Source organism: Pseudomonas sp. OV546, from assembly GCF_900116845.1.
Classification (GTDB): domain Bacteria; phylum Pseudomonadota; class Gammaproteobacteria; order Pseudomonadales; family Pseudomonadaceae; genus Aquipseudomonas; species Aquipseudomonas petroselini.
In genome coordinates this window covers 798461-856131 of the sequence record NZ_FPCE01000001.1, presented here as the reverse complement: position 1 = coordinate 856131, position 57671 = coordinate 798461, and the positions used below count along the sequence as shown (strand labels likewise).

Below are 57671 nucleotides of genomic sequence, written 5' to 3'. Positions count from 1 at the left end.
ACAGGCAGACCCGGACGATTGCAAACCAATATCATTTGCGCACGGCGCAACGCTTTGCTTTAATCGCGACCAATTCTTATTTGCGCGCTTTTTTGAGCTGGACGGGCAGTGTGTCGACCTCTTTTACCCACCTCTACGGCACCCACCACCGTTGGCTGCTCGGCCTGCTGCGCCGGCGCTTGAACGACCGTTGGGATGCCGCCGACCTGGCCCATGACACGTTTATCCGGATTCTCAGCCGCCCCCCGGCCGAGACCGACCCCGTCCGCCAACGCTCGTACCTGGCCACCATCGCACGCGGGTTGTGCATCGACCATTGGCGCCGTCGCCAGCTCGAACGCGCCTGGCTGCAAACCCTGGCCGAGCGGCCGGAAGCGCTGCACCCGTCGCCGGAGCAACGGGCAATCATCGTCGAGACGCTGGTGGAGGTGGACGCCATGCTCGCGCGTCTGCCGAAGAAGGTCAGCGAAGCCTTCCTGCTCGCCCAGTTGCATGGCCTGCCCTACAAGCAAATCGCCGAGCAGTTGGGTGTGGGCGAGCGCATGGTCAAGAAGTACATGGCCCAGGCCCTGTTGCACTGCGCGATCCTGGAAGCCGAACTCGACGGGATGCTGGTGCAATGAACACGCCGGGCAAGCTCAGCCACGCCAGCCTGGAGCAGGCCGCGCAATGGTATGTGCGCCTGCAGGATCAAGGCGGTGCGCTGGAGCAGTTGCATTGGCAGGCCTGGGTCGCGCAAAACCCCGAACACCTGGCGGCCTGGCAGTATGTGCAGCGGGTGAGCCAACGGTTTGCCCCGCTGCAGGAACAAGCCCATGGCGCCAGCCGCGCCTTGCGCAGCTCGCGGCGCCAGACGCTCAAGACCCTGCTGGTGCTGTGCGCCGGTTCGACGCTGGCCTGGGGCGCCTGGCGCAACACCGCCCTGCCCCGGCGGGTGGGCGGCTGGAGCGCGGACTACGCGACCACGAGCGGCGAGACCCGCGATACGCTGCTGGCCGACGGCAGCCATGTGTGGCTGAACGCGTTGAGCGCGCTGGATGTGCGTTTTGATGTGGCACAACGCTTGCTGCACCTGCGCTTTGGCGAGGTGTTGATCGACACGGCCAAGGACGCCACGCGGCCGTTCCTGGTCGAGACCGAGCACGGCCGCATGCAAGCGCTGGGCACCCGTTTCAGCGTGCTGCAAGGCAACGATCACACCCAGCTGAACGTCTTCGAAGGCCGGGTGCAGGTCACCACCCAAGACCAGCACGTGCGCATCCTCGAAGCGGGCCAGCAAGTGTCATTCACCCGCGACGGCTTCACGCCCACCGCATCGGCCTCCCCGGCGCGCGAGGCCTGGAGCCGTGGCGTGCTGTTGGCGGATAACCTGCCGCTGGGGCAGTTGATCGCCGAACTCAACCGTTATCGCCCCGGCCACCTGGGCTGTGACCCGGCAGTGGCCCATCTGCCCGTGATGGGCTCATTCCCACTGATGGACAGCGACCACGCATTGCATCTGCTGCAAGCCGCCCTGCCGGTGAGGGTCGACCGGCTGATGCCGTGGTGGGCTACGGTCAGGCCAAAGTAAAAAAACTTTCAATCGACAGTTCCCTTTCCTACAACTCGTTCGGTTAACCCTGCAGACGCTTCAATTCGCCGATCGATTTTATCCAAAGGGAAACATCCATGTCGCAACCTGCTCGCTTCGCGCTGCGCCCATTGGCGCTGGCCACCTCGCTGTTCTGCTTCGGCGCGCCGATGGTGCAGGCCGCCGACTCGCCCTCGACCCAGGAAGCCGCGCGCTCTTATCGCATCGCCGCCGGCTCGCTGGTCAGTGTGTTGAACCGCTTTGCCGAGCAGTCGGGCATTTTCATCGCCGGCCACAATAGCCTCGCCGCGGGCAAGACCAGCCCTGGCTTGAATGGCAGCTACACCCCGGCGGCCGGCTTGCAGCGCCTGTTGCAAGGCAGCGGTCTGCAGGCCCTGCCCCAAGGCAACAATAGCTACGTGCTGGCGCTGATCCCGGCTGACAGCGACACGCTGGAACTGGGCGCCACGACGATCTCCGGCCAGGACCTGGGCGCGACCACCGAAGACACCCACGCCTACACCACCGGCTCCATGGCCTCGGCCACCGGCCTGCCGCTGTCGATGCGTGAAACCCCGCAATCGGTCACCGTGATCACCCGCCAGCAAATGGACGACCAGGGCACCAACAGCATCGCCGACACCCTGCGCCGCGCCCCTGGCGTGAGCGTGCAGAACTACGACAGTGAGCGCTGGGAGTTCTCCAGCCGTGGCCTGCCGATCACCAATTTCCAGTACGACGGCGTCAACTCCACCTACGACGGCGTGTATGACTACGGCACCACCAGCACCGACATGGCGGTGTACGACCACCTGGAGATCATCAAGGGCTCGGCCGGCCTGCTGAGCGGCACCGGCGACCCTTCGGCCACGGTCAACCTGATCCGCAAAAAACCCACGCCGACGTTCAAGGCCTCGGTGACCCAGACCTTCGGTTCCTGGGACAATTACCGCACCGAAGGCGATATTTCCGGCCCGCTGACGGAGTCCGGCAATGTACGCGGGCGGTTTGTCGGCGTGTACCAGGACCGCCAGTCGTACCTGGACCACTACCAGCACACCAAGGACATCGCCTACGGCATCCTTGAGGCCGACCTCACGCCCGATACCCTGCTGACGTTCGGCATCGACCAGCAGGACACGCGCTCCCGTGGCGCCAGCTGGACCGGGTTCCCGATGTACTTCAGCGACGGCTCACGCACACACTTCTCGCGTTCGTTCAACCCGGCCGCCGACTGGAGCCGTCGCGACTTCAACAACCAGACGCTCTTCGCCTCGGTGCAGCACACGCTGGCGAATGATTGGTCGCTCAAGGTCAGCCTCGACCGCAAGCGCAGCCAGCACGACACCCTGCTCGCCTCGGCCAGCGGCGGCAACCCGGACCCAGTCAGCGGCGAGAACATGTACATGTTCATGGGCAAGTACAAGGGCGATCAGGTGCAGAACACCCTGGACGTCAACCTCAGCGGCCCGTTCAGCCTGTTTGGCCGTGAGCACGAATTGATCATGGGCTTCATGGCCACCCGCTCGAAACAGGACGTGCCGGTGTACGGCTCGATCTACCCACCGGTGGGCGGCAGCATTTTCGACTGGCACGGCGAATACGCCAAACCGGACATCCCGCGCAGCGGCCAGAACGATATCGTGCAGCGCCAGACCGGTGCCTACCTGGCCACGCGCCTGAAACCCACCGATGACCTGTCGGTGATCCTCGGCACCCGCGTGAGCACGTTCAGCGGCACCGACAGCACCGACTTCTACGACCCGGCCAAGCCCGACAACCACACCACCTACCGCCAGAGCGGCGTGGTCACGCCCTACGCCGGGATCGTCTACGACCTCAACGACACCTGGTCGGTGTACACCAGTTACACCCAGATCTACCGTCCGCAATCCAGCAAGGACGCCGACCGCAAGCTGCTCGACCCGATCGAGGGCAACACCTATGAAGCCGGGCTCAAGGCGGCGTTTTACGACGGCCGCCTGAATGCCAGCGTTGCCGCGTTCCGTATCGAGCAGGACAACGTGGCCGAGTATGTCTCGGGCTTCGAGACCGACTCGGTGTATCGCCCGATTGCCGGGGCCACGACCAAGGGCTTTGAAGCGGAACTGTCGGGCGAAGTGCTGGACGGCTGGAACCTCTCGGCCGGCTATACCTACCAGCACACCCGCGATGCCAATGACGGCTACGTCTACAGCTCGGTGTTGCAAACCACCACGCCGCAGCAGGTGGTGCGCCTGTTCAGCACCTACCGTTTGCCCGGCGCATTGGAGAACGTCACCGTGGGCGGCGGCGTGAACTGGCAGAGTGAATTCTTCGGCAATGTGTTCCAGCCCGACCCGAATGACACGGTCAATTTCGGCCACAACGCGCGCATTACCCAGGACAGCTACTATCTGGTGGATGTCATGGCTCGCTATCGCTTCAATGAGCACCTGAGCACCACACTGAACATGAAGAACCTGTTCGACAAAAAGTATTACACCGGCCTTGGCAACTTCGGCACCGGTTTCTACGGCGAACCGCGCAGCTTGCAACTGGCGACACGCTGGGATTTCTGATCCCGCTGCCAGCCGCAACCTCTTGTCCCGGTGGCTGGTTTCAGCCACCTACTGCCGGCCGATACGACCCGAGGAACGAGCACGTCGGTAAACGGGTGATACCGCATGCATAACTCGCCGGCATGGTGATTCAACGCAAGGCTGTGTAATGATTACGCCTCGCCCCTGCTCGGGATGGAACCATTGCCATGTCGCTGAACGTCACTGCTCACCCTGCGGATTCGCCACGCTTCTGGCGCGACCCCAACCTGCCCTTTATCGAGGCCCGCACCATCGCCGACGGGCGCAAGGTCACCTATACCCGTCACGCGCACGAGCACTTTTCCATCGGTGCGATCACCACCGGCCGCAGCTATTACCACTACGGTGCGCAGACATTCGAGATCAGTGCCGGCACCGTGGTGTTGATGAACCCCGGCGATGTGCACGCGTGCAACCCAATCCACGACCAGCCCTGGTCGTATCACATGCTCTACCTCGACACGCCCTGGTTGACCGACTTACAGCATCAGCTGGGTTTCAGCACCGATCAGGGCTACCGCCCGTTCACCACGCCGCACACACGCGACAGCGCGCTGTACAACGGCTTGATCGAACTGTACGCAATCCTGTTGGATGAGCACGCCGAGCTCCTGCACAAACAGAGCGCGCTGGTGAGCTACTTCAGTGAGGTACAGCAGCGCCTGAACCCGTCGCCGGCCCCCGTGCGTGAGGTCAACCATAAGCTCGAGCGCGCCGCTGAATACATCCGCGAACACTGCACCGAGGCGCTGAAACTGGAAGACATCTGCCTGGCGGCAGAGCTGTCGCCGTCTTATCTGATCCGCGCGTTCAAGCAGTATTACGGGCTGACCCCGCATGCCTTCCTGGTGAACCGGCGCATCCAGTTCGCCCGCACCCAACTGCGCCAGGGCGAGCTGATCGCCGACGTGGCCCTGGCCGCAGGCTTCGCCGACCAGGCGCATTTCCAGCGCACGTTCAAACAGCATTTCGCCGCCACGCCGGGGCAATACCGTGAGCTGCTCAAGCCAGCAATAAATAACCCACACTGGCCACCAGCAACCCGGCCATTGAACGGTTGAACAGCCTCACGCCACGAGCATCGCCGAGATAGCGGCGCAAAAAGGTTCCCGCGTAGGCCCAGCACGCCACCGACAGGTAGCAGATCACCAGGTAGATCGCCGCAAACAGCCAGACCTGCGCGGCATCGCCCTGCGCCACAAACAAGCCCATCCCCGCCACGCACGCCAGCCAGGCCTTCGGGTTGAGCCATTGCATGACCGCGCCATAGAGCATCGACGGCGCCGTGGCGGTGCCCTCGGCGTCCAGGCGGCCGTCGTCCACCGCCAGCTTCCAGGCCATGTACAGCAGGAAGACCACCCCACCCCACTGGATCAACTGGGTCAATATCGGCCAGCGCACCAGCACTTCATGCAAGCCCAGGCCGATCAACACCAACAGCAGCGTGAAGCCCACCGCAGCGCCGAACACGTGTTTCTGGCTGGCGACAAAGCCGAAGCGCGCCCCCGAACTCAGCGCAACCACATTGACCGGACCCGGCGTGATGGAGGTGGCCAGGGCGAAGGCGGCCATGGAAATGATCAAGCTCATTGCAGCTCCTTTTTATTCGAACAAGTGACGAAGGAACCACGGTAGAGGGCAATGCCATGGTGGTATTGAAAAAAATGCCCCTGCCTGGCTTAGACGGCTTTATTGCATTGATATAACTGCATTTGTTTCTTTCAAACCGCCGTTTTTGATAGACAAAAATGCGTATTTACCGTGCCTGGCGCGATGCTAGAGTTCAGAGCCTGCTCCCTTTTGATAGATCACTGCAAAAAGGAATCGCCATGTCACGTCGCCTGTTGGCAGTTGCCTGCCTGTTGTTGTCGTTCTCGACCGCCCACGCCGCTGAACGCTGGGAAACCCTGCCGCCGACGCCCGCCCCCGTGGTCGGTGCAAAGACCGGTTACGCCGCTGTCAACGGTATCAAGGTCTACTACACCCGCACGGGTCATGGCTCGCCGGTGGTGCTGCTGCATGGCGGCTTGTCCAACGCCGATTACTGGGGTCACCAGGTCAAGGCGTTGGCCGCCAAGCACACCGTGATCAGCATCGACAGCCGCGGCCACGGGCGCAGTTCACGGGATGACAGACCCTACGGTTATGACCTGATGGCCGATGACGTGGTGGCCGTGCTCGACAGCCTGAACATCCCGCGCGCCGACATCGTCGGCTGGAGCGACGGCGCGATCATCGGCATTGACCTGGCCCTGCGTCACCCAGACCGTATCGGCAAAGTCTTCGCCTTCGCCGCCAACACCCAGACCGCGGGAGTGAAGGACGGCGTCGAGAAAAATCCGACCTTCGCCGCCTTTATCGAACGCGCCGGCAAGGAGTACGCCAAGCTGTCACCGACGCCTGGAGAGTACGGCGCGTTTGTCGAGCAGATCAGCCATATGTGGGCCAGCCAACCGAACTGGACCGACGCGCAATTGCAGAGCATCAAGACGCCTATCCTGATCGCCGACGGCGACCATGACGAAGCGATCAAGCGTGAACACACCGAGTACATGGCCGCGACCATCCCCGGTGCCGGGCTGTTGATCCTGCCGAACACCAGCCACTTTGCGTTCCTGCAAGACCCCGCGCTGTTCAATGCCGCGCTGCTGGGTTTCCTCGACAGCAAATAGACCCTGGCCCCGTGGTGCATGGGCAACGTATGCCTCACCCCTGGATCAGCGAAAAATGCGCGCCCACCCCGGCGCGCACCCCCTCTGCCACGGCCAGCGCCACGGAACCGGCGGCAAGGGAGGCATCGCCACACGCAAACACACCGGCAACGGAGGTCTGGCGCAGATCATTGGTGTGCAGGTAAGGACCGGTGGGGCCGTCGGCCAACTCACAGCCCAGTTGCCCGGCCAAAGGGCTGATGCGGGAGCGCGACATCGTGAAGATACCGTCAAGGCTGAACACTCGGCCGTCGACCAGTTCCAGGTCGGCACGCTCACCGACGATACGCCGTACCGGTCCGTTTTCAACGCCGACCCCGCGTCGATCCAACTGCGCCTGTTGCTCGGCATCCGGGGTGAACACGCCATTGGAGAACAAGGTGGTGGTGCCCCAGTCAGGCAGCATCAACGCGTGGTGCATGGCCAAGGGTGAGGTTGCCAGTACGCCGATGCGGCCTTTGTCCAGCTCATAACCGTGGCAGTAAGGGCAATGGAATACGTGCTTGCCCCAACGCTGTTCGAGGCCTTCGATGGCGGGTAACTCGTCCACCACGCCGGTGGCGAGGATCAGGCGTTTGCCGTGAAACGTGCCGTTGTATTCGGTGCGAACGCCGAAACCTGGCGCCTGCTCAGTCGCCTCAATCACGCTGCCCTGTACCCAGGTGACGGTCGGATACTCCATCAACTGGCTGCGCCCCTCTGCGGCGATGGTCTCCGGCGCCTGGCCATCCTGGCCGAGGAAGCCGTAGGAAGTGGCCGCAAACCGGTTGCGCCGTTGCCCCGCATCAATTACCAGCACCTGGCGCCGCGCCCTCGCCAACTGCAGGCCCGCTGACAGGCCGGCATAGCTGCCGCCCACGATAATGACGTCGTACATCATGAAGGTGACCCCGTGTTGGGTGCATCCGGTTGTCCGAACGCTCTCACGACACACCATAAGTTACGTAAAAATACGCCGTCAAGCATCTCGCAACTTTTCAGGTTACGAACGATACTTTGGCAGGATTCAACCTGAGGTTTATTGATGAGAAACGACACCCGGCTTTCGCGCATGCTCCATGTGCTGATCCATATGGGCCGCCACGAAGAGCGTGCGACCTCGGAGACCATTGCCCAGATGCTCGGCACCAACCCGGTGGTGGTGCGGCGCACGCTCGGGCTGCTCAAGGAAAAGGGCTATGTACGCTCGGAAAAAGGCCACCAGGGCGGCTGGAGCCTGGGCAAACCCTTGAGTGAAATCACCTTGCTGGATATTCACAACGCCCTGGGCACGCCGTCGCTATTCGCCATCGGCCTGTCTACCGACCACCCCGAATGCCTGGTCGAACAGGCGGTTAACGCCGCGCTGACGGACGCCTTCGACCAGGCCCAGTCGTTGTTGCTGGCGCGCTTGGGGGATGTGACGCTGGCGCAGTTGGCGGACGATTTCGACCAGCGCTACCGCATCGCCATGGCGCCTTGATCGGCTACAACCCGCGCTTGCGCAACCAGTGCAGGAAGCCTTTCTTGACCGGTACCACCGGCGTTTCCTGGGTCAAGGTCTGTGCGGTGTGCAGGCGGAAATCCAGCAGCGCCTTCATCGCTTCGCTGATGTCGTGGCGCGCGTCCAGGCACGGTTTCAAGTATTCCTTCTCGATGCGGTACAAGGTGCAGGACGTCTTGGCGGTGAAATCCGCCAGCGCCGCCTGGTCCGACAGGATCCCCGCCTCGCCGATCACCTCGCCCGGTCCCATGCGCCCGGCTTCGAACTTGTGCCCGGCCTTGGTCAGCATCACCGAGACCACGCCGGATTCGACGATAAACAAATGGTCGCTCACCTCCCCTGCCGGCAGGATCATTTCGCCGCTGCGGTAGGTGTGCAGGGTCATGTTCTGGCTGAAGGTGTCTTTTTCTTCCTGGCGCAGGGTGGAGAAAATCGACGAGCGCTCAAGCAATGCGCGCGCCGCCGACAGGCTCGGCGGCGCACTGCTTTCGGTCGCCGACAACACGCCGACGCCCGCCGCCTGGAGGTGACGGAAGGCCAGGTCGTACAGCTGGTTACGCACCTCGCGCTTGAGGGCCATGGCTGGCACGAACCCGCTGATTTCATACTCGACACCGCCGGCTGCCGAGGTCTTGAACGCCACGCTCGGTGCCGGCTGGGCCAGCAGCGGTCGGCAGCCTTGCATCGCCCGCTCCAAGGCCTCGATCACCGTTTGCGGACGCGCATGGGGGCTGACCTGCAGGCTGACCGCCAGGCCGAACATATCCGCCGGGCGCGAGAAGTTGATGATCTTGGCCTTGGCCGCCAGGGAGTTGGGGATCACCGCCATGCTGCCCTGGGAGGTTTGCAGGCGCGTGGCGCGCCAGTCGATGTCCGTCACCCGGCCTTCGGTGCCGTCGATGGAGATCCAGTCATCCAGCTGATACGGCTTGGTGGTGTTGAGCACGATCCCGGAAAACACGTCGCTCAAGGTGCTTTGCAACGCCAGGCCGACGATGATCGCCACCGCGCCGGAGGTGGCGAGCACGCCTTTGACCGGCAAGTCGAGCACATAGGCCATGGCGGCAATGATCGCAATCAGGAAGATCACCGCCCCCATCAAGTCCTGCAACAACCGCCCGGTGTGCCCGACCCGCTGCATCATCACCGCCCCGAGCAACACCGTCAGCGTGCGCGCCGCGAACAGCCACCAGCCGATCTGCAAGGCGGTGGCGGCCAGGTGCAAGGCGGTGTTGTCCGCATAGGGCGCGAGCTGCATGGGGTTCATGCCGTCGTTGAACAGCACGGCACTGAACACGGCAAAGATCACCAACCGCGCCGCCAGCTTCCAGTTGGCGAGGTTGGCGGAAATAAGGCGCCACACGGCGATGTCGATAAAGATCAGCGTCAAGGCGCACAGCATCGGGTGATCAGCGATAAGTGAGGGCATCCAGGCGACTCCAGGGCGAATGACGGGAAGATCGCATGAAATGCCGCTCCGGGGTATAGCGGGTGTGCTTACATCTGCCCAAACCGCCCCGACTGAAAGTCAGCAAACGCCTGATGAATCTCCTGCTCGGTATTCATCACAAACGGCCCATGCCCGACGATGGGCTCGTCGATCGGCTCGCCGCTGAGCAACAACACCTTCGCGTCGTCGTTGGACGCCAGGCTGAGCTGGCTGCCGTCGCGTTCGAACAACGCCAATTGCCCTTGGCGCGCGACTTCCTCGCCATTGACCAACACCGTGCCGCGCAGGATCACCAGGGCGGTGTTGCGCCCTGCGTGCAGGTCCAGGGTGACCGCCTTGCCGGCCTTGAGGCGCAGGTCCCACACGTCAATCGGCGTAAACGTACGCGCCGGGCCTTGGGTGCCGGCGAATTCACCGGCAATCAGGCGCAGTTGCCCGGCATCGTTGGCCAGTGGCAGCACCGGGATGTCGCCATCGACGAGGGTCTGGTAACCGGCGTCGGCCATTTTGTCCTTGGCCGGCAGGTTGACCCACAGTTGCACCATTTCCATCACCCCGCCGCTGCGGGCGAAGGCTTCGGAATGGAACTCCTCGTGGAGGATGCCTTTGGCGGCGGTCATCCATTGCACGTCGCCCGGACCGATTTTGCCGCCGGCGCCAGTGGAATCACGATGCTCGACTTCGCCGTCGTAGACGATGGTCACGGTTTCAAAGCCGCGATGGGGGTGTTGGCCGACGCCGCGACGTTGTGCGGTCGGGGTGAAATCGACCGGACCGGCGTGGTCCAGCAACAGGAATGGGCTGATGTGCTTGCCCAGGGTGTCGTAGGAAAACAGGGTGCGCACCGGGAAGCCGTCGCCGACCCAATGAGCGCGGGGGCTGGTGTAGATGCCGATGAGTTTTTTCATGGTAGTCCTCCAAAGTGCATACACCTTAAAACCAATATCAATTCGGCGCTAGACGATGAAAACAGCCCTGATCGTTCCACTGATAGAACGGTATTGCGCGACGCCAGCACAAAAACAGCGTTAATGATAATGACTCGTAGTAATATCCCGCTCTCCCGCTCAACCCTCCGAGGGCTGCAATGCCGTTTGCCCCTGCGCCTGCCGCGCCTCGCGTGCTGGTGGTGGATGACCACCGCAAAATTCGCGAGCCGTTGGCCACCTATCTGCGCCGCCACACCTTTGATGTGCGCACCGCCGAAGATGCGGCCGGCATGTGGCAATTGCTCAAGACCCAAGCCTTCGACGTGGTGGTACTCGACGTGCTGTTGCCGGATGGCGATGGCTTTGAGCTGTGCAACCAGCTGCATCGGCGCAGCAATACCCCGGTGATCCTGCTGACCGCCCGCGACAACGCCGCCGACCGCGTGCGCGGGCTGGACCTGGGGGCCGACGACTATGTCACCAAGCCCTTCGAGCCTCGCGAACTGGTGGCACGCATCCACAGTGTATTGCGTCGCCAAAGCCGCAATACCGGGCCTGCGGCACCGCGCAGTGGCGCACGCGCTTATCGATTCGGCGGCTGGCATTTCAGCGTGACTGGCGCCACGTTGCGCCGCGACGGCAGCCCGGCTGTCCAGCTCAGCACCGCCGAAAGTCGCCTGCTGCAAGTGTTTCTCGCCCATCCCAACACCCTGTTGCCCCGCGAACGGCTGATCGACCTCACGGCCGCCGCCGACAGCGACGTGAGCGACCGCGCGATCGATCGCCAGGTCAGCCGCCTGCGCCGCAAGCTCGCCCAGGGCGATGCAGCGCAGGAGCTGCTGCGCACCATCTGGGGCGGTGGTTACCTGCTGGCCGCCGAGGTCAATGAATGCACGCCCTGAGTCGGCTGTGGCCGCGCACGATGGCGCGTCAGCTAAGCCTGCTGTTGCTGCTGGCCCTATTGGCCTCAAACGCCATCGCGATGTTGTTCCTGCAGCGCACCGGCAGCCTGATCCACCCGTTGTCCCGCCGTTTCAGCCTGGAACGCTTGAGCACCGCCCATCACGCCGCCATCGATCTGACGCCGAGTGAGACCGAGCACCTGTTAGCCGCCATCGGCACCGACGACACGCGCTTCTGGATTGCCCACACGGCGGAAGTCGCGCCCTTTGAGCTGCGCCCGGAAGAACAGCGACTGGCCGACGAGCTGCGCAGCCAACTGCAGCTGGACCCCGCCGCAGCCATTGGCATGCAGTTGGAAAGAGTCAGCGGCGCCGACGCGCGCACCCACGTGTTCAGCCCCGCCGGCTGGGCCCCCTTGCGCCTGCGCACCAGCGTCCCGTTGCCCAACGGCAGCTACTTGAACGCCGTGCAATATCCCGCCGGTGCCTACGAATGGGGCCGGGTATTGGCCTACAGCCTGCCGGTGACGACTCTGCCGGTGCTGTTGATCGTGATGTTTTTCATCGCCCGCGTGGTGCGCCCGGTGCGGACCCTGGCCCAGGCCACCGCGCGCGTCAGCCGAGGGGAATGGATCGCACCGCTGCCCGAACAAGGCCCTCAGGAAGCCCGCGACCTTACCGCCGCCTTCAACACCATGCAGGCCAACCTCGCCCGGCATGTCGAAGGCCGCACGCGGATGCTCGCAGCGGTCAGCCATGACCTGAACACGCCGCTCACCGAACTGCGCCTGCAGGTGGAATTGCTCGAACCCGGCGAGGCCCGTGATGACATGCTCGAAAGCCTCAGCGAGTTGAGTGCGATGGTGCGCGAAACCTTGAATTTCGTGCGTGACGATGCGGTGCAAGAACCCACCACCACGCTGTCACTCACCGCGCTGCTGGACGACTTGGCCAAGCGTTACCAACGCCTGCAACAGCCCGTTAACTGGACGGGCGCACCGCCGCTGATGCTGACCTGTCGCCCCCTGGCGCTCAAACGCGCCCTCACCAACCTGATCGACAACGCCCTGCACCATGCCGGTGATGCCCGGTTGAGCCTGGCACGCCAGGATAACGGCTGGCTGTGCATCGAGATTCTCGACCATGGCCACGGCTTGCCCGAGGACTGGCTCACCAAGGTGTTCGAACCCTTTGTGCAGCGTGGCGTCAGCGACGGCGGCGTGGGGCTGGGCCTGGCGATTGCACGCTCGTGCATCCAGGCCCATGGCGGCGAACTGGTGTTGGAGAATCGCCCACCGGCCGGCCTGTGCGCGGTGGTGCGATTGCCGGCGGCGCTTTAGAAGTTGAGCGTGGCGCCCATCCACAGGGTGCGGCCGTAGTTCACCGTGCCGTAGGTTTCATCGTCCAGGCGCTTGTCGGTGAGGTTGTTGAGGGAGGCGTTGAGGGTCAGCGAATCGTTCACATCGAAGGAGCCTCCGAGGTCGGCGGTGGTATAGCCCGGCGCCGGTTTGTCGGTAATCGTATTACCGGTTTCTTCACCGTAGTAACTCAGCGAAACCCAGGCCTGGGTGCGGTCGTTGATTGTCCATTCGCTGCGCACGTTGGCCTTTTGCTCTGGCGTGAGGGCCAGGGGTGCGCCTTTGTTGGCGCCGCTTTTCTGCTCCGAATCGGTGTAGGTGTAATTGGCCTTGAGCAGCACGCTGGGGCTGATGTCCCATTGGCCGTTCAGTTCCACGCCCTGGATGATCGCTTTGTCGACGTTGACCCGCTCCATGATGGTGTAGGTGTTCCAGCGGCGGTCGGTGGTGACGGTGGAGAGCTTGTCCTGGAAGTCGTTGTAGAACAGCGTGACGCCGGCCGACAGGTTGTCGCGGTTACTCCACAACGCCGAGACTTCATAGTTGGTGCTGGTCTCGGGCTTGAGGTCGGGGTTGCCGAACATCACGAAGCGGTTGCGGCGCAGGTAAGCGTAGTCCTCGACCACCGCACGCAGTTCCGGGGCCTTGAAACCACGGGCGATGCCGCCTTTGAGCGTCCACTGTTCGGTGGCGCGCCAGACGCCGTAGACCCGTGGGCTGAGGTGGGCGCCGTACTCTTCGTGCTCGTCCAACCGCAGGCCGGTGGTGAGGGCAAAGTTGTCGGTCATCGACCATTCGTTCTCGGCAAACAGGGCTTTTTGCACCACCGAGAACTTATAGTCGACGCGGTCGCCCAGGCCCTGATTCCAGTCGGTCAACTCGCTTTCATTCCATTGCAGGCCGACGGTGCTGACGTTATGCGCAGTGGGCACCACCAGCTTGGCATCGAACACGGTGTTCTTGATCTCGGGTTTGCGCCCGTAGATATCGGTTTGCTCCGGAGTGGCCTTGCCTTCGCGGGAGGAGGTTTCCTGGGACAACGCGACGTCTGAGGTGGCCCAGCCCCAACGGCCCTGATGGGACAGCGACCAGTGATCGCGGTTGTTTTCCTGCTCGCGGGTGGCCCAGTTGGCGCTCATGCCGTCGCCGTTCTTCAGGCGCGTGGCGCCCGCTTCCAGCAGGATGTCGTGGTCGAGGGTCGGCGTGAAGGCCAGGCGTGCGGTGAGGTCACGGTGGTCGGCCTTACTAAAGCCATTGGTCTGCTCGATATCGTCGTCGGCCTGGCGGTCCAGGTAACGGCCCCACACCTGCAGGCCGAGGAAGTCTTCCTTGAGTGGGCCGCTGAGGTAGAACTGGGTCTGGCGCGCATTGCCCTGGTCGCTGTGCTGGCGTGCGGAATAGTCGTAACCCACCGAACCGCCCCAGGTCGGCGAGACCTTGCGTGTGATCACGTTGATCACCCCGCCGATTGCATCCGAGCCATACAGCGACGACATCGGCCCACGCACCACTTCGATACGCTCGATGGCTGCGGCCGGCGGCACGAAGCTTTGCTCGTAGCCGCTGTTGCCATTGACCCGTGACTCCCGTGCGCTCTGGCGTTTGCCGTCGACCATGATCAGCGTGTAGTCAGCCGGCATGCCACGGATGGAGATGTCGGTTTCATTCGCGCCGCCATTGACCGTCACGCCCTCCACGTCGCGCACTGCGTCGCCGAGGTCACGGTAGGATTTACGGCGCAGCGCTTCGCCATCGATCACCGTGACGGAGGCCGGCGCGTCTTCCACACTTTGGGCAAAGCCGGAGGCCGTCACCACGACGTCATTGAGCGCCAAGGGCTCGTCGGCATGCGCGTTGAGGCTGCCGGCAACCAGCAGGGCCAGGGGTGAGAAGCGAGAAGCAGCAAGCATGGGCGTGGACCTTAGGATTGGACTCAAAAGAGAATCGTAATCATCTAGGTCAAAATAACTTGGACAAAGTGTGACAACTCAAACGCTGGGCACCAGGGCCGTGCGCCGCTCGCGCAACAGGTGAAACGCCACGAAGGCCGTCACCGCAAAGCACGCCTGGATGATGATCATCGGCGCGGCACTGCCGTCACGCAGGTGGCTCAACAGCACGCCGCTGCAGGTGGCGCCGAACATCTGCGAAAACCCCATCAGCCCCGCCGCCAACCCGGCGCGGTGTGCGTTGGGCATCACGCCGCCGGTGACCGAACCGGGCAAGACCAGGCCGCCGCCGAGGGTGGCCAGGGCAATCGGGATATCCAGTCCCACTGCCGACAAGCCGAACAGGGCATAAATGACCACGGCCAATACCCCGCCGAAGGCCACCAGCGCCACGCCCATCGCCACGATCCGCTGCGGCCCCAGGCGCATGATGTTGCGTCGGGTGTAGGTGGAGCCGACGATCAGCATCGACACGATCAGGCCGAAATTGATGCCGTACTCCAGGCTGCTGAAGCCCAGTAAGTTGATAAACACCGTCGATGAACCGGCGATCACCGCAAACATGGCGCCATAGGTGCACGCCAGGGCCACGGCGAACGCACGGTACTGGCGACCCTTGAGCAGATCCAGGTATTGCCCGCCCAGGGTGCGCCAGTGGCCGGCCTTGGGGTCGAGGGCGTGGTTGCTCTCGCGAAAGAACAGCGCGGCCAGCAGCAACACCACGCTGCCAATCGTCAACGCCAGGATGATCGGCGCGTGCCAGCCGAACAATTTGATCAGCAGCCCACCGACCATCGGCGCCACCACAATGGCGTAGAGCATGCCGATCATGGTCAACGCCAGGGCCGGCCCCGCTTCGGCCTTCCACACATCGCGCACCACCGTGCGCGCCAGTACCAGCGCGGCGCAGGCGCCGAGGCCTTGCAGCACGCGGGCGGCGATGAATTGATACATGTCGTCGACCAGCAGCATCGACAAGGTCGCCAGCACATACAGCGCAAGGCCGCCAATAAGCACCGGGCGCCGGCCGATACGGTCCGACAGCGGCCCGAACAGCAATTGACCGAGGCCAAAGGCTGCCACAAACGCCGACAGCGCCATCAGCGCGGAACCGGCGGGAGCGGCCAACGCCTGCTCAATGGCGCCAAGGCCGGGAATGATCAATTGGGTCGAAACCTCTCCCAGCGCCGTCAGGGCCACCAGTAGAAACAACAGGCTTCGGGATGGGACCGGGGCGTTCATCATGGAGGGCATCCGGGGGGCTGGATTAATTTATATTTCGACCATAATATGCGTAAAAAATTATGTCCATAATTTTTTACCCCCTGGTCACCCCGGAGCCCGCCATGCACCCTCTCCCCTTGCGTCTTGTTACGCCCCTGGCGCTGTTGATCGTCCTCAATGGCTGCAACAGCAAGGCCGACACCGCCGCTGAAGTGCCCCAGCCACGCCCGGTCCTCGCCGCCAAAGTCGAAGCCGCCGGCACCCAGCAAAGCGCCTACACCGGCGTGGTCGCGGCGCGCACCGAAAGCGACTTGGGCTTCCGGGTCAGCGGCAAGGTCATCGAGCGTAAAGTCGACCCCGGCCAGCACGTGTCCCGTGGCGACACCCTGCTGGTGCTGGACATCGGCGACTTCGAACTGGCCCTGCGCTCGGCGAAGAACCGCGTCAATGCTGCCCAGGCGCAACTGCGCCAGCGCCGCGACGACGAAAACCGTTACCAACGCCTGGCCAGTACCGGCGCGGTGTCACGGCAGATCTTCGACCAATCGGCGACCAACCTGCGCGTCGCCGAAGCCGAGCTCGCCGCCGCACAATCCGACGCCAGCCAGATCGAAAACCGCCGCACCTATTCCGTCCTCAAGGCCGACGGCGACGGCATCATCACCGACGTGCGGGCGGACCGTGGCCAGGTGGTCGCCGAAGGGCAGATCGTTGCGCGCCTGGCCCATGACGGCGCCCGCGAAGCCATCGTCAACCTGCCGGAAAACCAGCGCGACCAGGCCGCACAAAAAGCCTTGGCCTTCTCCTTCGGCGCCCCGGACCAGGCGGTGATCGCCACCCTGCGCGAATTGTCCGCCAGCGCCGACCCGACCACCCGCACCTACCGCGCCCGCTACGTATTGCACGGCGCCGTCGACCGGTTCGCCCTCGGCTCCACCATCACCGTGCGCCTGCAAGGCAACGGCCAGGCGCCGCAAACCCGCGTGCCCATCGGCGCACTGCAGGACTCAGGACAAGGCACCGGCGTCTGGCTGATCGGCGCAGACGACAAGGTCAGCTTCGCCCCGGTGAACGTCGCCAGCCTCGGCCAGGAAGAGGCCCTGCTCGACAGCGGCGTTACGCCCGGCCAGGTCATCGTTGCCCTCGGCGCGCACCTGCTGCACAGCGGTGACGCCGTGCGTCTCTTGCCCGCCCAGGTGCTGGCCCTCAACCGCAAACAGGAAAACTGAGCATGCGCGGTATCAACCTCTCGGAACTGGCGGTCAAGCATCGCGCGGTCACGTTGTTCCTGATCATTGCGATCCTCGCCGCCGGGGTCTTCTCGTTCGGCAAGCTGGGGCGCGCCGAAGACCCGTTATTCACGGTCAAGGTGATGACCATCACCGCCGCCTGGCCGGGCGCGACCGCCCAGGAAATGCAGGAGCAGGTGGCCGACCGCCTGGAAAAACGCCTGCAGGAGCTGGACTACTACGACCGCGTGGAGACCATCGCCCAGCCGGGCTTCGTGTCGATGCGCATGACCTACAAGGAGTCCACGCGCCCCAGCGAAGTCCAGGAGCTGTTCTACCAGACCCGCAAGAAACTCAGCGATGAAGCCGCCAGGTTGCCCAGCGGCGTGATCGGCCCCTTCTTCAACGATGAGTATTCCGATGTGTACTTTGCGTTGTACGCCTTGGAAGCCGAGCACCTGCCCCACCGTCAACAGGTGCAGATGGCCGAAGACCTGCGCCAGGGTTTCCTCAACCTGCCGGGGGTGAAGAAGGTCAATATCCTCGGTGAGCAGGCGCAGCGGATCTTTGTCGAGTTTTCCTATGAGCGCCTGGCAACGCTGGGCATCAAGCCGGACCAGATCTTTGCCGCCCTCGCCGCCCAGAACGCCGTGGCGCCGTCGGGGTTTGTCGAGACGGCCGGCGCCCGCGCCTACATTCGCATCGACGGCGCGTTCGACAGCCTGGCGCTGATTGAAAACGTGCCCCTGCAAGTCAACGGCCGTCTATTGCGCATCGCCGATGTGGCCAGCGTCAGCCGAGGCTATGAAGACCCGCCCAGCTACCGTATCCGCCATCAGGGCGACCCGGCGTTGATGCTCGGCGTGATCATGGAGAAACACTGGAACGGCCTCGACCTGGACAAGAGCCTCAAGGCCCAGGAAGCCAAGATCCAGGCCGACCTGCCGCTGGGCGTGAATTTCGCCAAGGTCTCCGACCAGGCGAAAAACATCAGCCTGGCGGTGAACGAGTTCATGCTGAAATTCTTCGTCGCCCTGGCGGTGGTGATGGTGATCAGCCTGTTGGCCCTGGGCTTTCGCGTCGGGCTGGTGGTGGCGGCCGCGGTGCCGCTGACCTTGTCGGTGGTGTTTGTGATCATGCTGCTCACCGGGCGTGAATTCGACCGCATTACCCTGGGCGCGCTGATCATTTCACTGGGGCTGCTGGTGGATGACGCAATCATCGCCATCGAAATGATGGTGGTGAAGCTTGAGGAAGGCTTCGACCGGATTCACGCGGCGACCTTTGCCTGGAGCTCCACGGCAGCGCCAATGTTGACCGGCACCTTAGTGACCATTATTGGCTTCCTGCCGGTAGGCTTCGCGCGTTCCGGTGCGGGCGAATACGCCGGCAATATCTTCTGGATCGTCGGTTTTGCACTGATTGCTTCATGGTTGGTGGCGGTGGTGTTCACGCCGTACCTGGGCGTGAAACTGCTGCCACAGATCAAGCCGGTGCCCGGCGGCCATGATGCGATTTACGCCGGGCGCTATTACCAGAAACTGCGCGGTTTGGTGCAAGCCTGCGTGGAGCGGCGCTGGCTGGTGACCGGGTTGGTCGTCGGCGCGTTTGTGCTGTGCGTGGCGGGCATGGGTGTGGTGAAGAAGCAGTTCTTCCCCAACTCCGACCGTTCCGAGCTGATTCTTGAGGTGTATATGCCGCCGGGCAGCGCCTTCAAAAGTACCGAAGCGGTGGCTGCGCAACTGGAAAAGGCGCTGCTGCAAGAGCCGCAAACGACCCTGGTCGACACCTATGTGGGCGGCGGTGCACCGCGCTTTTTCCTGTCGCTGAACCCCGAAATGCCGGACCCGGCGTTCGCCAAACTGATCGTCCAGACCCCGGACTCCCATGCCCGCGACGCGCTGAAAGTGCGCATGCGTGAACGCATCGCCGCCGGTGAGTTTCCCTCGGCACGGGTACGCGTGACGCAACTGCTGTTCGGCCCGCCCGTGCCGTTCCCGGTGGTGTTCCGTGTTTCCGGCCCGAATGTGGACGTCGTTCGCGGTCTGTCCGAGGACGTGCGCAAGGTCGTCGCCGCCAACACACTGACCAAGGACGCCTTCCTTGATTGGGGCGAGCGCACCAGCGGTTATCGCCTGGTACTGGATCAAGACCGTCTGCGCCTGCTGGGCTTCACCCCCAACGAGGTGAAATCCCAGCTCAACGCCTTACTCAGCGGCAACCCGATCACCGAAGTGCGTGAAGGCAACCGCACTGTGTCGGTGGTCGCGCGCGCCCAGGGCAACCAACGCGAGGACCTCGGCAACCTCAACAACATGACCCTCACCAACAGCGCCGGCACCTCGGTGCCGCTGGCCCAGGTCGGGCATTTCCAGGCGGTGATGGAGGAACCGATCCTCAAGCGCCGCAACCGCGCGACCACCGTCGAAGTGCGCGCCGACATCATCGACGGCGTGCAACCGCCCGACGTGGAAATGGCCGTGTACAAAGACCTGCAGCCGCTGATCGCCAAGCTGCCTACCGGGTACCAGATCGACATCGGCGGCCCAGTGGAAGAAAGCGCCAAGGCCAACGTCGCCCTGGCCGCGCTGTTCCCGATCATGATCCTGCTGACCCTCACGGTGATCATGTTCCAGGTGCGCTCGTTCGGTGTGATGTTCATGGTCTTCGCCACTGCACCACTGGGTTTGATCGGCGCGGTGCCGACCTTGCTGCTGTTCAACCAGCCGTTCGGCTTCAACGCGATTCTGGGTTTGATCGGGATTGGCGGGATTCTGATGCGCAACACGCTGATCTTTACCGACCAGATTCGCCAGAACCAGGACCACGGCATGCCGATTCGCGAGGCGATTATTGAAGCCACGGTGCGACGCGCAAGGCCGGTGATCCTGACCGCGTTGGCGGCGGCGCTGGCGTTTATTCCGCTGACGTTGTCGGTGTTCTGGTCGTCCCTGGCCTATGTGCTGATTGGCGGAGTGCTGGTGGGCACGGTGTTGACGCTGTTGTTCTTGCCGGCGCTGTGCAGCCTGGTGCTGGGGCGGGAGAAGACGAAAGTTGTCGAAACTTCCCACGTAACGGCCGGATAAGCTCTACTCCCTTCCCCTGAAAAGGTCCGCAAAGTCCCTCGCCTGATTACACAGTGCGAGGGATTGCAGATGGATTTTCTTGTTGTTGGAGCTGTTTCTTGACCCCGGCCATTGGCAGGCTGGCCCTGACCCCAATGGATGTGAAGACGGTCGATGTCGAGAGCGTCTTTCGCGATTTCCGGGAGTGCCTGAATACCTTTGATGACTGGGCTTCGAGCTTTTGGAGCTTTTCGGCGCTGGATGTCGAGCAAGTCTTCAAGGTCGGGGATGAAGTGGCGCTGGTCGCGCCGATCAACCGCTCCCTTTACCCAAGCAGCACCGTCGCTACGTGCCAGGCCAATGGCAAATTGACCCTGGTGCATATATTCCAGAGCGCTCAGTACATCTCCCAGACCGAACTGGATGAACTGCTGAAACTCGGTAAAAACTCGATTGCCCACGGCCTGCTGGTGCTCAGCGATGAGCCGCTGATGTTTATTTACTTGTCGGCGATATCCAGTTGGATACGGATGTTGAGCAGACGATGCTGAAACGCCCTTTTATGAACACTCCATACGTCCCTAATATCTCTCATATATTAGGTGCATTATCGATATACGACCTTGAGGAAACAATTGGAAAAGAGCTATGGAAGTACGACCCCAACAATCAAGAAGATAGGGAAAAAATCATAGTTTCTTTCATCCTGAAAGACCTTATGTACCTTTCCTACAGGCATCGTTTTATATTGATCTCTGCTCTCAGAGATGCACTAGACAATTCCGAATTTGATTTTTCGAAAGAATTTGAAAACGATTACGACGAATACATAACCATGGCCTGGAACGAAACAGAAATAGCCGACCCCCGAGGTTTCTTCGCCGACATCTATAGACTCGCCAACGAGGTCTGGAAAGATGATCTCCAAAAAGCCAGCCTCGAAGCCCCGTCAACTTGGTAACACCAACGCCCTCCAGAACAGCACCGCCCCCACTGTGGCGAGCGAGCTTGCTCGCGTTGGGCCGCGAAGCGGCCCCAGTGCAGGCAGTGGGTACTTTCAGGTTAAGCGGCATTGTCTGTTTTGGGGCTGCTGCGCAACCCAGCGCAGGGCAAGCCTGCTCACCACAGAAGCGTGTTCACCACACGAACCTGCTCACCCCAAAAAGTACCCACTCACCCTGAATGAGCTGCTCACCCAACCCCACCGGATGAGCCCTCCGCCCCAATCACCGCTTCGAAAGCTCCATAATCATGCGGCTAAGCAAATAAACCCGCGGCACCACACTCTCCACCTCGGCATACTCCTCCGGGGTATGAATATTCCCCCCGACAATCCCGAACCCATCCAACGTCGGTGTCCCTACCCCGGCTGACAAACTCGCGTCCGCCGCCCCGCCGCTGCCTTCAATCGTCAGTTTCTTGCCCAGTTCCCCATAAATCCCCTGGGCAATCGCCACCAACTTGTCCGACTCCGCCGTCTGCGGCATGGGCGGCAAGCCACGTTTCAAGCTGGTGGTGACTTCAGTGTCCGGGATCAGCTTATTCGCCGACACCCGCACCAAATCCTTCTCGATGCGATCAAATTCTTCCGGCAACGCCGCGCGTACATCCGCCTTGGCCGTGGCCTGGTCGGGGATGACGTTGGTGCGGTCGCCGGCCTTGAGCACAGTAAAGTTGATGGTGGTTTTCTTCTCTTCATCCCCCAGCTTGCCGAGTTGCAGGATCTGGTGCGCAACCTCCATCGCCGCGTTGCGGCCAAGTTCCGGGGCGACACCGGCGTGGGCGGCTTTGCCTTTGACTTCGACCACGGCGGTCGCGCTGCCTTTGCGCCACACCACCAGGCCGTCGGCGGGGCGGCCCGGTTCGAGGTTGAGGGTGACGTCGTGGGCCTTGGCGGTGTTGCGGATCAGCTCGGAGGCCGCATCGGAGCCGGTTTCTTCGCTGGCGTCGAGCAGGAAGGTGATTTGCGCGTAGTCCTTGAAGCCCTGGTCCTTGAGGACTTTGAGCGCGTAGATGCCGGCGACGATGCCGCCCTTGTCATCCATCACGCCGGGGCCATAGGCGCGGCCGTCCTTGATGTGGAACGGGCGCTCGGCCGCCGAGCCTTCCTTGAAGACGGTGTCCATGTGGGCCATCAGCAGGATCTTGGCCTTGCCGGTGCCTTTGAGGGTGGCAACCACGTGGCTGTTGTTGGCCGCTTTATCCGGCACTTGTTCAATAGCAAAGCCCAGCTGTTTCAGCTCGTCCACGGCGATATCGCGCACTTGCGTCAGGCCCGGCTCATACCCTGAACCCGAGTCGATATTCACCAGGCGTTCCAACAGCTTCAACGCTTCGGCCTTGTACTGTTCGGCGTGTGCCTGGATCTGTTTGTGGGGTTCGGCACTGTAGGCCGGCACGGCGAAGGACACGGCCAAGGTGGCGGCCAGGAGGGTACGCGAGAAGTTGAAGAGCATGAACCGATCCTTGATTGTTGTTGGAGGGTGCCGTGACACCCTACCCCACTAGACCGATCGCAACCAACTCCCCTGCACGGAACTCACGCGGTTTCGCCCACTGCTCTTGGCTTCGTACAACGCTTGGTCGGCATCATTCAACCAGTGTGTCGAATCCGCATGGCTCGGTTGATACGGCGCCAGGCCGATGCTCAAGCTCGCGCGCAACGTCGGGTCCTGGGCGTAGGCCAAGACGTTGAAGCGGTCGCGCAGCGCATCCATCACTTCGGTGGCGCGGTTGAGAGGCATGCCCGGCAGGATCACACAGAACTCGTCGCCACCGTAACGCCCGGCGAGGTCGGTGGCGCGCAGGTTCTGGCGCAGGACTTTACTGAGTTGGCGCAGGACGATATCGCCGGTGACATGGCCGTAGGTGTCGTTGATGATCTTGAAGTGATCAATGTCGATCAAGGCAATGGCGGCGCCTGAGCAACCCCGGCGGCAGCGCTGGAATTCAAGTTCAAGGTGGTCTTTCCAGGCGCCGTGGTTGAGCAGTCCGGACAGGCTGTCGGTGCGGCTCAACGCCAATAGCTCGCGCTTGTGTCGCGCCAGCGTCACCGCCTGGCGGTAGCAGATCCAACCCAATGCCAGCGGATACACCATCAGGATTGGCAGGCAGGCGTAAAGCTGAACTTGGGTGGTCACGGCGATAAAGGCCGGGGCGAACAACAGCCACGAGGTGCCGATACCCAGCGCCTGCGCCACCCACCCGGCCAGCATGAAACGGGGGCCGCCAATGGCCACGTTGTTCATGGTCATCATCGACAAGGTGGTCACACTGGGCAACGGGTTGAAGTGCATGGCACCGACCCAGAACCCACCGCAAAAGGAATCAAACAGCAGGTTGCGCCGTTCGCTGCGCAGTGCGTTGGTGGTGCGCACGCTCAGTTGAAAAGCCAGGTGCGGCCAGACAAACGCGTTGATCAGCATCCACGCCCACACCCACCCGGCAGGGTCCAGGGGATACATCCCGAACACCACGCACACTAACCCGAGCGTCAGCCCAAGCAGGCGGGATCTGTACAGCCGTGAAGCGAGCGGAAGTCCGGTTCCTTCTGCAGCTGACATGGTGAGATGAAATCCTGAGTGAATGCCAGGAGTCTATCAGGGCACCGGCAATTAGCCACTACCACTGATAAGCTCGGCGTCGTCAGTGGGCAAAGCCCCGCGCCAGCATCAGCGCCACGCCCAGCAGCAGCACCGCCGTGATGCGCTGCAACACCACACGCCGCTTGGGGTCTTCCAGCACATGCTTGATGCGCTGGCCGAAGTAGCAATACAGGCAGCCGCTGGCGAATTGCAGCAGCAGGAACGTCAGCCCGAGGATCGCGATATCCAGCGTCGAACGGTGCTCACCGGTCCCGGCAAACTGGGGGAATACCGCGCTGAACATGATGAGGGTCTTGGGGTTGGAAAACCCGGTCAGCAACCCTTTGCCAAACAGGTTGCGCGCAGCTTCCACGTGACCGATCCGGTCGATCACCACGCCGCTGCTGGTCCACTGTTTGTAGGCGAGGTGAAGGATATACGCCACGCCCACCACCTGGATTGCCTGCGTGATGACAGGATAGCCCTTGACCAGCTCGGAAAAGCCCACGGCAAAGATCAGGATCGATATCAGGTACGCCACACTCGCGCCGATCTGCGCCGGGATCGAACGGCGCAGGCCGTCGCGCAGGCCCAGGCTCAACAGCATCAGGGTCATGGGGCCGGGGCTGAACGTCATGGTTGCGCAAAACAGCAGGAAGTACAGAAACGAAGAAAGGGTTAACGCACTTGTCATGGCCGGGGACCTGAGGAAGAGAGCCTGCAGTCTAGGCAGTTGCCCTTGCGCAAGGCAGGTAAAGTGAGGCCTAATCCGCCCGAACTTCACCGGTAAAATTACCAGTAAAGATAAGGAAGTCGCATGTTCGTATCGGCCATTGCCTTTGTCGAGGGCACCCCCAAGGTGCAACAGATCGTCGAGGCATTCAGCCGGGCCATCGAAAACGGCGAATGGGCTGCCGGCAGCAAGTTGCCCTCGGTGCGCGAACTGACCCAGACCCTGGGCGTGAGCAAGTTCACCCTCAACGAAGCCCTCGACCGCCTGCGCGGGCGCAATCTGCTCACGTCCAGCCAAGGCCGTGGTTATTTCGTGACCGTGGACCGCGTCCATACGGCCACGACAAACTGGGTTGATTTGCTGCCTCAGGACCTGCTCAGCGTATTGCGCCGCCCCCTCGCAACGGTCTACGGCGAACTGCGCCCCGGCGGCGGCCACTTGCCCGAGGCGTGGCTGGACAGCGACGCCATTCGTCAAGCCATGCGCAGCGTGGTGCGTGCGCCGTCGTTGCGCATCGCCGGGCTGGGCACGCCGGCCGGGCTGCTACCGTTGCGCCAGGCGCTGCAACAGAAGCTGCACGGTGAAGGCCTGTCGGTGCCGGTGGACCAGATCATCACCACGCCAAATACCGTGCAAGGCCTGGACATGCTCATGCGCTTGCTGGCACGGCCCGGCGACACCGTGCTGCTGGATGCGCCGTGCTACTTTAACTTCCACGCCAACCTGGCGCTGCACGGGGTCAAGGTGGTAACGATCCAACGCCGGCCCGATGGTTTTGACTTCAATGCCCTCGAACAGCTTTTGGCTGAGCACCGCCCCAGCCTGTACCTCACCACCGGCATACTGCACAACCCCACCGGCCATTCCTTCAGCCCCGGCCAGGCATTTCGCCTGCTGCAACTGACCCAGCAATACGCTTGCCATATCGTCGAGGATGACCTCTACGGCGACCTGCACCCCACCCCACCGCCGCGCCTGGCCGCGCTCGCCGGCCTGGACCAGGTCACCTACCTGTCGGGTTTTTCCAAGACCCTCAGCGCCAACGCCCGCGTCAGCTTCGTGGTCGCCGCACCGCAACTGGCGGCCAACCTGACCAATATGAAGCTGATGAGCGGCGGCGTGACCTCCGAGCTGTTCGAGCAGATCGTGTACCGCATGCTCAGCGAAGGCAGCTACGCCAAGCACCGCAAGCGCATGGTGCAGCGCTTGATGGAGGCCGGTGGACGGGTCGAACAATGGCTTAAGCGTTGCGGCTGCGAACTGCCCATGGGTTATGAGGGCGGAATGTTCATCTGGGCGCGCCTGCCGCCCGGAATCAACGGCGAGCTTCTGGCCCAGGCGGCCTTGAAACACGGCATGGTGCTGGCGCCCGGTGCGCTGTTCGGCTATGACGCGGCGCACCGCGACTCGATGCGTTTCAATGTGGCCCACAGTGATGAGCCGCAGGTGCAACAGGTATTCGAAGCGCTGTTGCTCAGGGCTTCCAATGGTCCTTGAGCCTGCCGTAACCGACCAGCCACAACTCGCGCATCCCTGCGTGTGCCCGATTTTGCTTCGTCATGTATCTCCGTTATAGCCGGATACACTGCAATACAAAGGGCACAAGGCAAGGCCGTCGCCAGTGGCTAGACTGCGCTCCACTGAGTATTTAACGAGGCAGGCAGCATGGATCATGTCGATCACATCCTGATCGTCGATGACGACCGGGAGATCCGCGAGCTGGTAGGCAACTACCTGAAGAAAAACGGTATGCGCACCACCGTGGTCGCCGACGGCCGCCAGATGCGCAGTTTCCTCGACACGACACCGGTAGACCTCATCGTGCTGGACATCATGATGCCTGGCGACGATGGTTTGCAGCTGTGCCGCGAGCTGCGGGTGGGCAAGCACAAGGCCACACCGGTGCTGATGCTCACTGCGCGCAACGATGAAACCGACCGCATCATCGGCCTGGAAATGGGCGCCGACGACTACCTGGTCAAACCCTTCGCGGCCCGTGAACTGTTGGCGCGCATCAACGCCGTGTTACGCCGCACACGCATGTTGCCGCCAAACCTGGTGGTCAGCGAAACCGGGCGCCTGATCCGGTTTGGTCGCTGGCGACTGGACACCACCGCGCGCCATCTGCTCGACGCAGACGGCACCCTGGTGGCCCTGAGCGGCGCCGAATACCGCCTGCTGCGGGTGTTCCTCGACCACCCCCAGCGCGTGCTCAATCGCGACCAGTTGCTCAACCTGACCCAAGGCCGCGACGCCGATCTGTTTGACCGTTCCATCGACCTGCTGGTGAGCCGCCTGCGCCAACGCCTGCTGGATGACGCCCGTGAGCCGGCCTGTATCAAGACCGTGCGCAGTGAGGGCTATGTGTTCTCCTTGCCGGTGGAAATCCTCGGGGCCGATCAATGACGCCACGGTTTATGAGACTGCGGTTGGGCTGGCCGCGTACGTTGGCGTCGCAGTTGTCACTGATCTTCTTGATCAGCCTGGTGTGCGCCCATGGGTTGTCGTTCAGTGCGCAGTTCTACGAGCGCTATATCAGCGCGCGCACCGCCATGTTGGGCAACCTGGAAAACGATGTCTCCACCTCAGTCGCCATCCTCGACCGTCTACCCGCCAACGAACGCGCCAGCTGGCTGCCGCGCCTCGACCGGCAGAATTACCGGTACCTGCTCAATGCCGGCGAAACCGGCGAGCCGATGCGCAGCGACGATATGCCCATGGCCGCCACCTCGATCGCGGACGCGCTGGGCGAACACTACGCGCTGACCTTCCGTGACCTACCCGGCCTGCAAAAGCATTTCCAGGCGCACCTGACCCTGGCCGATGGCAGCCCGATCACCCTCGACGTGCGTCCTGCCGCTGTGCCCGTCGCCTACTGGCTGCCCGTAGTGCTGGTGCTCCAGCTGGCGCTGCTGCTGGGCTGCACGTGGTTCGCCGTGCGCCTGGCCATCCGCCCCCTGACCCGCCTGGCGCGGGCGGTAGAGACCCTCGACCCGAATGCCCACCCCACTGCGCTGGACGAAACCGGCCCGACGGAAGTCGCGCATGCCGCGGCCGCGTTCAATGCAATGCAACAGCGCATCGCCGAATACCTCAAGGAACGCATGCAGATTCTCGCGGCGATTTCCCATGACCTGCAAACCCCGATAACCCGCATGAAATTGCGTGCCGAATTCATGGAAGACTCCGCCGACCGCGACAAACTCTGGAGCGACCTCGGCGAAATGGAACACTTGGTGCGCGAAGGCGTGGCCTATGCGCGCAGCGTTCATGGCGCCAGCGAAGCCAGCCACCGAATCAACCTCGATGCGCTTCTCGACAGCCTGGTGTTTGACTATCAGGACATGCACAAGCAGGTGAGCCTGTCCGGCAAGAGCGCGGTGGTACTCGACACTCGCCCCCACGCCTTGCGCCGGGTGCTGGTGAACCTGGTGGACAACGCCCTGAAGTTCGCAGGCAGTGCGGAGCTGGTAGTGGGCTCGACGACAAGCGGGGAATTGTCGATCAAGGTGCTGGATCGCGGGCCGGGGATTGCCGAGGACGAACTGGTGCAGGTGATGCAGCCGTTTTACCGGGTGGAAAGCTCTCGCAATCGCGGCACCGGTGGTACGGGCCTGGGGCTGGCAATTGCGCAGCAACTGACCGTCGCCATAGGCGGGTCGTTGACCTTGAGCAATCGTTCGGGAGGTGGATTATGTGCCGAGATTCGCCTTGGGTTTTAAGCCGTGGGGAACTTGAGCTGCTCAGGTGCGCGTCCGCGTGGGGGTGCTGAGTTAGACGCTACAGCCTGAGAGTTTGAAAGGGGCGCATTGAGCCCCCCTCATTATTGATAATATTTAACCGTCCGCCGTCGCTAACCCATTGACCTAAAATATTTATCGCACACTAAAAACTGCACTAGCATATGTGCAATACCGTACAAACTTCCCCACAACCCCCCCCTCTCCCCTCGCTCCGCCCCCCCCGCAAATAAAGTGGCGAATGTTAAAATTTGTCACGTTTTAGCGGAATCAATTCGATTAGTATCTAAACGCTGGCAGCGAATGAACTGACGGCCTTGCATGCCGGAAAAGGGAGTAGGTGATGCATTTTTCCAACGTCCTCGCTATTGCACGGACTCAATCGAAATCGGAGGACTTTCGGGAGTTTATAGTTCGCACTGTAACGGATGATTTGAAAGTCGATACACGTTACTACGAACAACTCATTGACACCCAGGAAAGTCACGGGAATTACCGCGCAATCATCATAGAAATTGACACACCCTCGGCCAGTAGCCAGACACTGGACATAATAAGAAAGACCAGAAACAACAATCCCGGCTGCACCATATTTGTCGTTGTCACCTTTGCCTCAACCCTGAGCAAAACAAAATACTACCTGGCAGGCGCGGATTACTGCATCAAGGTGGTCGACACCCCTCCTGAGAAAAAATTGAGCCTGTTTGATGCATTCCTCAGCGAGAGTGCACGACTGAATCAGTGTGGCTTGGTACTCGATCAAGACCGCATGTGCATTTATGGCGACGGCAAAAAACTGGAAATATCCTTTGTTGAAATGAGTGTATTGGAAGCCCTTATCCAACGGCGACTGCTCAGTCACAACGAGATCGCCGCCGTCATGGGTTTGAATACCAAATACTACGACTCCAGAGCGATGGAAAAGTCTATCAGCCGACTGCGCAGTAAAATCAAGGCGCACTACGGTGAAAACATCATCCAGAATATTCGCGGTTATGGGTACAAACTAAGCCGGGGTCTTATATGCACCGGCCATTTCCAATCCGCCAAGGAGCGGTCGAATCGTGAATAGCGAGAAAATCCCCCCTGCCCACTCGGTGGACTTCAACATTGTCAGGCAGGCTATCGTTGATCGCAGCCATGCACTCTGGGGCAGTGAAATCCGCATAGCGTGGCCGCACACTCGCGCGTTACCTGAAACTGCCTATAAGGAAGCGCTACACCGTATAGATGTACGGCGCAGCGTCTCCCCTCCTTCGCGCAGTCATAAGTTCCTGCACATTGATCAAGCCGCCTTAATGAACGCAGACCTGCACAAACAAATTGTTCAGACTGCCCAAGCACTGGAGAAGCGCAGCCCCCCCTTGACCCTCTGCATCGACAACCCTCTGGATGCCCTGCCCAGCCCGGTTGAACGCAGGGCCATGGTGCGCCAGTTATATAAATTGAAAGACCAATGCGGCATCACCCTCGCCTACAACAATTACAGACTTGATACAAAGCAGGCCGACCTGCTGATCGATCTCGAACTCTACAACTACATAAAAATGCCCTTTCCGGATTCCGCCCTGCGGCTGAGCCTGAATACACGCTCCGACCTGTTCGATCGGCTCTACGACCGCATGCTGGCGCTGATCAATACGGCGCGGGTGTGCTTTATTGCCGACACTGTCGAGTTTGCCGACAGTGCGCTGCTGGCTAAACACCTGCCTTTCGAATACTTTCAGGGCGGTTATTACTCCCCTGCTGACTGCCTATAACAACTGCACCTTCCTACTCTCGGTGGACACTATGAGCTCCCTCAAGAAATACGCCTTCACGCCCACACTTCCTGCTATCGCATTGCACGACTTCACCCCCAATGCCGAGTTGTTCCACTACGATGTAAACGCAGCGGCGACAAGCCAGGCAGACGCAGAACAGCTGTTATTCAACCCACGGTCTGCCAGCCCCAATGCCACCCCGCGCCTGAATACCTACGTCATTACCCATACCCGCCTCTTACCCTCACACCCTTTTAACGCTGTGAGACAAGAATCCAGAATGCCCCTGCCAAAGGATCATGACAGCGCGCCGAATAACCATACTCCACCTCCGGAAATAAGCCCTGAGCGCACTCAGCAGTACCCACAGGATTTCTGGCTGCTGACCCAACATGATCGCACCCTGGTCAAGGGCGGCCTGCGTATTTCATTGACCACCATTGAATCCGCGCTGATTAAAAAAATGCTCCACCATGAAGAACGCGTGGTCAGCAAAGAAGAGCTGATCCGTAATATAGGCCGCGAACCCGAGTTATATCGCGGGTTGGAAATGTGCCTGAGCCGGCTGCAGGAAAAGTTCAAGCGCGCCAACGACGGTGAGCGTTTGTTTCGCGCCGTCAGAAACCGTGGTTATTGCCTGACGCAAAAAATCAAGAAGCCGCTCGAGCTGGCTCAGCCACGCCGTTAAACATATAAAAATAACGATCACTTTATCACTCACCCTGCCTATTAACACACACTTATACCCGTCCTTTTATAACACTCCCTGCTGATCACATTACGCCGACCTTGTTATAAGTCGTCAGCCAATGCCCCCTGCCCTTCATTACTATCCATGGGTACGCGCCTGCGCGTGCCTGTTGTTTTAGTGCGGTATTGCGCCGCGTGATCAAGCCCTGCCACCACGTGTGTGGTCACCACCGGGAGCAGAACTATGCTGAATAATACTAGAATGCATCGCCACCTGACCCCTAAGGGTTTGACGTTCTGGGGCCAATGGACGCTCGCATCGGGCTTAGTTGTAACACTGTTGTTTATGTTGGTGTCTTTGAAGACCGGCCAACTTGATTATAACTATCGGATCCTGGCGGCCTTCACCCTACTGGCGTCGCTACCGGCTTATACCTTCTGTGATGTCTACAGCAAGAAAGATGACTATGGCGTGGGCCTTGGACGACTGTTCATGGGTTGGTTACTTACCGTGGGTATCGTGTTCGCGGTGGGTGTTGCCTGCAATGCCAGTTCATTGTTTCCCCTGGAGATTCTGCTGTTGTGGGGCGCTGTCAGTTACCCACTGTTGGCGCTGTGCTATATCCCCTTGCACAGCCTGTCGCGGTATTACCATCGGCAACTTTACCAACGGCACAAGTCATTGATCGTGGGCACCGGCAAACTCGCGGTCGACCTTGCGAACACCTTGTCTCGCCAGAAACACTCGCCGTTGGTGGGTCTGGTCGGCAGCCACACCGAGGCAGCCCAGGACGCACACCCACAGATACTCGGCGAGCTGCCGCAATTGCCGCACCTGATCCGGCAACACGGTATTCGCCGGCTCTACATCACCCACTCGTTGCAGGACGCGACCCACATCGAGGCGCTCTACCTCAACCTGCTGGAGATCAATGTGGATGTGATCTGGGTGCCCGACCTCAACAACATGCTGCTGCTCAATCATTGCGTGGCCGAAGTCGATGGTCTGCCGGCGATCTTCCTTAATGAAAGCCCGCTGACCAGCCGCCCCACTGCGGCGCTGAGCAAGTCGTTGCTGGACAAGAGCCTGGCCTTGCTGGCGATCCTGGTGTTGAGCCCGTTGTTGCTGCTGTTTGCGGTGTTGATCAAGCTCACCTCCCCCGGTCCGGTGATTTTCAAACAGGACCGCCATGGCTGGAATGGCCAGGTGATCAAGGTGTGGAAGTTCCGCTCGATGCGCGTGCATGATGATCACGAGGTGCGCCAGGCCAGCCGCAACGACTCACGCATCACCCCGGTCGGCCGGTTTATTCGCCGTACCTCCATCGATGAATTGCCGCAGTTGTTCAACGTGCTGCAGGGCAATATGGCCCTGGTCGGCCCCCGTCCCCACGCGATTGCCCACAATGACTTCTACTCGGGGAAGATTCACGCCTACATGGCGCGCCATCGCATTAAGCCCGGCATTACCGGCCTGGCGCAGGTCAGTGGCTGCCGGGGTGAGACCGAGACCCTGGAGAAGATGCAGCGGCGCGTGGATATCGACCTGCGTTACATCAATACCTGGTCGCTGTGGCTGGACATCAAGATTCTGCTGAAGACGCCGTTTACGCTTTTATCCAAGGATATCTACTGAGCGCTGGAGCTTGTCGAATCGTCCCGTTGGACTGCGCAGCAGTCCTATTTTAGGGCCGCTGCGCGGCCCAACGGGACGGTGTGACGATTCGACAAGCTCCCTCGCCACAGGTACAGTTTTCGCCCTTAAATGACTGGCATTAGGGTTTGCTCCCTCCCACACTTGAACGCGACCCCACCCGTTACTCCGTGATCTTGTCGATGTTCTGGTAGAACAGTTCACTGTCGCGTCCATCCGTCATCGAATGCAGCGAATACGCGCGATTCAAGCGTGCCCCGCCATCGCGGGTCAGCGGTGCCCACACCAGGTTGGCACGGCGCATGGTCGACAGGCTCATCAACTCATCGAACGGAATGGACAGGTAGAGGCCCTTGTCGAAGCTGCCTTCGCCAAACGCTTCCTTGGACACGTTGGTACGGGTGATCCACGCGCCGATACGCACACCGTTGTTGAATTGCCGCGACAGATCCAACGTTGCGCCCCAGTCCCTGGCCAAGTAGCGGCCGACGCTCAAAGCCCCCTGCATATTGAACGGCAGATCGGTATAGCCGGTGATATGGCCGGTGACCGTGCGGTAATCGCGCAGGCTGAAATCCTGCTCGAAGCCACGTTGGCGCACATAGTTCAGGTCCGCGCCCACTGCCCATCCCTTGCCCATCGGCCGGTACAGCACTTCACTGCCGACCCCGGCATACATCGACTCCAGCAAGCCGCCATAGACCATGCCGTACACGTCCTGATCCAGGCGCTGCGCATGGTTGAGTTGGAAGGTCGGCAATGTCACGTCGGCGCTGGTCATGTACTTGCGCAGGTCGGTGCGTACCCGTGGCAAACCCGTGGGTGCATCGTAGGTAAAACCGTCGTAGTTGTTTAGCAGGTTGACGCTCAACATGCCGCTCCACCAAGTAGTGCGAGTGAAGCGGTATTCGCCGTCGAAGTCGGCGGAAACCTGATAGAGCAAGCCGTCCGGCCCGCCGACGTTCTGTTTGTAGCCCAGGCCTGCGCCATAGCTGAAGGGTGTCGGCGACTGGGTGTAGAGCACCGTTTGCGCGCGCTCGCTGGCGCGATTGACCTCGACCTGGCGGTGCAGGGCCCGCAGCTCTTCACGGTGGTTGACCACCTCGCGAAAGGTCTCGCGGGGCACGCTGGTTTCCTCGATGCCCATGGCATAGCGTTCGCTGACCAGGGTGAACCAATCGATCTGGTCATTCACGCTGTTGTCGAGGATCCGGCTCGCGCGCCCCACCGCCTTGGCACTGTAGAAATAGCGCTGCTGTTCGCCATACACCAACAGCTCCGGCCCGCGTTGCGTGATGCGTTGCACGGTGTAGCCGGCATTGTCGTGCAGGCGTTGGGACACAGCGGCCCAATCAACCTGCTCCGGTGGCGTGGGTGGTGCCACGCTCGGTAACTTGGGCGCCGGTGGGTCGTAGGTTTTCACCGGTGCCTTGCGGCTGACGAAATTGGTATGAAGGGTAATGCCGAACATCGCGGTATTGCCCCGCTCCCAGGCAGCACTCACGTCGATGGAATCGGCGAGCTTATAGACCATACCGACGTTGACCGGCGAATCCTGGCGAAAGCGGTTGTCCCGCGGTTCGTTCTTGTAGTCGTTGCCGTCCACTTCGAGCTTGAGGCTCAGCGGCGCCCAGGGCGTCTGGTAAGCGATGCCGCCAAACAGCCCGGGGCGGCCGCGAAAGTAGCCATTGGAAAAACTGCCGGAACCCTCGGCGGTGGGCCGCTCGTCGAAACGATCGTCCAGCGCGCCCAACGGGTTACCCAAGTCACCCCGGCTGCCCAGGTAACCCCAGGCGATACCGGCGCTGAAATCGAAATCGCCGTAGCGTTTGCTGGCCACCAGGTATTCGCTGGAAAACAGCCCGGTGCCGCCCAAGTCCATGAACCCCACCGCCACTTGGGGCAGCCAGTGGGTCTCCTGATACAGGCGCACCTTGGCGTCGACAGCCTTGTCCTTGTAACTCTGGCCGCCGCTGAACGACTCGGCACCATAGGGACGGTTGGTGATCGCGGTGTAGCGAAAGGTGCCTTCCAGCCAGTCCAGGGGCTGCGCCGAAAAACTGTAGCGGCTGTAGGGTTCGGTGCGGTTGGCATTGACGCTGAGTTCGCCGGCGGGGGCCATGCGCGCGGTGGGGGTTTGCAGCAAGCCCACGCCGCCGAAATCGCTTTGGGTGTAACGGGGATCGCCATGCACGACGCCACAGGGCACCAGCAGCACGGCCGCAATACATAATTTCAAGGCGTGACCTCGGCCAGGGGTTGGGTGGCGAGAAACTCAGCCAATTGCTGATTCAGTTCAGGCGTGGGCGGGTCCAGGTCGTCGCTGCGGATCGGCACCAGCAACGTGCTGCCGGGCGCGGGCGGCGCGCCCTCCTCGCGGTTCCAGGGTGCAATGCCCAGGCGCGTGACGTGCCCGTCGGGCTGGATCAGCCACAGGTAATCGGTGTCCGCCGCCTTCGACGCCGGGCATGCGTCGAGGTAGGCGCTCCCCTGCTGCAACGGCGCAAATGCCAAGGTGCACGCACGGGCAACCGCGCCCAGGACCCGCACGCTGTCGGGCCTTGGCGGATACACCAGGCGGTCGCCACTACTGACCGGCAGGTTTGGCGCAAACCCCACTTCCACCGCTACCGGGTCTAGCACCGCCGCCTGGCGGCCGGTCACCGGCAACGCCTGCACCTGCTGATAAAGCTGCGCCGCTGCACGGGCCCGATCTTCGCGCCCTGCCGCCAACGCGGCCTGGTGCAGGGTTTGCAGGTCGAACAACACACCGGCCTTGAGCCGTGCCTGGGCTTCAAGCAGAGGCTGATGCAACCAGGCCGCCCCGAGCCAATAGCCTTGGGCATCCGGTTGCGAAGCAGTGATCACATCCAGCAAACGCGCGTCGGCTTGCAGCACCACAGGGCCTGGGTTACGCACCTGGCCGCTGACCGTCAGGGTCGCGGCCAGGCACAGCGGGGCGCAGCCACATAACAGCAGCAGCGCCCCGAGTCGTCGAACAATCATCGGGCGTCCTTGCGGGTCGGTTGCAGTTGGGTGATGGTCAGGCTCAGGTCGGGCGTGAGGTGTTGCTCGCTCTGCACGATAAAACCGTTCACCGGGTCCACCCAGTAGCGGTTGCGGGCGTGAAAACCGGCCGCCTCCACGTCTTCGTCAATCCGTAACAGAGCGTAGGGCTTGTCCAAAATCTCGAGGGTTTCGATGCCCTTGCGCGTCAGGCGGCTGGTGACCGTAATGCCCATCCGATAGCCGCCCACCAGGTCGATCTGCCGTGTGCTGAGGTAGCCATCCGGCACCCGGTGCAGCCCTTGCTGAAAGGGCGATTGCCCCTGCCAACGCGTGCCATCCAGGTCAGCCCCGAGGCCGACCGTGCGCACCACTAGGCCGTCGCGCAGCATCAGCACTTGCTTGCCGGACGCGACCCAGAATTGCAGGTCGTCGCGCTGGCGAATCAGCGCCATCACGCCTTCGCTGGACACCGTGGTGACCTTGATCTGGGGAAACGGCACCGCCTCCACTTGGGCTTGGGTCAACCCCAGCGGCGCAGGCCCGGCCACGGCGGCCTTGAAGGTATCGAGAGAGGCCGTCATCAACGGATTACAACCAGCCAACAGCCACGCCAACCCCGCATACGTAGCGATTTTCAGAGTGTTCACGCAGGTTCCACCCTATCGGTTGCTGGCTTCGCTCAGGTTGTTCTGAGTGGACGCGCCAATGCCGACGATCGTGGCGGAAGGGATCAACTGGCTGATAAAGCGGTTCCACCGGGTGATATTGGCGGGGCCGACGAACACCACATCCTGGGGCTGCACATCAAAGCGCGTGGCCAGTGCCATGGCCGACGGAGACGCGGCTTCCAGCTGGTAGACCTTGGCCGGCTCTGTCGCCATGTTCTGCGCGCCACGGATCACGTAGATGGCATCCGCGTTGGAGGTGTTCTGGTTGATCCCGCCCACCGAGCCGAGCACGTCGGAGAGGTTCATGCTGCGGGTCTTGAAGCTCAGGGCGCGAGGCTGCATGACCTCCCCCATCACGTAGATGCGCTTGCGGTCGTTGTAGGCCAGGTACAGCTGGTCGCCGTCCTTGAGGTAGATGTCGTTGACGCGCGACTGTGCAAGGTTGAGCGTGTCGAGGTCCAGGGTGTAGCGCTTGCCGTCACGGGTGAGCGTGAGGTTCGACAGGTCGGCATTGAGCGGGTCGATCCCTGCGGCGCCCATGGCCTCCATCACGTTCATCGGGATGGTCGTGATCGGCACCGGCCCGGCCTTGGCCACCGCGCCGGTAATCACCACACGCTGGCTGGCAAATCGCAGTACGCTGACGTCCACCTGGGGACTGTCGATGTACTGGCGTAGCTTGTCGGTGATCTCGCTGCGCAACGCTTCAATGGAGCGCCCTTTGGCAGTCAGTTCGCCCACGTAGGGGTAGAACAGGTTGCCCTCGGGGCTGACCAGGCGACCGTTGGCATCGATCTGTTGTTGTGGACCGGAAGGCGCCGTCAGTTCGGGGTGATCCCACACCGTGATATACAGCGCATCATTGGCGCCGATCAAATACGGGCCAGGCTTATAACTCAACAGCTCTGCCGGGATGGAATACGGCACCTGGGTGGCCGCGTCCATGGCGAGTAACTTGGGCGTTATTGGAATTAAATCCACGCGGCTACTTTCAGCGCCACCCTGCTCGGTCATCGCCGCCGTGTCCATATATTGGCCCGGGGCAAACATGCAGCCTTGCAACAATGCAGCGGCCACAGCCGCAACAGAAAAAATACGCATCATAGTGCTAGGACACTCGCGATAATCGACAAGAAAAAAAGACCACTTGGGTGGGGATTCCAAGCGGTCTGAAAAGCGGAAGGTTTACAACTTAGTTGCCGGTACCGGTCGTGCCGGTGGTACCCGTGGTGGTGCCGCCATTGGAACTGCCGCCGCTGTTGGAAGCCGCCGCAACACCGGCGATGAGGGCGCTGCCGACCAGCAGGGTTTGCCCCACCGTCACCGTGCCCGCCACCGTGGTATCGAGCCCCAACGGCAACTCAACGGCCAACGCAGAAGTACTCAGGATACTGAGTACAATAATAGCCAGTGGTGTTCTCATCTCAGACTCCTTATCGTCAGTGAATGGTCAGTCCGATAGTGCCATTCAACTAAACAGTGCACCAGACGGCGAATAATTAACGCCGCGGTTAAAAAATAACGTTTTATCGGCGAAGCGCCCGGCCTTCAATACATTGGCGCCCGTGAAGTTATTTAAAACGTTATTAATTGTCGGAAAACTTCAGGCCCGACCGTACTTGTCTTCAAAGCGCACAATGTCGTCCTCGCCCAAATAAGACCCCGACTGCACCTCGATCAACTCCAACGGGATCACGCCTGGGTTTTCCAGCGCGTGCACCTGGCCGATAGGGATATAGGTCGACTGGTTCTCCGAGACCAAGTACGTCTGCTCGCCATTGGTGACCCGCGCCGTGCCACTCACCACAATCCAGTGCTCGGCGCGGTGGTGATGCATTTGCAGCGACAGCTTGGCCCCCGGCTTCACGGTGATGCGCTTGACCTGGTAGCGCTGGCCGCTGTCCACCGAGTCATACATGCCCCACGGCCGATACACTTCACGGTGGTTGAGGTGCTCATGCCGCCCCGCCTGTTTAAGCTGGTCGACGATGCCCTTGACCTGCTGCACCTGGTCCTTGTGCGCCACCAGCACCGCGTCCTTGGTCTCGACAATGATCAGGTCCTGCACCCCGACAGTAGCGACCAATCGGCTGTCGGCGTGGACGTAGGTGTCGCGGGTGTCGAGCGCCAGCCCATCGCCGCGCAGCACATTGCCGTTGGCATCTTTGGCACTGGCCTCCCACAGCGCCGACCACGAGCCGATATCGCTCCAGCCGGCCTGCAACGGCACCATCACCGCCTCGCTGGTTTTTTCCATCACGGCGTAGTCGACGGAGACGTCCGGGCACGCGGCAAAGGTTGCGCTGTGCACGCGGGTGAACGGCAGGTCCTGGCTGCCACCTTCCAACGCCACGCGACACGCTTCGAGGATCGCCGGCTGAAAGCGCTCCAACTCTTCCAGGTAACGGCTGGCACGGAACATGAACATGCCGCTGTTCCAGGCGTAGTCACCGCTGGCCACGTATTTCGCGGCGGTGGTGGCGTCCGGCTTCTCCACAAAGCGCTTGACCCGGTAACCGCCCTCGCCCACCGCCACGCCCTGTTCGAGGTAGCCGTAGCCAGTGTGCGCACAGGTGGGGGTGATGCCGAAGGTCACCAGCTTGCCGGCCCGGGCCAGGGGCAACGCCACTTCCAGGCTGGCATGGAATGCTGGGATGTCTTCGATCAGGTGGTCCGCCGCCAGCACCAGCAGGACCGGGTCGTGGGCCTCGGCCACCGCCTTGCACGCCGCCAGCGCGATGGCCGGCGCCGTGTTGCGCCCCACCGGTTCCAGCAGAATGCTCGCCTGTTCCAGGCCCAACTGGCGCAATTGCTCAGCCACCAGAAAGCGGTGCTGCTCGTTGCAGATCAACTGCGGCAAGCCCACGTTGGCGCCGGTCAGGCGTGTGATGGTCTGCTGCAGCATCGACAGGTGCGCATCGGTCAGGCGCAGGAACTGCTTGGGGTTCAATTGCCGCGAGAGCGGCCACAGGCGCGACCCCGAACCGCCAGCCATGATTACGGGTATTAACATGAGGGCATCCTTGGGCGAGAGCATCAGAAATAGGCGCGGGTGTTGGCGTGCACCCGCTGGCTGAAACGCAGTTCATCCTCCGGCCACCAACGGTATTGCTGGTGTTGTCCCGCAGGCGGCTGCAGGGTTTCGTCGCCGGCCAGCTCCAGGCAGTAGCTGAGCACCACATAGTGGGTGTCCGGCCCAGCCCCGGCGTTGGCAAACACACTGTCATCGTAGAAATGCTCGAACACCCCCAGCAGCCGGGCAGTCGCGCGCTCGAAGGGGCGCCCCAGTTCATCCTGGGTGATGCGTCGGAAGGCGCCGTCCAGGCTTTCGTTTTTCTGGATGCGCCCACCGGGCACGAACCAGAAGCCGTAGGCCGGTCGATTCACACGCAGACCGAGCAAAACATCGCCACGACGGTTGCGTACCACCAAGTCGATCGCCACCAGGGGCGTCGACGCTACGACCGTTTGGAAGGTCGGTAAATCAAGCCACATACCCGTCAGACCTGTGCCAGAAAACGTTGCAGAATGCGTTCCTTGTCGAGGAACTCCTTGGCGTAGTTCAACGCCACACTATTGCGCGCAGGCAATGCCAGAACCTGCTCGATCCCGGCGTTCAGCGCCGCGAGCGATTCCGGTTCGATCAACACCGCAATGCCCGGATGCTCCTCGCACAGGCGGCCGAGGGTGGTGCCGGGGTCGGCGGTGATAATTGCATGACCGCCCACCGCCAGAATGTTGGTGAGCTTGGACGGCAAGACGGAATCGGCCACCCCACGTTTCTGGATCACCAGGTGCCCGTCAGCCGAGGCCAGCAGCGCGGGTAAATCCTCGTAAGCCTGCAAGGGCGCGAACAGCACATTGCGCAGGCCTTCGTTGTGTACACGCTCAAGCAAACGCGCCTTGCCAGTGCCCTGGCCGACAATCAGGAACACCACCTCCGTACGATCGACGTGGGCCCGCGCCGCATCCAGAATCAGCTCCAGGCCTTGCTTCTCACCGATATTGCCGGCGTACAACAGCACCTTGGCGCCCGGCGGCACACCCAGGCGTTCCAGCAACGCGCGGTTGTGCGGCACCTGGCGAAAACGCGCAGTCTCCGACCAATTGGGAAAGAACATCAGCCGCTTGCTGTTCACGCCTTTGCCACGGGCCTTGTCGAGCATGCCGCTGGAAATCGTCGAGACCCGATCAAAGCGCCGCAACAGCCAGCGCTCGATGCCGAACGCCAAGCGTCGCAGCAGCGAGCCGCCGCCAATGCCCAGGCCAAACATCGCATCCACTTCATAATCCTGGATATGCAGCACCGAGCGCGCGCCACTCAGCTTGGCCAGCAGCAGCGCCTGGGGCGCACAAAACAGCGTGGGCACCACCAGGATCACCAGGTCCGGCTTCCAGCGCAGTTGCCCCAGGACCGCCAGGCACGAGCTGGCGGAAAAGCTCACCAGGTGCAGCAGGCGCGTCAGCGCCGTGGGCTGGCGCGGCACGTACAGCGGGCAGCGAATCACGGTGACGCCGGCGTCCTGCTCGGTGCGAAAACGCCACGGCGAATAGCCCTCGCCCACCTGCCACTGCGGGTAATACGGCGGTGCGGTCACCACGCGCACTGCATGCCCTTGCGCCGCCAGCCAGCGCGCCTGTTCCCCGCTGTATTTGCCGATGCCGGTCAGCTCCGGGCTGTAATTGATGCCATACAGAAGGATCTTCATCACTGGCCCCGAGGCTGTTCGAGTGCGGCGAGGTAAGCGTTGTAGGCATCGCGCAGGCCCTCTTCCAACGGCACGTAGGCTTCCCAACCGAGGGCGTTGATACGGCTTACATCCAGCAACTTGCGCGGCGCGCCGTCGGGCTTGCTCGCGTCGAAGCGCAAGCGCCCCCGGAACCCGGTGACCCGCACCAGCGCCTCTGCCAGCTCGGCGATGGTGCAATCCACGCCAGTGCCGACGTTCAGGTGCGAGCGCATCGGCTGGGTCTGCTCGCGATAGCGCGCGGCGTCGAGTTCCATCACGTGCACGCTGGCCGCCGCCATATCATCCACATGCAAAAACTCACGGCGCGGGCGGCCGCTGCCCCAGATCACCACCTCGTCATCACCGCGCTGGGTCGCCTCATGAAAACGTCGCAACAAGGCTGCAATCACGTGGCTGTTCTCCGGGTGATAGTTATCACCCGGCCCATACAGGTTGGTCGGCATCACGCTGCGGTAATCGCGCCCGTGCTGGCGGTTGTAGCTCTCGCACAGCTTGATCCCGGCAATCTTGGCCACCGCGTAGGGCTCGTTGGTGGGCTCCAGCGCGCCGTCCAGCAACACCGCCTCGATCATCGGCTGCGGCGCATGCACCGGGTAGATGCACGATGAGCCAAGGAACAACAGGTGCTGCACGCCGTGGCTGTGGGCAGCGTTTATCACGTTGGCCTGGATCATCAGGTTCTGGTAAATGAAATCGGCCGGGTACGTGGCGTTGGCGTGAATCCCGCCGACCTTGGCGGCCGCCAGGTACACTTGGTCCACACGGTGCCCGGCGAAGTACGCCTGCACCGCCGCCGAGTCGAGCAGGTCCAGTTCATCGCGGCCAGCGGTAAGGATCTGCGTATACCCCAGCGCCCACAGCCTGCGAACAATGGCAGAACCGACCATGCCGCGATGGCCGGCGACAAAGATCCGTGCATCAAGATCGCGTGCCATGCTCAGTTCTCCACGGCAATCGGTGCGTCGTGCCCATGCAGGCGCAACAGGGCGTGACGCTGGGCGACCTTGAGGTCTTCGCGGACCATTTCGGCACACATTTCCTGTGCACTGATCTCAGGCACCCACCCTAAAGAACGCTTGGCCTTGGACGGGTCGCCGAGCAGCGTCTCCACCTCTGCCGGGCGGAAGTAACGCGGGTCCACCCGCACAATCACATCCCCCACCAGGATGCCAGGGGCCAGGTCGCCGTCGATCTGCTCGACCACCGCCACCTCCTCCACGCCTTCGCCGACAAAACGTAACTGCAGCCCCAACTCCGCCGCCGACCAGCGAATAAAGTCGCGCACCGAATACTGCACGCCGGTGGCAATCACAAAGTCTTCCGGGCGGTCCTGCTGCAGCATCATCCACTGCATGCGCACGTAGTCCTTGGCGTGGCCCCAGTCACGCAGGGCATCCATGTTGCCCATGTACAGGCACTGTTCCAGACCCAAGGCGATGTTAGTCAGCGCACGGGTGATCTTGCGTGTCACGAAGGTTTCACCACGGCGCGGCGACTCGTGGTTGAACAGGATGCCGTTGCAGGCATACAGGCCGTAGGCCTCGCGGAAGTTCACGGTGATCCAGTAGGCGTACAGCTTGGCCACCGCATAGGGCGAGCGCGGGTAGAACGGCGTGGTTTCCTTTTGCGGGGTTTCCTGTACCAGGCCGTACAACTCGGAGGTCGAAGCCTGGTAGAACCGGGTCTTCTTTTCCAGGCCCAGCAGGCGGATCGCTTCGAGGATGCGCAGGGTGCCCAAGGCATCCACATCAGCGGTGTATTCCGGCGAATCAAAGCTCACGGCCACATGGGATTGCGCGCCGAGGTTGTAGATTTCGTCGGGCTGGATCTGCTGGATGATGCGCGTCAGGTTGGACGAATCGGCCAGGTCGCCGTAGTGCAGGATCAGGTTTTTATGCAGGGCCTGGGGGTCCTGGTAAATGTGATCGATGCGCTGGGTATTGAACGACGATGAACGTCGCTTGAGACCGTGCACGGTATAGCCTTTTTCCAGCAGCAGTTCCGCCAGGTACGAGCCATCCTGACCGGTAATCCCGGTAATAAGCGCGACTTTGTTCATGTCTGTCTCCCGATTGATAGGCGAGCGAAGGCCGACACCCAAACTTGGGTGTTTGTTAAAAACGGTCAGTTACTTCGGTGTGGGCAGGTTCAAGTTATGTCCGGTCAACTTTGAAAGTTCGCGGACAATGGCTTCCTTATCGTTTAAATGCGCAATCGCGGTTTCCAGCTCGAGCACTTTCGCGCCCACCAGAAAGCGGTACCAGTAACCCTGGAGCAGGTGATAGACCAGGCCGCTGCGGCCATCGAGAAACCCCAGTTGAATGATGTAGCGCCACAAGAAATACGCCGTCGAGCTCAGGGTGAACGGCACGCGGTTATACAGGCGGTTCTTGATCAGCCGCTTGGCCTTGGCCTGGAACGAACTCTGCCCCGTATGCACTTCATCGCGGATCGCGAACAACCCGAGCCGTGCGTTGAGCACTTCAATGGCTTCACGGGTGGCGTACTGGTTGTGCTTGTGGGTGAAGAAGGTCAGGTCATGCAGGTTATGGTCGGCAAACCCGCCTTCCAGCGTGATGGTGCGGCCCTCGGCCACCGAGATGTGCTCGTCCATCCAACGGTCTTCCATGCGCCCCAGGCCCGTGCGCCACAGCCGCAGCATCTTCAGGGGGTAGCGGCCGCCATGGCGCACCCAGCGGCCCATGAAAATATGCTTGCGCTTGAAGTTGATGCCGGTGATGTCGCTGGCCAATGTCGGCAGGCGGGAATTGATCGCGGCGGCGAGGTCGGCCTCGATAATTTCGTCGGCGTCCAGGCGCATCGTCCAGTTGCCGGTGATCGGTAAGTTGTCCAACGCCCACTGGAACTGCTTGGCCTGGTTGATGAACGCGTGCTGCACCACCCGCGCGCCGTGGCGTCGGGCGATGTCGCAGGTGTCGTCGCTGGAGAATGAATCCACCACCAGCACTTCATCGCTGAAGGCGCGCACCGAGTCGATGGCCCGGGCGATGTGCAGGCTTTCGTTGTAGGTGAGGATGATGACGCTGATGGTTTCGCGGTTCATGGCATCACCGCCTGAAGGTGCTGGGTACGCTCGCCGATTTGCCGGGCCGGATGCCCGGCGTGCACGGTCCATGGCTGCACGATGCTCTTGATCACCAAAGTGCGAGCCCCCACCACCACGCCATCCGCCACACTGACACCCAAGGTGATAAACGCCTCGGCACACACCCACACGTGGTCCCCCAGCACGATGGGTTTTGCATACAGCTGAAAGTTCTTGCTGTTGTAGTCGTGGGAGCCGCCACATAAATGGGCCCCCTGGGAAATCACGCTGTAGCGCCCGATGCGAATCAACGCCATGTTGTACAGGGTGGTGCCGTCGGCAATACCGACATGGTCACCCAGCTCCAGATTCCAGGGTGCCCAGACCTTTGCCCGTGGATACACGTGCACCCCCTTGCCCAGCCGTGCGCCGAACAACCTGAGCAGGAAGGCCCTCCAGGCATGAAACGGGCGTGGGCTGGTGCGAAACAGCAACACATACACCATGTTCCAGAGCTGACGGCGCAACCGATGGCCCAGGGAGAATGACGGTGAGCGATGCGGATCATTACCTTGGAGAATCATGGGAAACACTCCCGCACTATCTCCAGCAGGCGCTGTGCACCCCGCCGGATATGGAAGCGCTCGGTAAAACACACCTTGGCTCGCTGGGACATCTGCGCGTAACCGGGCGCATCCAGCTGCAACCAGCGTTGCAGGTTTTGCAGGGCGCCCGCCGCCGTGTCGTCGCTGACAAACCCTACGGCGTCTTTCTCGATTTCACGCCAGATATTCACCTTGTTACTGATCAGCACGGGCTTGCCGCACGCCAGCGCCTCAGCCACGACCACGCCGAAATTCTCCTGGTGCGAAGGCAGGCAAAACACCTCGGCGGCGTAGAACGCGCCCCACTTCGCGGCGCCCTGCAGCATGCCGGGCCACGTTACGCGATCAGCGATACCCAATTGCACAGCCTGCGCCTGCAGCGCCTGCACCCAACCCCCTTGGTCAGGGCCAGCCATCACCAAGTGCAAACGCGCGTCCTGCCCGGCCACCTGAGCAAAGGCCTGCAACAGGTGATCGCAGCCCTTTTTCTCGTGGATACGGCTCAGGAACAACACCACCCGCTTGCCCTTGAGCTGCGGATGCTCAGTGACGAAGTCGTGGGCCAGGCGCGCATCGTCGAGCGGTGGGCTGGAAGTACCGTAGGCCGTAATCGTTTCGTTGGCGCGATAGAGCCAAAACGACTCGCGTGCACGGATCCGCTCTTCTTCACTGGTGAACACCACGCGCCGCGCATCCCGCAGCACCCGGTATTCGCCCCACGGCCAGTACAACCATTTCTTCAAATGCTTGAGTGGGTAAGCGTGCTTGAACCAGGGATCCAGCATGCCGTGGGTGTACACGATGTACGGTCGGCCCAGCTTGTTAAGCACCTGGCGGGCAACAAAGCCGTGGTACTGCCACAGACCGTTGATGATGAAAAAATCATAGTCACGCGCGTGCTGTTCCAGCCATGGACGAATGTTGCCGTTCAGCCCGTACCCAAACCGGCTTGGCCCCATGAAATGCACGGTGCCGGGATAGTCGACAGCGAACGCGCCGTCCAGCGTCAGCACATCCACGCGATGCCCGTCCTGGGTGAGCAGCGTGTCGATTTCCCGAGCCGCGTTGATGGGCCCGCCTTTTTCCGGTTTAACCGAAGAGATGATTCTAAGTAACTTCAAGTGCTGTCGTCCGCTGATGCGTTGAGTTGATTCAGGTTTTCTTGCAGGCCGCGAGAATCAGGCAGGCGTAGAGCACGCCAAACGCCAGGAACGTGCCCTGCATGGTCATTACCCCGTTGAACAAAATTGGCGCCAGGAAGCCGCACAGCAGCAACGGGACACCCGTGCCTTGCCTGACCAACGCCTTGTAGGACCTGAGCAGCAGCCAGAGCAGGACGAATACCCTGAACAGGATGAACATCAGCCCTGCGGGAAGGCCCATTTCGAGCACGATTCGTGACCATTCATCTTCGGCCAATAGAAACCCAGCGCCCTGCTCTCGGCCTGCGCGCAGGATTGTCGAAGCCGCGTTGGTGCCTGAACCAATGCCATGCCCCCACAGGGGTGCGTCGTCGACCACACGGGTGAAGGCATACAGGCTGGAGAACGCGCGAGTGACCGGCGAGCCTTCGCTGGCAACGGCGCTGCGGTTTCGCTCCACCAGCACCTGGTAGCTGTCGGTGGACATGAAGATCAGCAGGCTGACGAATAACGCAGCAGCCAGGAAAAACAACGACAGCAGGTTACGTTGCGACTTCTTGATCAAGGCGACCATCAGCGCGGCCAGCAGCACAATTGCCGCGTACGCATAGATGGCCCTCGACCCCGTGAGGAAGCACATCACCGCCACCGAAGCCGCCGACACGCCGAAGAGCACATAACGCCGCGCGAACACCGCACGGAACAAGGCCTTGTCGAAAATCGCCGCCACCAGGAACGCAAAGCACGCCGACACATACACCACGTGCCCGGCGGTAAAGGTAAAGGTGCCGTAAGGCCTGACGACGCCGTCGGCAATCATGAAGATGAAGTCATCATCGCCAATGCCCTTGTTCACGTAAGCCTGTGGCCCGGACGAATATTGCAACACCACCAGCACGCTGATCGGGATCGCCGCGAACAATGTGATCCGCGCAAAACGGTAAACATCCGTCAGCCTGATCGTCTTGCCGGCGACAAATATCAGCGGGAAATACAGCAGGTAATTGCGCACGCCATACCCGTAGATGACGAAGCCTTCGGGACGGGTCAACAAAAACGCCGACACCAGCACGAAGAACACCAGCACCAGCACGACGAAGTAAGCCGACACTAGGTTTTTCGAGAAAAAGCCGAACCGATAGGCGCACCAATAGATGTAAAGGACGATCGGGTCCTTGATGAAATAGATGGCCGAGCTGAGGCCCGGCATCACCCACTTGCGCAAGATCCCTTCGAACAGGATGAACAGGTAGATGAGCACGAACGCACTGACCACACGGACCCGGTAGCGCTCACGCAGGCTGACCGTGTCAGGATTGGCAAAGGATTGCATCCATCACCCCCTTGGCGTAGCTCTCCCACGTCGTACCACCGGCAGACAACACCGCGTTGCGCTTCAACCCGTTGAGTTTTTCCTTGTCCTGCGCCAGTTCCACCAGACGGTGGGCGATGGCTTCGGCGGACCGGATCGGCACCACATAACCATTGAAGCCATCGACGACCAGGTCCGCCGCGCCACAGTTCTGCGACACGATGACCGCCGTCCCCATGGACAGCGCTTCACCGACGACCAGGCCGAACGCTTCGGCGAGTGACGGCAGGACCAGTACATCCGCTTCCTGCAAGTGCCGGATGACCTCATCGTGGGACGCAGAACTGAACCACTGGTACTTCTTCAGTTCACTATTGAGCGCCTGGTTGCGACCGTTGGCGTAGTCTGCGCCGATCACGGTGACATCCAGGGCAACGCTGCTCGCGGCAAGGCTCAGTGCGTCGAAAAAATACGAGATGCCCTTTTGCTGGGTCAGCGCACCGACATAAATCACTTTCAACCGCGCGCCTGGCCGGGCATTCACCTCATGGCGCAGCATCGGCGCCGGGGCACCGTAGGGTGTTATCGCAACTTTGTCGGCGGCAATGCCGTAATCGCCCAAGGTTCGCTTGGCAAACGTGCTCGCCACAATGATGCGGTCCGCCAAGGCCAGCTCAGCGGTCTGTTTGCGTACCGTGTCGTCACTGATGTTCGGAATGCTCGCCCGCCAAGCCGGGTTGGCCTCGCGCTCATGGTCAAGCACCCTGCACGCGTAGGCGATAGAGCCGAAGGCGGCCTCATAATTGAGGGCGATGCCTCCAATGTCCCGAGCCGCGCTGAACAGGCCCAGGCACTTGCCGTCATAACCGTACACCTGGCTGGGTTTGCGCGGTGCCCTGTGCAGGAAGTTGGCGCTGGCCTGGTCAATGTGGTTGTACACATTTTCCGGGCAAAATAGTCCGATGTTGCGCTGCGTGAAGCGGTACCACTTCAGCTTGTCGCAGAGTACGCGCGGCACATCGTAGCGCGGGTAGCTGTGCAGCAAAGCGCCGTCGACCTGATCAAACGTGCGCCGCAGACACTCCTTGCCCACGACCGGTAGGCGGCAGAGCAACGAGTCCTTATGCAGGGCCAACGAGGTATGAAAGGAATGCAGCAACTGCCGTTGATTCAAGGCGCGTAGCAATGCACGGACATTCTGATTACCGACGGGATGAGCGACCAGGATCATCTTATTTGCCCATCCAGGCTTCGACGACAGCACTTGACCGGACCGGGCTGTAGGTAAACGTACGCGTCGCACGCAAGCGGATGACCCGCGCCGGATTACCCGCCACGACGGTGTACGGCTCCACATTGCGGCCGACCACACTGCCCGCGCCTACGACGGCACCTTCGCCAATCGTCACCCCCGGCAGGATCATCGCGTCGGTGGCGATCCATGCGTAATCGCCGATCACAACGGGTGCCACCTTCAGCCGCCACGCGGGATCGTCCAGGTCATGGGTGCCCGTCAGGATCCGCACCCCCTCATTGATCGCCACATGCGCCCCGACCCGAACGGGTGCATGCAATTGGATAAACGTGCGCTTGCCAATAAAGCTGCCGGTGCCGACGCTGAAACGCGCCACGGCACCTTCGAACTCCACCGCGTTGATCATCACCAACGATCCCAGGGTGGCGCCCCGTCGGTGCAAGGCACGTTGAAGGTGATGGGCCTTGAGCAATCGGCCCAGCAGCAGTAAGCGCTTGGCCAGGTACTTGAGCCCGGCCGGCTTCAGCAGGCTGACTTTCAATCGATGGTGGACCAGGTGATTAATCAGCACGGGCCATCCTCCTTTCGAGACGATGAAAACCGCGCTTGGCGAAACAGAACAGCACCCCTTCGGTAGCGACCAGCACATAGCAGACGCCGAGCAACCCATAGTCTGGCGCCAGGCAAAATACCGCCAGGCTGCTGGCGACCGACACCAGCATGAACACCACGGCAAATGACGAATAGGACGCCGTCGCCATCAAGGCGACCCAATAGACCTGCCAGGCCACGTGGGTCAGCGCACCGATAATCAGCACCAGCATGATGCTGGAGGAGTAGTCGTCTTTGCGGCCCGACCACAGATCAAAAATCGTCCCGCCAAATAGCACCACCAACGCACCCATCACACACGCAATGGGCAATGAGAATTTCAAGGCATACCGGATCATTTTCCTGACCAACTGGTTGTCACCGATGGAGAATGCATAGGAAATTTCCGGCCAGAGGGACTGGTTCACCACCGTCGAGAACTGCACCAGCACCCGCGAAATGGTCCGGTACAAGCCGAATATCGCCGCGTGGGCCGGAGACAGCAGCACCGACAACAGAATGATCAGCCCCTGCACGTTCAGCGCCAGGCCAATGGGAAAGGCCAGCGACGCAAGTGACGGTTTGATCAAGGTCACGAACGCGCGCCTGCCGATCGCTGACGGGTTGAAACCCAGGGTGACGCCCAATCGATTGGCGATCAGGTTCTTGCTCACGATGCCAACCGAACGGACGCCCAGCAGCATCAGGCTGGTGGCGACCAGGCTCTGAGTGAGGTAGGCACACGACAAGGCGGCCGACCACTCCAGCATGCGGATGACGTTCATGATGAATGACGACAATGGCAGGGCTTTACAGGCCCGGTAGCGGATCGAGATCATGTTCGTAAACAGGCAAAGCAGCGAATAGCCCGTCAGGGCCGAGAGGATCAGCACCCCCTCACCGCTCCTGATCGACGTGAGATTGAGCAGGCTGAACAGATCAAAAAAAGCCAGCGACCCCACGGCCAGCAACAACACGCTGAGCCCCGCCAGCAGCAAAAACGCAAAGCTGGTGCTGTAGACCGCACGCGCGACCTTCAACCGCCCTCGTTCATGCCAGATCACCACCTTGCTCGATGCCGCCGTGGTCACTCCCAGGTCGGACAGCGCCAGATAGGTCGGAATCGCGGACAGCACAACCCACTCGCTGTAGGCGCCAAAGCCCCAACTGGCAATCAGCACCGGGACACTCACCAACTGGATCAGCAGGTTCACCACCTGGCCAAACGAATTGGCGCCAATGCCGCTGACGATTCTTTTAAGCACGCTCATGGGAAGACCTATATCGAGTTGAGAGGTCGCCCGATGGATACGTAGTGAATACCTTTCTTCAGCACACTGGCGGGGTCGAACAAGTTGCGCCCGTCGAAGATCAGCGGCTGCTTGAGCTGCTGCTGGATCACGGTGAAATCCGGTGCCTTGAAGACTTGCCACTCGGTGACGATCAGCAAGGCGTCGGCGCCTTTCAGGCAGGCTTCCTTGGTGCCGCACAGGCGCAGGTCATCGCGGTCGCCATAAATGCGCTGGGTTTCCTCCATGGCTTCCGGATCAAAGGCTTGCACCTTGGCCCCCGCACGCCAAAGGGCTTCCATCAATACGCGGCTTGGCGCCTCGCGCATGTCATCGGTGTTGGGCTTGAAACTGAGCCCCCAGAGCGCGAATGTCTTCCCCGCCAGCTCGCCGTTGAAGTGCGTGGATATTTTGTTGAACACGCTGTGTTTCTGTTCAACGTTGCGCCGCTCCACCGCCTTGAGCAGCGTGGCATCGAAGTCGATGGTCTCGGCCGTCTGGATCAGCGCCTGGACATCCTTCGGGAAGCACGACCCGCCGTACCCCGCCCCCGCATAGAGAAAGTGATAGCCGATACGCGGATCGGAACCGATCCCCTGACGTACCATCTCGATGTCGGCACCCAATCTCTCGGCCAGGTTGGCCATCTCGTTCATGAAGCTGATCTTGGTGGCGAGCAGGCAATTGGCAGCGTACTTGGTCAACTCAGCGCTGTGCACGTCCATCACAATGATCTTTTCGTGGTTGCGATTGAACGGCGCATAGAGCTCGCGCATCACCGCTTCGGCATGCCGGCTGGCAGTGCCGATGACAATACGGTCCGGCCTGATGCAGTCAGCCACCGCGCAGCCTTCCTTGAGAAATTCCGGGTTGGACACGACGTCAAAGGCCAAGTCGGCGCGCTCACGCACGGCGAGCATGGCGGCAATGCGCGCACTGACTTTGTCGGCCGTACCTACGGGAACCGTGGACTTGTCGATGATGGTCAGCGGGGCCTGCATATGCTGCCCGATGGTCTCGGCCACCGTCAGCACATACTTCAAGTCGGCCGAACCGTCTTCATCCGGTGGTGTGCCCACGGCGATAAACTGCACTTCGCCGTGCTTGACCGCAGCCACGGCGTCGGTGGTGAAATTCAAGCGACCGGCCGCATGGTTTTCCCTGACAAGGGTCTCCAGGCCTGGCTCATAAATCGGGATGTGCCCCTGCTTGAGGCGTTCGACCCGATGCGCATCGATATCGACACACAGCACGTCGTGACCGACTTCAGCGAGTACCGCCCCCTGGACCAGCCCTACATAACCAATGCCAAAAACGGTGACTTTCATAGCGTTTCTCTTTGAACCTGCGGCCAGTGGTAGACGTGCTGCGCGTTGGACTGCAATTGCCTGCCATCCAAGATCAAACGCTGTCTGAGGTGTACTCGTAGTGGTAATAGCTGTAGGCGCCGTACCCGTACTTGGCGGATGAGCGTTTCTCAATGCCGTTGAAAATCGCGCCTTTAAGCTCAATCCCATTCTGCTGATAACGACGCATCGTCAATTCCACCTCCCGCACCGAGTTCAGCTCGAAGCGGGCCACGATCAAATTGGTACCGGATTGGCGTCCGACGATGGTTGCATCGGTGACGGCGAGAAACGGTGGCGTATCGAGGATCACCAGGTCATACAGGGCGCTGACGTGCTCCAGGAATTCGCTGAAGTTGGCATGCATCAGCAGTTCCGATGGGTTCGGGGGTATCCGCCCACGCGCAAGGACGTGAAGGTTCTCCACCTCCGTTGGATGGATCACGGCACCGAGCTCACAGCGTTTGGCCAAGAGGTCGGACAGCCCGTCCTCAGCCGGAATACCAAAGACCTTGTGCAAGTAGCCTTTGCGCATGTCCACATCCACCAACAGCACTCGCTGTCCCGAATGAGCCACCACCGCTGCCAGGTTCGACGAGACGAAGGTCTTGCCAACCTGCGGGCTGGGCCCGGAAATCATCAGGCGGTTGTTACCGGCTTCCAACATGGCGAAATGCAGACTCGTGCGCAGGCTGCGCAGCCCTTCAATGGCAAGGTCCGTGGGATTGCTGAGCGCAAGCAACTGCGTAGCACCGGGCTTGCTGGTACGAACGAGCTTCTGGTCCATGTCTTTCTGGATCGCACTGAACGGGATCGCTGCGTAGACCGGCAAGCCGAGTTTTTCCAGTTCATTGGGGTTGGATACGCCGCGGTTGAGCGCTTTGCGAAACAGCACCAGTGCAATCGCGACAAAGGCACCGAGCAGCGTGGCGATCACGATAATCAAGGCTTTTTGCGGCCTGATCGGGTTCCTCAAGTCGACATCGGCCGTGTCGATCAGGCGCACATTGCCGACCGTGCCGGCGCGCATCACATCCAATTCCTGATACTTGTTCAGTAACTGCGTGTAGATCTCGGTGCTGACTTTCAGGTCTCGGGTCAGGCTCAGCAGCTCTTGCTGAGTGGTGGGCAGGCTCTCGACCTTCTTGGCCAGCTCATTCTGACGTGCAGTGAGCTCTGCCAATTGTGTCAGGAGTGCCCGATACACCGGGTGCTGGGGGGTGAATTTTCGTTCGATCTCGGCCTGCTGCATCTTGAGTTCCGAGATGCTCGCGTCCAGTGCGACGATCTGGTCAAGAATCGCCTTGGCCTCGAGGCTGATATCGATGGTTTTGTTGCGGATCTGAAACTTATTCAGCGCTGTCTCAGCCTGCTCGACATCCTTGCGTACCTGCGGCAACTGATCCTTGAGAAAGGCCAGGCTCTGTGCAGCCTCCGCGGACGTGCGGTCGATATTCTGGCGCACATAGATACGCGCCACCTCATTGAGCACTTGAATGGCCGCCGCAGGCCGGGTGCTTTCCAGCGCCAGGCCGATAATTCCCGATTCCTTGCCGCGCTCCGCCACATCGAGCAACTTCTGATAGCGCAGAATGCTGGTGAGCCGCGGTGAACGGATTACGCTGAATTGCGCGCCAGGGTTGGCTTGAAGTACCTCGACCTTGAGCTTGATGCCATAGCTTTCGTAATAACGACCCACCTGCCCTGTCAGCAACACCGTGTCGTCCTGGTCTGACAGGGTAAAGCTGTCGCCGCTACCGGCCGTCAGGGTCAGTGCCTGGCCCAACAGGTCGGCAGGCAGGTGCAACTGCGAAAATCTCAGCTCCTCGCCGCCCCAGCCGTAGCTGGACAGTCCGAGCCATGGGCTGGCGACCGCCTGCGCCTGCGCGGGTTTGAAGCGCCGAGCCATGAAGTCGCCGATCAATGGAAAGCGCTTGGGCTTCACCTCAAGATCGAGATTGAGGTTGTCGACAGCGGTGCCAATGGTAATTCGCGAACGGATCAGTTCAACTTCCGTGACCGTGGGCGACTCCTTGCCGAGCAGGCTGCCGACGTCGGAAAAACCCAGCATGTCGCTTTTTTTCGGCTCCACCTGAACCAGCGCAGTGGCTTGGTAAACAGGAGGCGTCAACACGGCGTAGGCCGCCCCCAGCGCCATAAACGCAATACTGATGCCACCGATCAGCCACTTATGGTCCAGTAAAGTGCCCAACAACAGCATGAAGTCGAGATCAGTTTCTTCGCCGTTGTGCGACGCGATTGCGGGTGCTGATTGCATAAGTCAGTTCTTTTTTCTAACCAATAGTCAAGGAATGGCACAGGGTGCAAGACGCCCGGCTCCATGCACGTTTAACGGCTTCACTCAATACACAAACTCTCACTCGAGCCTGCCCAACAATATTCCTAACTATTCAACGCCAACGGATCCCTTAGAGTATCCAACCGCCTCAACGCACATTTAACTAACTAAGCGTTGTGCCCATGCCTGAGTGGCTTGTTCTATCAACGCATACGCGTGAACAAAGGCCGGCTTGCCTTGACGATAAGGGTCCTTGATCTCTCGGTTGTATTGCCATTTACCCAGCAGGAACACCTTGCCCCGAGCCTCCGGAGCGAGGCTGAGCACCTCGTCGATATGCCGCTGTTCCATCACCAAGACAAGGTCCGCGTCACTCACCGCATCGCTCGTCAGTTGACGCGCCCGGTGTGCGCCAGGCGCATGACCGTGCTCGGCAAGCACCAGTGAAGCCGTAGGCTCCAAAGGACTATCACGCAACGCGGCGAGCCCCGCCGAACTCACTTCTATGGCGGAGGACGCAAGCGCATTGCGCAGTAACTTTTCTGCCGTGGGGCTGCGACAAATATTGCCGACGCACACAATCAAAATCCTATTGAACAAGGCAACCTCCCACGCGCCGTACTGTATTAACCCGGTAGTAAAAGGGATGACCTTACTTCAAGCAGCGAGGCGATTATGATCACAAGCCCACGACTTCGACTACCCATCGAGACAGACGAAAAATAACAAAAGTGTATTAACCGACTAAAAATAACATTCCATTACTTTTCTCTTTTCGCATAATAAAGTGCCGCCTGAGAGCAACAACGAGGGACGGCCATGAACACATCAAAGTTATTGGTAGAGCGTATTGGCCTATTTCCTTCTTCGGGAAATATTCATGTTGAAGTGAATAACTCGACCCGCGTCGTCGAGCGCATGCAGGTGTTGTATGCCGATAACTCCCTGGATAGCGATGAGTCCGGCTCTGGGCTGTCGATGGTGTTTGCCGATTGGCGTTTCAAGTTGCAGGTCAGTGATGCGGCGTCGGTGTGCCTGTGCGTGGAAAGTCGTGGCGACAGCCAGTTCATGCAGGTCAAGACCGCCGAATTGCTGGCGAATATCTCCGGCACTGAGGAGCGGCCATGAGCCTATTGGACGATGTAATACGCAGCTACGCGCTGAGAAAGCTCACGGGGATGTTTGAAGGTTTCGCCGAGCCGGCGGTGGGCACACAGTACCGGCGCAATACCCTGGCGATCGGCCGTTGGCTGGAACAGCTGCAGGGCAGCTCGCCGCAGCAGATCACCCATACGCTGTTCAAGCAGATGATCGAGGCGCGGCGTCGCGGGGATGTGCAGCGCTTCAACGCGCAAACGGTGTTGCTGGAACTGATGGTGGAAAGCAACCGGGCGCTGGACCTGGTGACTTACTCGGCCCTGCTGTGCGCTGCTTCCAGTCGCCAGGAAGGCTCTTGATGGGCGCGTTCGGCACCTGAGAGGGTGATTGCCACGCGGTTGAGCAGCAACTCGGCGTTGTACTTGGGCGCCATGGCGCACACCAGCAAGGCTGCCAGGCCGGCACCGATGTAGGCCGGGGAAACCTTGACGTCAACGGGCTCGATTCGCCACAGAAACGCCATGGCCGCCACAGCCCCCAGCGTGGCACCGGCCAATGCTTCGTTCAGCGGATGGATGTAAGGCGCAACACAATAGGCACTGAACCAGGCACTGGCCATTAACCCCACCCCCGCCGCCGGCCAGCGTAATAGCGGATTGAACTGGCGCGCAATCAGACTCGCTGCCACGGTGATCATCAGGGTCGTGTTCATGGCATGCCCACTTAATACGGCAATGTCCAAAGGCTCAAACGACAAACCCCAGCCTTTGAACAGCAACTTACTGAACGCGACAATCGAATAACTAACGCCGACGGTGATGACCCAGGCGCGAAGTGCCCATGGGTTCGAATACCTCAGCCACACCGCAATGATGATGGCGGCCGGAATCATGACGGTAATGCCGCCATAGTGTGCAAGTTCTGCGCGCATCATTCCCCAACCATCGACGTGCCCCTTTCGGCGCCCATCAGACCTGAGCATCGGGGAAATTACAACGTTATCTACGGTCAGGATGGTGCTGAAAGCCCGACGAGGCTTCAGGCTAAAATGCATTTTCCTGATACAGCGAAAGGTTAATACTATTTTTTTTAATAATTAGGTTAGAACCAAACGGCATTTTACAGGCGCTGTCCCTGCCCCTACTTTGGACATGAATATCCGACCCCCTGCCCGGTGGAGGTGCCCATCCCGCAAGAGACCACGCCCCAGATAAGGACAGACCATGAGCATTGAATTCATCGGCTACATCGGCGGCCATCACGCTTCCGAAATCCATCCACGCAGCGGCCCTACCCTGCAACCCGACTACGTTGAGACCGTGGCCCGCGCCCACGAAGACGCCGGTTTCGACCGTGCCCTGGTGGCCTTCCATTCCAACAGCCCGGACAGCACGCTGATCGCCTCCCACGCCGCCAGCGTGACCAAGAGGCTGCAATTCCTGATCGCCCACCGCCCCGGTTTCGTCCAGCCCACCCTGGCCGCGCGCCAGTTCACCACACTCGACGTGTTCAACGGCGGGCGCACCGCCGTGCACATCATCACCGGTGGCGACGACCGCGAACTGCGTGCCGACGGCAGCCATATCGGCAAGGACGAACGCTACGCGCGCACCGACGAATACCTCAGCGTGGTGCGCCAGGAATGGACCAGCGAACAGCCTTTTGATTTTGACGGCACCTACTACCAGGTCGAAGGAGCGCACTCCACCGTTAAATCGCCGCAGCAACCGCACATCCCGTTGTATTTCGGCGGCGCCTCCAAGGCCGCGATCGAAGTGGCGGGCAAGCATGCCGACGTCTACGCGCTGTGGGGCGAAACCTACGAGCAAGTGCGTGAAATCGTGACCCAGGTACGCGCCGAAGCCGCCAAGCATGGGCGCACGATTCGCTTCAGTTTGTCGTTGCGACCGATCCTCGCCGAGACCGAAGCGTTGGCCTGGGCGCGCGCCGACAGCATCCTGCAGCAGGCCACGGCGCTGGCCGAGAAGAATGGTTTTGTACGACGCGAACCGCCGAACGAAGGCTCGCGTCGGTTGCTCGCGGCAGCGGCGCAGGGCTCGCGGCTGGATAAGCGCCTGTGGACCGGGATTGCCGGGTTGCTCGGCGCACAGGGCAACTCCACCTCGTTGGTGGGCACCGCCGAGCAAGTCGCGGAAGCACTGGTGGATTACTACGACCTGGGGATTACCACGTTCCTGATTCGTGGGTTTGATCCGCTCAATGATGCGATCGACTACGGCAAGCGCCTGATCCCCCTCACCCGCCAACTCATCGCAGAACGCGAGCAGGCCAAGCAGGTAGCCTGAGAACAACACAAAACCCAAGGTGGAAGGGGCTTGCCCTAATGCCAGCCAGTTAAGGGCAAACACTGTACCTGTGGCGAGGGAGCTTGCTCCCTCGCCACAGGTTATTTTTTACCCTTTCTACGTCTTAACTGACTGACATTAGGGCTTGCCCCCTCCCACATTAAGATCAGTTTTTATAGTCGGTATCGCTACGCTCCAACTGCCGAATCAACGCATTCCAATGCCGCGCCACCCCTGGGCCTTCACCCGTCGAATGTGCCTTGGCCTGCTGCTCGACTTTCTCCACCACTTCCTTCGGCGGGAAGATCAACTCCGCATTCCCCGCTGCCTGCGCCGCG

Annotated in this window: 52 protein-coding genes and 1 pseudogene (1 of these 53 cut by a window edge); 22 read left to right on the top strand and 31 right to left on the bottom strand. The window is 61.1% G+C overall.

The window, feature by feature from the left end:
* Positions 1–110 precede the first annotated feature (110 nt).
* The 4 genes from BM403_RS04035 to BM403_RS04020 all read left to right on the top strand — a co-directional run bounded on the left by BM403_RS04035 (position 111) and on the right by BM403_RS04020 (position 5213).
* Entirely contained in the window at positions 111–623 is a 513-nt protein-coding gene (locus tag BM403_RS04035) for a sigma-70 family RNA polymerase sigma factor (protein WP_043205488.1), read from the top strand.
* Positions 620–1570 (top strand): FecR domain-containing protein, encoded by a 951-nt coding sequence (locus tag BM403_RS04030; protein ID WP_093541685.1) that lies wholly within the window; start codon positions 620–622, stop codon positions 1568–1570. Before BM403_RS04035 ends, BM403_RS04030 begins: the two co-directional genes overlap by 4 nt.
* A 98-nt stretch (positions 1571–1668) precedes the next feature.
* Positions 1669–4131, top strand: a complete 2463-nt coding sequence (locus BM403_RS04025; RefSeq protein WP_093541683.1) for a TonB-dependent siderophore receptor — start codon at positions 1669–1671, stop codon at positions 4129–4131.
* 188 nt (positions 4132–4319) lie between these two features.
* Positions 4320–5213: an AraC family transcriptional regulator gene (locus BM403_RS04020; RefSeq protein WP_046034703.1), complete on the top strand. Its 894-nt coding sequence runs from the start codon at positions 4320–4322 to the stop codon at positions 5211–5213.
* Here BM403_RS04020 and BM403_RS04015 read toward each other — a convergent pair.
* The gene (locus tag BM403_RS04015; protein WP_093541681.1) at positions 5155–5742 is read right to left on the bottom strand and encodes a LysE family translocator; all 588 of its coding nucleotides are present in this window, start codon (positions 5740–5742) and stop codon (positions 5155–5157) included. The genes BM403_RS04020 and BM403_RS04015 overlap by 59 nt on opposite strands.
* Positions 5743–5981: 239 nt before the next feature.
* Here BM403_RS04015 and BM403_RS04010 point away from each other — a divergent pair, with 239 nt between their 5' ends.
* Entirely contained in the window at positions 5982–6824 is an 843-nt protein-coding gene (locus tag BM403_RS04010; protein WP_093541679.1) for an alpha/beta fold hydrolase, read from the top strand.
* Between the two features lie 34 nt (positions 6825–6858).
* Here the strand turns inward: BM403_RS04010 and BM403_RS04005 are convergent, their stop codons facing one another.
* Positions 6859–7743, bottom strand: a complete 885-nt coding sequence (locus BM403_RS04005; RefSeq protein WP_093541677.1) for an NAD(P)/FAD-dependent oxidoreductase — start codon at positions 7741–7743, stop codon at positions 6859–6861.
* Positions 7744–7887: 144 nt separating this feature from the next.
* Here BM403_RS04005 and BM403_RS04000 point away from each other — a divergent pair, with 144 nt between their 5' ends.
* Positions 7888–8325 carry an Rrf2 family transcriptional regulator gene (locus tag BM403_RS04000; RefSeq protein ID WP_046034699.1) on the top strand — a complete coding sequence of 146 codons (438 nt, stop codon included), beginning with the start codon at positions 7888–7890 and terminating at the stop codon, positions 8323–8325.
* Between the two features lie 4 nt (positions 8326–8329).
* On the opposite strand, the gene BM403_RS03995 is transcribed toward BM403_RS04000, so the two are convergent.
* Both BM403_RS03995 and BM403_RS03990 read right to left on the bottom strand, forming a co-directional pair.
* Complete coding sequence (locus BM403_RS03995) at positions 8330–9775, bottom strand: mechanosensitive ion channel domain-containing protein (protein ID WP_093541675.1); 1446 nt, start codon at positions 9773–9775, stop codon at positions 8330–8332.
* 68 nt (positions 9776–9843) lie between these two features.
* Positions 9844–10704, bottom strand: coding sequence for a pirin family protein (locus tag BM403_RS03990; protein ID WP_012724788.1), 861 nt, complete (start codon positions 10702–10704; stop codon positions 9844–9846).
* A gap of 179 nt (positions 10705–10883) precedes the next feature.
* Here BM403_RS03990 and BM403_RS03985 point away from each other — a divergent pair, with 179 nt between their 5' ends.
* Both BM403_RS03985 and BM403_RS03980 read left to right on the top strand, forming a co-directional pair.
* Positions 10884–11627, top strand: coding sequence for a response regulator transcription factor (locus tag BM403_RS03985; protein WP_012724789.1), 744 nt, complete (start codon positions 10884–10886; stop codon positions 11625–11627).
* A 20-nt stretch (positions 11628–11647) separates the two neighbouring features.
* Positions 11648–12967 carry an ATP-binding protein gene (locus tag BM403_RS03980; protein WP_093541673.1) on the top strand — a complete coding sequence of 440 codons (1320 nt, stop codon included), beginning with the start codon at positions 11648–11650 and terminating at the stop codon, positions 12965–12967.
* On the opposite strand, the gene BM403_RS03975 is transcribed toward BM403_RS03980, so the two are convergent.
* Both BM403_RS03975 and BM403_RS03970 read right to left on the bottom strand, forming a co-directional pair.
* Positions 12964–14895 carry a TonB-dependent receptor domain-containing protein gene (locus tag BM403_RS03975; RefSeq protein WP_093541671.1) on the bottom strand — a complete coding sequence of 644 codons (1932 nt, stop codon included), beginning with the start codon at positions 14893–14895 and terminating at the stop codon, positions 12964–12966. The genes BM403_RS03980 and BM403_RS03975 overlap by 4 nt on opposite strands.
* Positions 14896–14973: 78 nt before the next feature.
* Positions 14974–16179: a multidrug effflux MFS transporter gene (locus tag BM403_RS03970; protein WP_093541669.1), complete on the bottom strand. Its 1206-nt coding sequence runs from the start codon at positions 16177–16179 to the stop codon at positions 14974–14976.
* A 101-nt stretch (positions 16180–16280) separates the two neighbouring features.
* Here BM403_RS03970 and BM403_RS03965 point away from each other — a divergent pair, with 101 nt between their 5' ends.
* The 4 genes and pseudogenes from BM403_RS03965 to BM403_RS03950 all read left to right on the top strand — a co-directional run bounded on the left by BM403_RS03965 (position 16281) and on the right by BM403_RS03950 (position 21413).
* Positions 16281–17387 (top strand): efflux RND transporter periplasmic adaptor subunit, encoded by a 1107-nt coding sequence (locus BM403_RS03965; RefSeq protein WP_093541667.1) that lies wholly within the window; start codon positions 16281–16283, stop codon positions 17385–17387.
* 2 nt (positions 17388–17389) lie between these two features.
* On the top strand, positions 17390–20473 hold the full coding sequence (locus tag BM403_RS03960; protein ID WP_093541665.1) for an efflux RND transporter permease subunit: 3084 nt from the start codon (positions 17390–17392) through the stop codon (positions 20471–20473).
* A gap of 98 nt (positions 20474–20571) precedes the next feature.
* Positions 20572–20988: pseudogene (locus BM403_RS03955) on the top strand (hypothetical protein); the annotation flags it as partial.
* 26 nt (positions 20989–21014) lie between these two features.
* On the top strand, positions 21015–21413 hold the full coding sequence (locus BM403_RS03950; protein ID WP_371913994.1) for a hypothetical protein: 399 nt from the start codon (positions 21015–21017) through the stop codon (positions 21411–21413).
* Between the two features lie 265 nt (positions 21414–21678).
* Here the strand turns inward: BM403_RS03950 and BM403_RS03945 are convergent, their stop codons facing one another.
* The 3 genes from BM403_RS03945 to BM403_RS03935 all read right to left on the bottom strand — a co-directional run bounded on the left by BM403_RS03945 (position 21679) and on the right by BM403_RS03935 (position 24730).
* Positions 21679–22908 carry a M20/M25/M40 family metallo-hydrolase gene (locus tag BM403_RS03945; protein ID WP_043205493.1) on the bottom strand — a complete coding sequence of 410 codons (1230 nt, stop codon included), beginning with the start codon at positions 22906–22908 and terminating at the stop codon, positions 21679–21681.
* Positions 22909–22956: 48 nt separating this feature from the next.
* Positions 22957–24015, bottom strand: coding sequence for a diguanylate cyclase (locus BM403_RS03940; RefSeq protein ID WP_093541661.1), 1059 nt, complete (start codon positions 24013–24015; stop codon positions 22957–22959).
* An 82-nt stretch (positions 24016–24097) separates the two neighbouring features.
* Complete coding sequence (locus tag BM403_RS03935; protein WP_046034687.1) at positions 24098–24730, bottom strand: LysE family translocator; 633 nt, start codon at positions 24728–24730, stop codon at positions 24098–24100.
* 123 nt (positions 24731–24853) lie between these two features.
* Here BM403_RS03935 and BM403_RS03930 point away from each other — a divergent pair, with 123 nt between their 5' ends.
* The 7 genes from BM403_RS03930 (at position 24854) to BM403_RS03900 (ending at position 32598) form a co-directional block, all read left to right on the top strand.
* Positions 24854–26266: an aminotransferase-like domain-containing protein gene (locus BM403_RS03930; protein ID WP_093541659.1), complete on the top strand. Its 1413-nt coding sequence runs from the start codon at positions 24854–24856 to the stop codon at positions 26264–26266.
* 168 nt (positions 26267–26434) lie between these two features.
* Positions 26435–27175 (top strand): response regulator, encoded by a 741-nt coding sequence (locus BM403_RS03925; protein ID WP_093541658.1) that lies wholly within the window; start codon positions 26435–26437, stop codon positions 27173–27175.
* An 11-nt stretch (positions 27176–27186) separates the two neighbouring features.
* The gene (locus tag BM403_RS03920) at positions 27187–28491 is read left to right on the top strand and encodes an ATP-binding protein (RefSeq protein ID WP_093541657.1); all 1305 of its coding nucleotides are present in this window, start codon (positions 27187–27189) and stop codon (positions 28489–28491) included.
* Between the two features lie 361 nt (positions 28492–28852).
* A complete protein-coding gene (locus BM403_RS03915; protein WP_043205495.1) occupies positions 28853–29581 on the top strand; it encodes a winged helix-turn-helix domain-containing protein in 729 nt (242 codons plus the stop codon).
* A complete protein-coding gene (locus tag BM403_RS03910) occupies positions 29574–30269 on the top strand; it encodes a YuxH family protein (RefSeq protein ID WP_093541654.1) in 696 nt (231 codons plus the stop codon). Before BM403_RS03915 ends, BM403_RS03910 begins: the two co-directional genes overlap by 8 nt.
* Positions 30270–30300: 31 nt before the next feature.
* Positions 30301–30960, top strand: coding sequence for a winged helix-turn-helix domain-containing protein (locus BM403_RS03905; protein WP_046034682.1), 660 nt, complete (start codon positions 30301–30303; stop codon positions 30958–30960).
* Between the two features lie 246 nt (positions 30961–31206).
* On the top strand, positions 31207–32598 hold the full coding sequence (locus tag BM403_RS03900) for an undecaprenyl-phosphate glucose phosphotransferase (protein ID WP_046034681.1): 1392 nt from the start codon (positions 31207–31209) through the stop codon (positions 32596–32598).
* Positions 32599–32779: 181 nt separating this feature from the next.
* Here BM403_RS03900 and BM403_RS03895 read toward each other — a convergent pair whose 3' ends face one another.
* The 20 genes from BM403_RS03895 to BM403_RS03800 form a co-directional block, all read right to left on the bottom strand.
* On the bottom strand, positions 32780–34855 hold the full coding sequence (locus BM403_RS03895) for a YjbH domain-containing protein (RefSeq protein WP_093541652.1): 2076 nt from the start codon (positions 34853–34855) through the stop codon (positions 32780–32782).
* The gene (locus BM403_RS03890) at positions 34852–35622 is read right to left on the bottom strand and encodes a capsule biosynthesis GfcC family protein (protein WP_046034679.1); all 771 of its coding nucleotides are present in this window, start codon (positions 35620–35622) and stop codon (positions 34852–34854) included. The genes BM403_RS03895 and BM403_RS03890 overlap by 4 nt, the downstream gene beginning before the upstream one ends.
* Entirely contained in the window at positions 35619–36272 is a 654-nt protein-coding gene (locus BM403_RS03885) for a YjbF family lipoprotein (RefSeq protein ID WP_371913993.1), read from the bottom strand. The genes BM403_RS03890 and BM403_RS03885 overlap by 4 nt, the downstream gene beginning before the upstream one ends.
* Before the next feature lie 12 nt (positions 36273–36284).
* Complete coding sequence (locus BM403_RS03880; RefSeq protein ID WP_080943347.1) at positions 36285–37397, bottom strand: polysaccharide biosynthesis/export family protein; 1113 nt, start codon at positions 37395–37397, stop codon at positions 36285–36287.
* Positions 37398–37485: 88 nt separating this feature from the next.
* Positions 37486–37716 (bottom strand): hypothetical protein, encoded by a 231-nt coding sequence (locus tag BM403_RS03875; RefSeq protein ID WP_093541650.1) that lies wholly within the window; start codon positions 37714–37716, stop codon positions 37486–37488.
* 180 nt (positions 37717–37896) lie between these two features.
* Positions 37897–39306 (bottom strand): mannose-1-phosphate guanylyltransferase/mannose-6-phosphate isomerase, encoded by a 1410-nt coding sequence (locus BM403_RS03870; protein ID WP_093541648.1) that lies wholly within the window; start codon positions 39304–39306, stop codon positions 37897–37899.
* A gap of 23 nt (positions 39307–39329) precedes the next feature.
* The gene (locus BM403_RS03865; RefSeq protein WP_046034676.1) at positions 39330–39788 is read right to left on the bottom strand and encodes a GDP-mannose mannosyl hydrolase; all 459 of its coding nucleotides are present in this window, start codon (positions 39786–39788) and stop codon (positions 39330–39332) included.
* A gap of 5 nt (positions 39789–39793) precedes the next feature.
* The gene (locus BM403_RS03860; RefSeq protein WP_012724813.1) at positions 39794–41002 is read right to left on the bottom strand and encodes a glycosyltransferase WbuB; all 1209 of its coding nucleotides are present in this window, start codon (positions 41000–41002) and stop codon (positions 39794–39796) included.
* Positions 41002–41979 carry a GDP-L-fucose synthase gene (locus BM403_RS03855; RefSeq protein WP_012724814.1) on the bottom strand — a complete coding sequence of 326 codons (978 nt, stop codon included), beginning with the start codon at positions 41977–41979 and terminating at the stop codon, positions 41002–41004. The genes BM403_RS03860 and BM403_RS03855 overlap by 1 nt, the downstream gene beginning before the upstream one ends.
* A 2-nt stretch (positions 41980–41981) precedes the next feature.
* On the bottom strand, positions 41982–43103 hold the full coding sequence (gene gmd / locus BM403_RS03850) for a GDP-mannose 4,6-dehydratase (protein ID WP_012724815.1): 1122 nt from the start codon (positions 43101–43103) through the stop codon (positions 41982–41984).
* Positions 43104–43172: 69 nt separating this feature from the next.
* Positions 43173–44108 carry a glycosyltransferase family 2 protein gene (locus BM403_RS03845; RefSeq protein ID WP_046034674.1) on the bottom strand — a complete coding sequence of 312 codons (936 nt, stop codon included), beginning with the start codon at positions 44106–44108 and terminating at the stop codon, positions 43173–43175.
* Entirely contained in the window at positions 44105–44674 is a 570-nt protein-coding gene (locus BM403_RS03840; protein WP_043205501.1) for an LbetaH domain-containing protein, read from the bottom strand. Before BM403_RS03840 ends, BM403_RS03845 begins: the two co-directional genes overlap by 4 nt.
* A complete protein-coding gene (locus BM403_RS03835; RefSeq protein ID WP_012724818.1) occupies positions 44671–45816 on the bottom strand; it encodes a glycosyltransferase in 1146 nt (381 codons plus the stop codon). Before BM403_RS03835 ends, BM403_RS03840 begins: the two co-directional genes overlap by 4 nt.
* 31 nt (positions 45817–45847) lie before the next feature.
* Complete coding sequence (locus BM403_RS03830) at positions 45848–47170, bottom strand: O-antigen ligase family protein (protein ID WP_093541646.1); 1323 nt, start codon at positions 47168–47170, stop codon at positions 45848–45850.
* Positions 47148–48380, bottom strand: a complete 1233-nt coding sequence (locus BM403_RS03825) for a glycosyltransferase family 4 protein (protein ID WP_093541644.1) — start codon at positions 48378–48380, stop codon at positions 47148–47150. The genes BM403_RS03830 and BM403_RS03825 overlap by 23 nt, the downstream gene beginning before the upstream one ends.
* A 1-nt stretch (position 48381) precedes the next feature.
* Positions 48382–48975: an acyltransferase gene (locus tag BM403_RS32360; RefSeq protein WP_305883428.1), complete on the bottom strand. Its 594-nt coding sequence runs from the start codon at positions 48973–48975 to the stop codon at positions 48382–48384.
* Positions 48965–50266 carry a lipopolysaccharide biosynthesis protein gene (locus tag BM403_RS03815; RefSeq protein ID WP_093541640.1) on the bottom strand — a complete coding sequence of 434 codons (1302 nt, stop codon included), beginning with the start codon at positions 50264–50266 and terminating at the stop codon, positions 48965–48967. The genes BM403_RS32360 and BM403_RS03815 overlap by 11 nt, the downstream gene beginning before the upstream one ends.
* A gap of 8 nt (positions 50267–50274) precedes the next feature.
* Positions 50275–51612: a UDP-glucose dehydrogenase family protein gene (locus BM403_RS03810; RefSeq protein ID WP_093541638.1), complete on the bottom strand. Its 1338-nt coding sequence runs from the start codon at positions 51610–51612 to the stop codon at positions 50275–50277.
* 73 nt (positions 51613–51685) lie between these two features.
* Complete coding sequence (locus BM403_RS03805; RefSeq protein ID WP_093541636.1) at positions 51686–53908, bottom strand: polysaccharide biosynthesis tyrosine autokinase; 2223 nt, start codon at positions 53906–53908, stop codon at positions 51686–51688.
* A 180-nt stretch (positions 53909–54088) separates the two neighbouring features.
* Positions 54089–54529 carry a low molecular weight protein-tyrosine-phosphatase gene (locus tag BM403_RS03800; protein ID WP_093541634.1) on the bottom strand — a complete coding sequence of 147 codons (441 nt, stop codon included), beginning with the start codon at positions 54527–54529 and terminating at the stop codon, positions 54089–54091.
* Positions 54530–54748: 219 nt separating this feature from the next.
* Between BM403_RS03800 and BM403_RS03795 the strand changes: the two genes are divergently transcribed.
* Both BM403_RS03795 and BM403_RS03790 read left to right on the top strand, forming a co-directional pair.
* A complete protein-coding gene (locus BM403_RS03795; protein WP_224265927.1) occupies positions 54749–55057 on the top strand; it encodes a phosphomannomutase in 309 nt (102 codons plus the stop codon).
* Entirely contained in the window at positions 55054–55386 is a 333-nt protein-coding gene (locus BM403_RS03790; protein WP_012724826.1) for a hypothetical protein, read from the top strand. Before BM403_RS03795 ends, BM403_RS03790 begins: the two co-directional genes overlap by 4 nt.
* Here BM403_RS03790 and BM403_RS03785 read toward each other — a convergent pair.
* The gene (locus tag BM403_RS03785) at positions 55338–55958 is read right to left on the bottom strand and encodes a hypothetical protein (RefSeq protein WP_371913992.1); all 621 of its coding nucleotides are present in this window, start codon (positions 55956–55958) and stop codon (positions 55338–55340) included. The two genes, BM403_RS03790 and BM403_RS03785, sit on opposite strands and share 49 nt — an antisense overlap.
* Positions 55959–56250: 292 nt before the next feature.
* On the opposite strand from BM403_RS03785, the gene BM403_RS03780 reads away from it, so the two are divergent.
* Positions 56251–57333 carry an LLM class flavin-dependent oxidoreductase gene (locus BM403_RS03780; protein ID WP_093541632.1) on the top strand — a complete coding sequence of 361 codons (1083 nt, stop codon included), beginning with the start codon at positions 56251–56253 and terminating at the stop codon, positions 57331–57333.
* 166 nt (positions 57334–57499) lie between these two features.
* Here the strand turns inward: BM403_RS03780 and BM403_RS03775 are convergent, their stop codons facing one another.
* Positions 57500–57671 carry the end of a class II aldolase/adducin family protein gene (locus BM403_RS03775; RefSeq protein ID WP_012724829.1) on the bottom strand. Its footprint extends 623 nt past the window's final position, so only the last 172 of its 795 coding nucleotides appear in the window; its start codon lies off the right edge, out of view; the stop codon is at positions 57500–57502.

Excerpts from the sequence above, each read along its gene's own strand:
- BM403_RS04030 (WP_093541685.1), top strand. The coding sequence starts at position 620 with ATGAACACGCCGGGCAAGCTCAGCCACGCCAGCCTGGAGCAGGCCGCG.
- BM403_RS04025 (WP_093541683.1), top strand. The coding sequence starts at position 1,669 with ATGTCGCAACCTGCTCGCTTCGCGCTGCGCCCATTGGCGCTGGCCACC.
- BM403_RS04020 (WP_046034703.1), top strand. The coding sequence starts at position 4,320 with ATGTCGCTGAACGTCACTGCTCACCCTGCGGATTCGCCACGCTTCTGG.
- BM403_RS04015 (WP_093541681.1), bottom strand. The coding sequence starts at position 5,742 with ATGAGCTTGATCATTTCCATGGCCGCCTTCGCCCTGGCCACCTCCATC.
- BM403_RS04010 (WP_093541679.1), top strand. The coding sequence starts at position 5,982 with ATGTCACGTCGCCTGTTGGCAGTTGCCTGCCTGTTGTTGTCGTTCTCG.
- BM403_RS04005 (WP_093541677.1), bottom strand. The coding sequence starts at position 7,743 with ATGATGTACGACGTCATTATCGTGGGCGGCAGCTATGCCGGCCTGTCA.
- BM403_RS04000 (WP_046034699.1), top strand. The coding sequence starts at position 7,888 with ATGAGAAACGACACCCGGCTTTCGCGCATGCTCCATGTGCTGATCCAT.
- BM403_RS03995 (WP_093541675.1), bottom strand. The coding sequence starts at position 9,775 with ATGCCCTCACTTATCGCTGATCACCCGATGCTGTGCGCCTTGACGCTG.
- BM403_RS03990 (WP_012724788.1), bottom strand. The coding sequence starts at position 10,704 with ATGAAAAAACTCATCGGCATCTACACCAGCCCCCGCGCTCATTGGGTC.
- BM403_RS03985 (WP_012724789.1), top strand. The coding sequence starts at position 10,884 with ATGCCGTTTGCCCCTGCGCCTGCCGCGCCTCGCGTGCTGGTGGTGGAT.
- BM403_RS03980 (WP_093541673.1), top strand. The coding sequence starts at position 11,648 with ATGGCGCGTCAGCTAAGCCTGCTGTTGCTGCTGGCCCTATTGGCCTCA.
- BM403_RS03975 (WP_093541671.1), bottom strand. The coding sequence starts at position 14,895 with ATGCTTGCTGCTTCTCGCTTCTCACCCCTGGCCCTGCTGGTTGCCGGC.
- BM403_RS03970 (WP_093541669.1), bottom strand. The coding sequence starts at position 16,179 with ATGATGAACGCCCCGGTCCCATCCCGAAGCCTGTTGTTTCTACTGGTG.
- BM403_RS03965 (WP_093541667.1), top strand. The coding sequence starts at position 16,281 with ATGCACCCTCTCCCCTTGCGTCTTGTTACGCCCCTGGCGCTGTTGATC.
- BM403_RS03960 (WP_093541665.1), top strand. The coding sequence starts at position 17,390 with ATGCGCGGTATCAACCTCTCGGAACTGGCGGTCAAGCATCGCGCGGTC.
- BM403_RS03950 (WP_371913994.1), top strand. The coding sequence starts at position 21,015 with ATGAACACTCCATACGTCCCTAATATCTCTCATATATTAGGTGCATTA.
- BM403_RS03945 (WP_043205493.1), bottom strand. The coding sequence starts at position 22,908 with ATGCTCTTCAACTTCTCGCGTACCCTCCTGGCCGCCACCTTGGCCGTG.
- BM403_RS03940 (WP_093541661.1), bottom strand. The coding sequence starts at position 24,015 with ATGTCAGCTGCAGAAGGAACCGGACTTCCGCTCGCTTCACGGCTGTAC.
- BM403_RS03935 (WP_046034687.1), bottom strand. The coding sequence starts at position 24,730 with ATGACAAGTGCGTTAACCCTTTCTTCGTTTCTGTACTTCCTGCTGTTT.
- BM403_RS03930 (WP_093541659.1), top strand. The coding sequence starts at position 24,854 with ATGTTCGTATCGGCCATTGCCTTTGTCGAGGGCACCCCCAAGGTGCAA.
- BM403_RS03925 (WP_093541658.1), top strand. The coding sequence starts at position 26,435 with ATGGATCATGTCGATCACATCCTGATCGTCGATGACGACCGGGAGATC.
- BM403_RS03920 (WP_093541657.1), top strand. The coding sequence starts at position 27,187 with ATGAGACTGCGGTTGGGCTGGCCGCGTACGTTGGCGTCGCAGTTGTCA.
- BM403_RS03915 (WP_043205495.1), top strand. The coding sequence starts at position 28,853 with ATGCATTTTTCCAACGTCCTCGCTATTGCACGGACTCAATCGAAATCG.
- BM403_RS03905 (WP_046034682.1), top strand. The coding sequence starts at position 30,301 with ATGAGCTCCCTCAAGAAATACGCCTTCACGCCCACACTTCCTGCTATC.
- BM403_RS03900 (WP_046034681.1), top strand. The coding sequence starts at position 31,207 with ATGCTGAATAATACTAGAATGCATCGCCACCTGACCCCTAAGGGTTTG.
- BM403_RS03890 (WP_046034679.1), bottom strand. The coding sequence starts at position 35,622 with ATGATTGTTCGACGACTCGGGGCGCTGCTGCTGTTATGTGGCTGCGCC.
- BM403_RS03880 (WP_080943347.1), bottom strand. The coding sequence starts at position 37,397 with ATGATGCGTATTTTTTCTGTTGCGGCTGTGGCCGCTGCATTGTTGCAA.
- BM403_RS03875 (WP_093541650.1), bottom strand. The coding sequence starts at position 37,716 with ATGAGAACACCACTGGCTATTATTGTACTCAGTATCCTGAGTACTTCT.
- BM403_RS03870 (WP_093541648.1), bottom strand. The coding sequence starts at position 39,306 with ATGTTAATACCCGTAATCATGGCTGGCGGTTCGGGGTCGCGCCTGTGG.
- BM403_RS03865 (WP_046034676.1), bottom strand. The coding sequence starts at position 39,788 with ATGTGGCTTGATTTACCGACCTTCCAAACGGTCGTAGCGTCGACGCCC.
- BM403_RS03860 (WP_012724813.1), bottom strand. The coding sequence starts at position 41,002 with ATGAAGATCCTTCTGTATGGCATCAATTACAGCCCGGAGCTGACCGGC.
- BM403_RS03855 (WP_012724814.1), bottom strand. The coding sequence starts at position 41,979 with ATGGCACGCGATCTTGATGCACGGATCTTTGTCGCCGGCCATCGCGGC.
- gmd (WP_012724815.1), bottom strand. The coding sequence starts at position 43,103 with ATGAACAAAGTCGCGCTTATTACCGGGATTACCGGTCAGGATGGCTCG.
- BM403_RS03845 (WP_046034674.1), bottom strand. The coding sequence starts at position 44,108 with ATGAACCGCGAAACCATCAGCGTCATCATCCTCACCTACAACGAAAGC.
- BM403_RS03840 (WP_043205501.1), bottom strand. The coding sequence starts at position 44,674 with ATGATTCTCCAAGGTAATGATCCGCATCGCTCACCGTCATTCTCCCTG.
- BM403_RS03830 (WP_093541646.1), bottom strand. The coding sequence starts at position 47,170 with ATGCAATCCTTTGCCAATCCTGACACGGTCAGCCTGCGTGAGCGCTAC.
- BM403_RS03825 (WP_093541644.1), bottom strand. The coding sequence starts at position 48,380 with ATGATCCTGGTCGCTCATCCCGTCGGTAATCAGAATGTCCGTGCATTG.
- BM403_RS03815 (WP_093541640.1), bottom strand. The coding sequence starts at position 50,266 with ATGAGCGTGCTTAAAAGAATCGTCAGCGGCATTGGCGCCAATTCGTTT.
- BM403_RS03810 (WP_093541638.1), bottom strand. The coding sequence starts at position 51,612 with ATGAAAGTCACCGTTTTTGGCATTGGTTATGTAGGGCTGGTCCAGGGG.
- BM403_RS03805 (WP_093541636.1), bottom strand. The coding sequence starts at position 53,908 with ATGCAATCAGCACCCGCAATCGCGTCGCACAACGGCGAAGAAACTGAT.
- BM403_RS03795 (WP_224265927.1), top strand. The coding sequence starts at position 54,749 with ATGAACACATCAAAGTTATTGGTAGAGCGTATTGGCCTATTTCCTTCT.
- BM403_RS03790 (WP_012724826.1), top strand. The coding sequence starts at position 55,054 with ATGAGCCTATTGGACGATGTAATACGCAGCTACGCGCTGAGAAAGCTC.
- BM403_RS03785 (WP_371913992.1), bottom strand. The coding sequence starts at position 55,958 with ATGCGCGCAGAACTTGCACACTATGGCGGCATTACCGTCATGATTCCG.
- BM403_RS03780 (WP_093541632.1), top strand. The coding sequence starts at position 56,251 with ATGAGCATTGAATTCATCGGCTACATCGGCGGCCATCACGCTTCCGAA.